At 66.4% G+C, this 57,671-nt stretch carries 30 protein-coding genes (2 of these 30 cut by a window edge); 14 read left to right on the top strand and 16 right to left on the bottom strand.

Translation table 11 applies throughout. From position 1 onward, the window contains the following. Together ACIBK2_RS43520 and ACIBK2_RS43515 are read right to left on the bottom strand one after the other, a co-directional pair. On the bottom strand, window positions 1–1,409 hold the 5' portion of the coding sequence (locus ACIBK2_RS43520; RefSeq protein WP_396976743.1) for a sugar ABC transporter ATP-binding protein. Its footprint begins 127 nt before the window's first position; 1,409 of the gene's 1,536 nt are visible here — the first part of the coding sequence; its start codon is at window positions 1,407–1,409; its stop codon lies beyond the left edge, outside the window. Window positions 1,410–1,431: 22 nt separating this feature from the next. Further along, window positions 1,432–2,508 (bottom strand): ABC transporter substrate-binding protein, encoded by a 1,077-nt coding sequence (locus ACIBK2_RS43515; protein WP_396976741.1) that lies wholly within the window; start codon window positions 2,506–2,508, stop codon window positions 1,432–1,434. A gap of 171 nt (window positions 2,509–2,679) precedes the next feature. On the opposite strand from ACIBK2_RS43515, the gene ACIBK2_RS43510 reads away from it, so the two are divergent. Next, window positions 2,680–3,693 carry a LacI family DNA-binding transcriptional regulator gene (locus ACIBK2_RS43510; protein WP_396976739.1) on the top strand — a complete coding sequence of 338 codons (1,014 nt, stop codon included), beginning with the start codon at window positions 2,680–2,682 and terminating at the stop codon, window positions 3,691–3,693. A gap of 216 nt (window positions 3,694–3,909) precedes the next feature. Here ACIBK2_RS43510 and ACIBK2_RS43505 read toward each other — a convergent pair whose 3' ends face one another. From ACIBK2_RS43505 to ACIBK2_RS43460, 10 genes are all read right to left on the bottom strand, one after another. Continuing rightward, window positions 3,910–4,818: a hypothetical protein gene (locus tag ACIBK2_RS43505; protein ID WP_396976737.1), complete on the bottom strand. Its 909-nt coding sequence runs from the start codon at window positions 4,816–4,818 to the stop codon at window positions 3,910–3,912. A gap of 266 nt (window positions 4,819–5,084) precedes the next feature. Next, entirely contained in the window at window positions 5,085–5,468 is a 384-nt protein-coding gene (locus ACIBK2_RS43500; protein ID WP_396976735.1) for a MerR family transcriptional regulator, read from the bottom strand. A gap of 11 nt (window positions 5,469–5,479) precedes the next feature. Continuing rightward, a complete protein-coding gene (locus ACIBK2_RS43495) occupies window positions 5,480–6,223 on the bottom strand; it encodes an SDR family NAD(P)-dependent oxidoreductase (RefSeq protein ID WP_396976733.1) in 744 nt (247 codons plus the stop codon). A gap of 59 nt (window positions 6,224–6,282) precedes the next feature. Next, complete coding sequence (locus ACIBK2_RS43490) at window positions 6,283–9,195, bottom strand: AfsR/SARP family transcriptional regulator (RefSeq protein ID WP_396976731.1); 2,913 nt, start codon at window positions 9,193–9,195, stop codon at window positions 6,283–6,285. Window positions 9,196–9,368: 173 nt separating this feature from the next. Next, the gene (locus tag ACIBK2_RS43485) at window positions 9,369–10,976 is read right to left on the bottom strand and encodes a hypothetical protein (protein WP_396976729.1); all 1,608 of its coding nucleotides are present in this window, start codon (window positions 10,974–10,976) and stop codon (window positions 9,369–9,371) included. A gap of 15 nt (window positions 10,977–10,991) precedes the next feature. Further along, window positions 10,992–11,300 (bottom strand): hypothetical protein, encoded by a 309-nt coding sequence (locus ACIBK2_RS43480; RefSeq protein WP_396976727.1) that lies wholly within the window; start codon window positions 11,298–11,300, stop codon window positions 10,992–10,994. A 30-nt stretch (window positions 11,301–11,330) separates the two neighbouring features. Further along, window positions 11,331–12,140 carry an ESX secretion-associated protein EspG gene (locus tag ACIBK2_RS43475; RefSeq protein ID WP_396976725.1) on the bottom strand — a complete coding sequence of 270 codons (810 nt, stop codon included), beginning with the start codon at window positions 12,138–12,140 and terminating at the stop codon, window positions 11,331–11,333. Then, the gene (locus ACIBK2_RS43470; RefSeq protein WP_396976723.1) at window positions 12,137–14,797 is read right to left on the bottom strand and encodes a hypothetical protein; all 2,661 of its coding nucleotides are present in this window, start codon (window positions 14,795–14,797) and stop codon (window positions 12,137–12,139) included. The genes ACIBK2_RS43475 and ACIBK2_RS43470 overlap by 4 nt, the downstream gene beginning before the upstream one ends. Beyond that, the gene (locus ACIBK2_RS43465; protein WP_396976721.1) at window positions 14,790–20,585 is read right to left on the bottom strand and encodes a hypothetical protein; all 5,796 of its coding nucleotides are present in this window, start codon (window positions 20,583–20,585) and stop codon (window positions 14,790–14,792) included. The genes ACIBK2_RS43470 and ACIBK2_RS43465 overlap by 8 nt, the downstream gene beginning before the upstream one ends. 12 nt (window positions 20,586–20,597) lie before the next feature. Beyond that, a complete protein-coding gene (locus ACIBK2_RS43460; protein WP_396976719.1) occupies window positions 20,598–21,095 on the bottom strand; it encodes a YbaB/EbfC family nucleoid-associated protein in 498 nt (165 codons plus the stop codon). Between the two features lie 212 nt (window positions 21,096–21,307). Here ACIBK2_RS43460 and ACIBK2_RS43455 point away from each other — a divergent pair, with 212 nt between their 5' ends. From ACIBK2_RS43455 to ACIBK2_RS43445, 3 genes are read left to right on the top strand one after another with little or no spacing between them, the layout of a single operon-like run. Continuing rightward, complete coding sequence (locus ACIBK2_RS43455; RefSeq protein ID WP_396976717.1) at window positions 21,308–21,754, top strand: YbaB/EbfC family nucleoid-associated protein; 447 nt, start codon at window positions 21,308–21,310, stop codon at window positions 21,752–21,754. Between the two features lie 19 nt (window positions 21,755–21,773). Next, complete coding sequence (locus ACIBK2_RS43450; RefSeq protein WP_396976715.1) at window positions 21,774–39,914, top strand: hypothetical protein; 18,141 nt, start codon at window positions 21,774–21,776, stop codon at window positions 39,912–39,914. A 44-nt stretch (window positions 39,915–39,958) separates the two neighbouring features. Continuing rightward, window positions 39,959–40,990 carry a hypothetical protein gene (locus tag ACIBK2_RS43445; protein ID WP_396976713.1) on the top strand — a complete coding sequence of 344 codons (1,032 nt, stop codon included), beginning with the start codon at window positions 39,959–39,961 and terminating at the stop codon, window positions 40,988–40,990. Between the two features lie 20 nt (window positions 40,991–41,010). Here the strand turns inward: ACIBK2_RS43445 and ACIBK2_RS43440 are convergent, their stop codons facing one another. After that, a complete protein-coding gene (locus tag ACIBK2_RS43440) occupies window positions 41,011–41,544 on the bottom strand; it encodes a hypothetical protein (protein WP_396976711.1) in 534 nt (177 codons plus the stop codon). Between the two features lie 35 nt (window positions 41,545–41,579). On the opposite strand from ACIBK2_RS43440, the gene ACIBK2_RS43435 reads away from it, so the two are divergent. From ACIBK2_RS43435 to ACIBK2_RS43410, 6 genes are all read left to right on the top strand, one after another. Continuing rightward, the gene (locus ACIBK2_RS43435) at window positions 41,580–42,134 is read left to right on the top strand and encodes a WXG100 family type VII secretion target (RefSeq protein ID WP_396976709.1); all 555 of its coding nucleotides are present in this window, start codon (window positions 41,580–41,582) and stop codon (window positions 42,132–42,134) included. Window positions 42,135–42,203: 69 nt separating this feature from the next. After that, on the top strand, window positions 42,204–43,601 hold the full coding sequence (locus ACIBK2_RS43430) for a class I adenylate-forming enzyme family protein (protein WP_396976707.1): 1,398 nt from the start codon (window positions 42,204–42,206) through the stop codon (window positions 43,599–43,601). A 21-nt stretch (window positions 43,602–43,622) separates the two neighbouring features. Then, a complete protein-coding gene (locus ACIBK2_RS43425; protein ID WP_396976705.1) occupies window positions 43,623–45,191 on the top strand; it encodes an NAD(P)-binding domain-containing protein in 1,569 nt (522 codons plus the stop codon). After that, window positions 45,188–46,303 carry an alpha-hydroxy acid oxidase gene (locus ACIBK2_RS43420; protein ID WP_396976703.1) on the top strand — a complete coding sequence of 372 codons (1,116 nt, stop codon included), beginning with the start codon at window positions 45,188–45,190 and terminating at the stop codon, window positions 46,301–46,303. The genes ACIBK2_RS43425 and ACIBK2_RS43420 overlap by 4 nt, the downstream gene beginning before the upstream one ends. Continuing rightward, the gene (locus ACIBK2_RS43415; protein ID WP_396976701.1) at window positions 46,297–47,709 is read left to right on the top strand and encodes a cytochrome P450; all 1,413 of its coding nucleotides are present in this window, start codon (window positions 46,297–46,299) and stop codon (window positions 47,707–47,709) included. Before ACIBK2_RS43420 ends, ACIBK2_RS43415 begins: the two co-directional genes overlap by 7 nt. A gap of 75 nt (window positions 47,710–47,784) precedes the next feature. Beyond that, entirely contained in the window at window positions 47,785–47,982 is a 198-nt protein-coding gene (locus tag ACIBK2_RS43410; RefSeq protein ID WP_396976699.1) for a hypothetical protein, read from the top strand. Window positions 47,983–48,158: 176 nt separating this feature from the next. Here ACIBK2_RS43410 and ACIBK2_RS43405 read toward each other — a convergent pair whose 3' ends face one another. Next, window positions 48,159–51,182: an alpha-mannosidase gene (locus tag ACIBK2_RS43405; RefSeq protein WP_396976697.1), complete on the bottom strand. Its 3,024-nt coding sequence runs from the start codon at window positions 51,180–51,182 to the stop codon at window positions 48,159–48,161. A 198-nt stretch (window positions 51,183–51,380) separates the two neighbouring features. Between ACIBK2_RS43405 and ACIBK2_RS43400 the strand changes: the two genes are divergently transcribed. The 4 genes from ACIBK2_RS43400 to ACIBK2_RS43385 are packed head-to-tail and all read left to right on the top strand — an operon-like array spanning window position 51,381 to window position 55,505. Continuing rightward, window positions 51,381–52,766, top strand: a complete 1,386-nt coding sequence (locus ACIBK2_RS43400; protein ID WP_396976695.1) for an extracellular solute-binding protein — start codon at window positions 51,381–51,383, stop codon at window positions 52,764–52,766. Then, window positions 52,759–53,670: a carbohydrate ABC transporter permease gene (locus ACIBK2_RS43395; protein WP_396976693.1), complete on the top strand. Its 912-nt coding sequence runs from the start codon at window positions 52,759–52,761 to the stop codon at window positions 53,668–53,670. The genes ACIBK2_RS43400 and ACIBK2_RS43395 overlap by 8 nt, the downstream gene beginning before the upstream one ends. Then, window positions 53,670–54,494, top strand: a complete 825-nt coding sequence (locus ACIBK2_RS43390; RefSeq protein ID WP_396976691.1) for a carbohydrate ABC transporter permease — start codon at window positions 53,670–53,672, stop codon at window positions 54,492–54,494. Before ACIBK2_RS43395 ends, ACIBK2_RS43390 begins: the two co-directional genes overlap by 1 nt. Continuing rightward, complete coding sequence (locus ACIBK2_RS43385; RefSeq protein ID WP_396976689.1) at window positions 54,495–55,505, top strand: ABC transporter ATP-binding protein; 1,011 nt, start codon at window positions 54,495–54,497, stop codon at window positions 55,503–55,505. 20 nt (window positions 55,506–55,525) lie between these two features. Here the strand turns inward: ACIBK2_RS43385 and ACIBK2_RS43380 are convergent, their stop codons facing one another. Both ACIBK2_RS43380 and ACIBK2_RS43375 read right to left on the bottom strand, forming a co-directional pair. After that, window positions 55,526–56,548: a hypothetical protein gene (locus ACIBK2_RS43380; RefSeq protein ID WP_396976687.1), complete on the bottom strand. Its 1,023-nt coding sequence runs from the start codon at window positions 56,546–56,548 to the stop codon at window positions 55,526–55,528. Between the two features lie 331 nt (window positions 56,549–56,879). After that, window positions 56,880–57,671 carry the 3' portion of an alpha/beta fold hydrolase gene (locus ACIBK2_RS43375; RefSeq protein ID WP_396976685.1) on the bottom strand. 12 nt of this gene lie beyond the right edge of the window, so only the last 792 of its 804 coding nucleotides appear in the window; its start codon lies beyond the right edge, outside the window; it ends in the stop codon at window positions 56,880–56,882.

The following is a 57,671-nucleotide window of genomic DNA, read 5'->3' as shown; positions in this document are numbered from 1 at the left end:
GCACCGTCGAGCAACTCCTCCAACTCCGAGGAGATGAGCACGACGGCCAGCCCCGCGTCCGCGAGCTCGTCGATCAGCGCCTGCACCTCGAGTTTCGCGCCGACGTCGATGCCGCGGGTCGGCTCGTCCAGCAGTAACAGCTTGGGCTGCAGGCACAACCAGCGAGCGAGCATCACCTTCTGCTGATTGCCACCCGAGAGCTCGGACACCTTCTGCTCCGGACCGGAAACCTTGATCCGCAGCCGGGTGATGAAGGTGTCGACGATCCGATCCTGTTGCGCGCGGCTCACCAACCCGAACCGCGACAGCCGCGGCAAGGCGGCGAGCACGATGTTCTCCCGCACCGACAGCTCCGGGATGATCCCGTCCGCCCGGCGGTCCTCGGCCAGCATGGCGATGCCTGCCGCGATCGACGCGGGCGTACTGCCGGATCGAACGGTCTTACCGCCGATGACGACCGATCCGCGGTCCAGCGGCAGCGCCCCGAAGATGGCCCGCGCGGTCTCGCTGCGCCCGGAACCCAAAAGCCCGGCCAGTCCGACGATTTCACCCGCACGCGCGGAGACCGAGACACCGGCGAGCCGGTGCCTGCTGACCAGATCCTCGGCGCGCAGCACCTGCTCGGCCGCAGCATGTTGATCGTCGCTGAAGTTGGTGGCACCGTGCGCCTTGAGCTCGCCGATATCGCGGCCCAGCATCATGGCAATCAGCGGCAACCGCCCGAGTTCGGCCAGCGGCCCGGTATGCACCTGCTTGCCGTCCCGTAACACGGTGACCCGGTTGCAGATTCGATAGAGCTCGTCGAGCCGGTGGCTGACATAGACGACGGCGATCTCGCGTTCGTGCAGGCGCTCGATCACCTCGAACAGCGTCTCCACCTCGCGCGGCTCCAGCGCGGAGGTCGGCTCGTCCATGATGACCACCCGCGCGTCGATCGACACCGCGCGAGCCAGCGCGACCATCTGCTGCGCGCCGACACCGAGGCTGCGCAGTGGCTTCCGGACATCGTCGGCGATGCCGAATCCGGCGAGCAGCTCGGCCGCCATCCGATACATCCGCCGTTGATCGATGAGCCCCAACCGATTTCGCGGTTCGCGACCAAGGAAGACGTTGTGCGCGATGCTCATCATCGGGATGAGATCGACCTCTTGGTAGATCGTGGAGATGCCCGCCCGCTGCGCGTGTAGCGGGGTCGGGAACACCGCGGGCTCGCCTCGGTAACGCAGCTGCCCACCGTCGAGCTGGTAGACGCCGGTCAGCGCCTTGATGAGGGTGGACTTGCCCGCGCCGTTCTCACCGACGAGCGCATGGACCTCACCGGGGCGCAGGGTGAACGACACGCCATCGAGCGCGCGGGTGCCGCCGAACTCCTTGCGCGCCTCGACGACCTCGAGTATCGGTTCGATCATCGGAATCTGCTTGCCGGAGCGCTCAATACGAGTTGGCCGCCTTCGTGGCGGCGTTCGTTTCGTCGTACTCGTCATCGGAGATGATCACGGTCGCCGGGATGGCCGCGCCGTCCTCGAACTGTTGCAGTGTCTGGAAAGCCAATGGCCCGAAGCGGGGATTCGACTCGACGACCGCGTTGTACGAACCGTCGACGATGAGCTGGACCGCATTGTGCGTGCCGTCGACCGAGACGATTTTGATGTCGGTTCCGGGCTTCTTGCCCGCGCCCTTGATGGCGTTGACCGCACCGATGCCCATCTCGTCGTTCTCGGCGTAGACGGCGGTGATGTCCGGGTGGCTCTGCAGCAGCTGCTCCATCACCGACAGTCCCTTGGAGCGGTCGAAGTCACCGGTCTGCTCGGCGACGATCGTCAGCCCCGGCGTGCCGGCCAGCTTGTCCTTGAAACCCTTTGTCCGGTCGGTGGTTACGTTGTTGCCGGACGAGCCGAGCAGGATCGCGATCTTGCCCTGGCCGCCGGTGACCCGGATCATCTGATCGGCCGCCCGCTTGCCCTGCTCGACGAAGTCGGAGCCGATGAAAGTCAGGTAGTCCGTGCAGGGTTGGGAGGTGACCTTGCGGTCGACGGTGATCACCGGCACCTGCTTGGCCTTGGCCGCGTCCAGCGCCGGTTGCAGCCCATCGGAATTCAGCGGTGCCACGATCAGCGCCTGCACGCCCTGATCGAGCAGCGACTTGATGTCGCTGATCTGCTTGTTGAGATCGCTCTGCGCGTTCGTGACGAGCAGGTTGCCCGACGGAATGCCCAGCGCGGCAGCCTGATCCTTGATCGACGCGGTTTCGGTGATCCGGAACGGGTTGGCTTCCTTCTCCGATTGGGAGAAGCCGACTTTCGCCGTTTTCAGGTCGATCTTCGGGTAGCCGGTCTGGGCTAACGTGCAGGTCGACTGCCCGCTCGGCTGGGTCGCCGCCGCGGACGCCGCGGGACCTGACCCGGTGGGTGCGGTCTTGTCCGTCTCGGATTTCGCACATCCGGACAGGGTGAGGCCGACCGCGGTGGCGACCGCGACGACAACGACAGTGGTCTTGGTGACTGGCATCGGTAACTCCTTCAGGGCACCCCGTCGAGGGCGGGAGCGCGACCCGATCCCCGCTGCCGTGCGAGGCGTCAGATGAGTTTTACAACGTTGGAACAACGTTGTAAGTAGTTTGGAGAAATCCGTCGGGAATTGGTTTCCACGGACTGGCCGATCGCGAGGAGGAGCAGCGCCGTGGCCGCCACCCTCAAAGACGTTGCGTCCCTTGCCGGCGTCTCCATCAAGACCGTGTCGAACGTGGTCAACGGGTACGACTTCGTCAAACCGGAGAACCGGCGCAAGGTGCTCGCCGCGCTGGAGGCCACCGGCTACCGCCCGCACCGAGGCGCCCGCAACCTACGCCGCGGCCGCACCGGATTCATCGCCCTGGTCCTGCCGGAACTCAACATCCCCTACTTCGCCGAGCTGACCGGCCTGATCATCACCGCCGCCCACCACCACGAGTGGGGCGTCCTCATCGAACAAACCCAGGGCACCAGAAGCCAGGAACGCACCGCCCTCGCGTCGATGGGCCCATACCTGATCGACGGCGCCATCGTCAGCCCGCAAGCACTCGAGGCCGCCGACTTCGCCGAACTATCCCCCGCCGTCCCCCTAGTCCTACTCGGCGAACACGCCGTAGACGTCCCCTTCGACCACGTAGCCATCGATAACGTCCGCGCCGCCCGAACCGCCGTAGGCCACCTGGCCCAGATCGGCCGCCGCCGCATCGCCGCCATCGGCCACAACCCGCACCGCGGCACCGCCGCCCTCCGCCTGACCGGCTACCGAGAAGCCTTGGCCGAAGCCAACATCCCCGAACGCAGCGAACTGATCGTCACGGCCCTCGAATACCACCGCCGCGACGGCGCCGAAGCCATGAACCACCTACTAGACCTCCCAGAACCCCCCGACGCCATCTTCTGCTTCAACGACCTACTAGCCCTGGGCGCAATGCGCAAGGCCGCCGAACGAGGCCTACGAATCCCCGAAGACCTAGCGATAGTCGGCTTCGACAACACCGAAGAAAGCACCTTCAGCATCCCCTCCCTAACCACCATCGCCCCCAACAAATCCGCCATAGCCCAAACAGCCGTAGACCTACTCCGCCGCCGAGCCACCGAATCCTTCCCCACCCAAGACATCCAAATCCCCTTCACCCTCGAAATCCGCGAAAGCACCAGCACCCTCCCCACCCGCCCGGTGTGAGGGCCAGCGCGAATCCCCCTGCCCCGCAACGCACCAGGCGCCGCCCCCTTCATCGCCAACGCGGCGCTCGGATCGACCGAGATCCGGTGTTGACAACGTGTTCGCCGGTGGCGGCCGACAAGCCGGACGAAGCCTCACACCCTCTCCATAAGCCACTCACCCGCTATCGAGGGTGTGCGGCTTACAGACGGGGTGAGCATCTGGGTCGCGGGGCGGTTAGATGCGGGCGGTGGGGAGGTAGGTGCCGAGTCTGGTTGTGTTGCGGGCGATTTCGGCGGCTGCGGCCAGGTGGGGCAGCCAGGTGGTAGGGGTGTCGAGGTCGCGCCAGGTCCAGCGGGCTACGGTCCAGCCGAGGCGGCGGAGGGCGTCTTCGCGGATTTTCTCGGCGATGACTACATCCTCGGGGTTCAGGGCGCCGCGGAGTTCGCTGCGGTACTTGATCTCGCCGTCGAATTCACCGATGACACCGAGATCGGGGAACAGGAAGTCGACTCGTGCCACCAGAGATTTCGTCGGCGTGAGAATGCGTGCCTGCAACTCCGGGGCGGGCAGCTTCAGCTCGCGCATCGCGACGCGGCTACGCGATTCACCGGGACTCTCGGCGCGCCCGTCCAGAAACTCGACAACGCGGCTCGCTTGCGGGCGACCGGTCCGCCCTTTTGCCCGTTCGAGCTGTTCGCACAGTTCGTCTCGAGTCGTTGTGCCGAGCCGCAAGGCCGCGTCTCCGACCACGACGGCCTGCTCGAACGGCACCGTACGGGCGAGATCGACCACTGTGCGCGCCACGGTCGTCACCGGAAGGTCATCGACCGAAACCCATTCGTCGGGTGCGATCGGCATCGAGTGCACGACCGTCTTTCGGCGGACGCGCCCGCCGGTCCGGCGGTTTCGGCCCAGGTGTACGCGGGCGAGCGGAATCTTCCACACCGGCAACCCGTGCACGATCGCCGCCGACACATGTGTGACTACGACGGAGGTCGCCGCCGCCGCGACGACCGCACGGGTCAGCACGCAATGACGTTGCTCGACAGTCAATCCCGCCGCGTCGGCGGATTCGACATACAGCCCACGGTGCACTCGCTGCCAGCCTCGCCCACGCAACTCGTGATCTGTGAACCCGGCCATAACGGCATCTCGCCGACGGATCGGCGCAGGAATCTCCACCCGCCCGATCCTTGCCGCCCGCACCCGCTCCCACACCCCTCTCCCAGCCAAATGTGCATAACTCCGGGGTGTGGAGAACCTCGAGTTTCGACCGCTCACCCTCTCTGTGAGGCGCACACCACCTATAGCGGGTGTGCGCCTCATACAAACAGTGCTCACTCTGCGGGACGGCCACAGATGGGCGGCGAGCACCCACACAACGAGAGACAGCGTTATTCACCGATGACTCAGCCTGCTTCACGCAGTGACCCGGCGGAGGACTCGCCGTAACTTCCTTCCACGAGGGCGGCGAGGTGGTCTCGGGTTTTGGTCAGTTCGTCGAGGGTGGACTGGACGGTGGACAGCTTGCGGGCGATTGCTTCGAGGCTGGCCGGGCAGATCGGATCGAGGTCTGTCATGGCGTCCAGGCAGGGGACGAAGTGGAGGATTTCTTCGGCGGTGAAACCTACTGAGAGCATGCGGCGGATGTTTTCGACCCGGTTCACTGCTAACTCGTCGTATTCCCGGTATCCGTTTGAGGTGCGGGTGTCGGGTAGCAGCCCGTGTTCCTCGTAGTAGCGCAGGGCACGGCGGGTTGCCCCGGTCCGCGCGGCCAAATCACCGATCCGCATGCCGCGTCACCTCATCCCGCGCTCAGACCACCGTCGACCCGAATCACCTGGCCGGTCAGGTAACTGGCTTCGGCACGGGCCACTGTCACGATCCACCAGGCTATCTCGTCGGGGTCGGCGATCCGGGCGAGCGGGATGCGGCTCATGAACTGCTTGGCCGACTCGAGTTGCTCCGGCGTCAGACCCGCATTGGTGAGGATGGATGTTCGGGTCATACCGGGTGCGATCGAAACGACCCGAATACCTCGATCGGCCAACTCCAGCGCCCAGGTCTTGGTCAGGAAGTCCATCGCCACCTTGGTCGCGCCATACACCGAAGCACCCGGCCACCCCCGATGCGGTGAGTTCGAGGTGACATTGACAACGATCCCGCCACGACCGATATGCGGCAACGCGGACTGCGTCAAGAAAAGGGGCCCAACAAGATTGGTCGCGAACTGCTGTTCGGCAGCCTCCGGTTCGATCGCCCCCAGCGGCGCAGGCCGAGTGATCCCCGCATTGTTCACCAACACATCGATCCGCCCAAACCTACGAACCGCCGACTCGACAATCGCAACCCGCCCGTCGGCAGTAGCAACGTCAGCCACCTCGATCTGCACCGCACTACCCGCAGCAGTCTCCTCGAGCGTCTCCACAGTCCGCCCGGTAACCAACACCTCCGCTCCCCGAGCAGCAAACTGACGCGCCACCGCCCGCCCGATCCCACTCCCCCCACCGGTAACAACCACCGCACGCCCGACCAACGACTCACTCATGCCGCGACGCTAAACCTTGCCCCCAGGGTGAAGGTCAAGCCTGGCAAGGCATTCGCGCGTCATTTGCATTGGCGGAGGGCGAGGGCGGTGGTGGCGGAGCCGACGGCGGTGCGGCGGGGTGGGGGGATGTCGGGGAGGGCTAGGCCGATTCGGCGGCTGGATTGGGCGACCTTGCGGAGGATGGGTTCGGCCTCTTCGGCGGAGCCTGCGGCGGTGAGGGCGTAGCTGTAGACCCACATGGCGCGTAGGCGGCGCACGATGGCGGAGACCTCGGTGAGGGCGCGGACGGCTTCGGCGGCGATCGGCACCGCTGCCTCGGCGTCGCCGCTGTAGAGGGTCACCTCGGCCAGGCGGGCCAGCGCCCAGCCTTCCTGATGCCTGCGGCCGTCACGGCGGGCCACCGTGAGTGCTCGCTCGCACAGTTCCTTGGCTTGCTCGGGATCGCCGCGCTGCAGCGTCGCGAATCCCAACTCGTGTAATGCCATCGACTCGAGCCGGAGGCTGCCGACCTGTCGCGCGATGTAGAGGGCGTGTTCGGCGGCTTCGACGGCCTCCGGCCAGCGCCGGGCGTTGCAGTAGGCGCGGGCGAGCGTCGCCCAGCTCATCCCCTCGCTCCACTGGTTGCTGTGCTGCCGCCCCATCTCGATGGCGCGCCGGTAGTGCTCGACGGCGACGTCCACGTTCTCCTGGTAGGCCATGGCCGTGCCGAGCATCTGCTCGGCGATGATGGCGCCCGCCCCGTCGCCCAGTTCCCACAGAATCGCACCGGCGTTGCGAAGGGTGCGCGCGGCACTCAGATCCGCCATGCCGACCAGCCGGGCGACGGCGGCGGCCACTTGCGCCCTGGCCATGGTCCGCCGATCACCGTCCGCTTCGGCGGCACGGCTCAGCAGCTCGAGCACTTGCGCCACCTGGGGCAGGTGCGCGCCCGCGTCACCGCCCACCGCGAGTGACAGCGCGAGATCGACTGCGAGCGTACGGGTTCGGGCATCGCCCTGGTCGGCAACCTGTCGGTACAGGGCAACCAGACCGAATCGCTCCGCCTGCGCCCACACCGCACACTGTCGCTCATCGGTGAACCGCTGCCCGGCCGAATCGGTGGTCGCGTAGTAGTGGGTGCCAACGCCCGGATCACGCAGTTCCACAATGTTCTTCGCGCTGGCGAGATAGAAATCCAGCACCCGGCACAGCGCCCGCGGCCATTCCTGCTGCTGCGAAAGGTCGGCCGTCCCGCGGGCAAACAGCCGCAACAAGTCGTGATAGCGGTAACGACCCCGCTCCGGTGTCTGCAACATGCCCAGGTCCACCAGGGTTTCGCAGAGCCGCTCGGCCTCGACCCGATCCCGGTCGAGCAGGGCGGCAATCGCGGCGACCGACAGATCGGGCGCCTCAGAGAACGCGACGAGAACGAACGCCCGCGCCAGCTCGGGCGCGAGCAGCCGGTAACTTTCCCGGAATACCAATTCCACACTGGTATTGCCGATCGCGAGTTCGGCCAGCCTGCCGCGCTCGTCGGCCAGCCGGTCGGCAACCGCGGACAGCCGCCAGGTCGGCCGGCTCGCCAGCCGCGCACCGGCGATACGCAGCGAGACCGGCAGGTGCCCGCAGGCACGCAGAATCTCTTGTGCCGCTTCGGGTTCGGCCGACATTCGACGCGCAGACACCGTGTGCTCCAACAACGTCCACGCCTCGTCCGGGGTGAGCACATCCAACGGAACCAGCCGCGCACCGAACAATTCCGCCAGACTCGAACGGCTGGTGACCAGCACGGCAGCCGTACCCGTGCCGGGCAGCAAGGGAGTCAAATGCTCGACGTCACGTGCGTTGTCGAGCACCAGCAACATGCGCTTACCCGCTACGGTGTTGCGCCACAGTGCTGTTCGCTCCGCCAGCTCCGACGGCAGCTCGCCCGGCTCGATACCGAACGCGCGCAAGGCGACCGCGAGCAGCATGTCGGCCGTCCGCGGATGCTCGTCCATCCCGCCGAGGTCGAGATGCAGCAACCCATCCGGATAATGCTTCCGTACCCGATGCGCGAGATGCACTGCGAACGTGGTCTTTCCGACACCACCGAGCCCGGTGATAGCAATCACCTGACGGCGGTCGGAGTCCGCCTCCAACACCTCGACCAACTCGTTGGCCAGGTGTTCCCGTCCGACGAAGTCGGCAATGTCGGAGGGCAGTTGCTCCGGGACCCGCGGCGCATCGAATTCCGAGGCGATATGGACCATTTCGTTGGTGGCGGCGGGCAGCTCCGCCGACAGGATCTGCTGATGCAGTCGAACCAGCTCGGGCCCTGGCTCGAGGCCGAGCTCGTCGGCGAGCAACCGGCGCGCGTTCCGATATACCTCGAGCGCCTCGGCCCGCCGCCCACTGCGGTGCAGCGCGACCATCAGCAGTTCGTGCCACCGCTCGGAGTGCGGTTCGGCCGCGACCAGCGCCTCCAACTCCGCGACGGCAGCCGAATGCCGACCGAGATCCAGCGCTACCGCCATCGCGACCTCGTACATGGACAAGCGCAGCCTGCCGAGCCGGGATCGCTCTCGCTCCGCCCACGGTCCAGGCAGGCCGATCATCGGGTCACCGCGCCACAGTTGCTGCGCCGCCGTAAGTTTGACGTCCGCCTCGTCGATAGCACCCGAACGACGATCGGCTTCCGCACCCGCGATCAGTCCCTCGACCGCGACGACGTCGAACTCCACCGCGATACCGAGCCGATACCCACCGCGGGTCGAATCGAGCCACTCGGTCCCGGCACCCGCATGGCCGTGCGCATCGAACTTTCGACGCAGCGCGAGTATGTGATTGCGCAGCACACTGGGTGCCGACTTCGGCGGCTGATCAGCCCACAGGCGCGCGGCCAACTGCGTCGTCGACAGGGTGCGCGCGGGTTCGGCCGCGAGCATGGCCAGCACGGCAAGCAACTGCGGCGCCGCGATATCGAGCTGCTGGTCCCCCAGCCACACCTCCACCGGCCCCAACATGCGTAGTCGTAGTTCTCCGGGCCCCGCCCCATCAATACCCGAACACCGCTGCGGTGCCAAAAGAATCCCTCACATTCGAATCCAGCCGAGCAACAAGGATTTCAGTCACTACCCAGCAGAGACTATGCCGGTACGGCACATTCAAGCGAATGTGCCGCAGGTCACATACCCGGCCTGGTTACCTCCCAGTCCCCCGCCGCGCTGGTCCGCCGCAGTGCGTATCGCTGTTCGAACCCCTCCAGATAGAGCGACGGCGCGACCGAGGACGACGACTGTTCGACCACGCCGTCGTCGGCGACATAGAAGATGGCGCGGCCGATGGCGATCTCGTCGGGGCGGGTCGGCACGAAGACCATCCAGCCGACGCTCAGTCGCTCGGCGACCAACTCGTCGACGGGGTATCGATCGGTGTCCGCGCCCTGGGCGCCGATATGCGCTCGGACCAGCGCGACCGCGCGATCCTGCGCGAGCGCCGCCGGAACCCTGGTCACCAAACCCGCCAGCGACAGCTGATACAGGGCACTGTCGATGTCGTCGTTCGGGTCGGTGAACAGGGCGGCCACGGTGTCGCGGGTGACCACGCCCGCCTCCGCGGCCGCCACCAGAGTCGCCGCGGCGGTGCGCAATTCGTCGCTCGGATGGTCACTGAGCACGCCGCACACCACGTCGACCACGGTCTCGTCGGTCCAGATGCCGGGCACGGCGGGACTGAGCACGTCCGCGGACGGCGAGTCCCCGCGATACCAGCTGTTGTCCTCCCACCAGTAACAGAACGACATCAGCCCGCGGGCCGCCCGCGGATTGAGCACCTGGTTGGCCACCCACTCCGGCGCACCCGCGTACAGCTCCGGATGCGGTGCTTCCTCGTTGTAGGCCGCGTCCAGTTCCGGAGCGTTCCACACGCCGCCGGACAGAATCGCCCGGCCGCCAGGCAGCACGTACAGCGTGGATCCGCTGCGCGCCGATCCCTCGAACACGCCGAGCGCGGGCTGGATCCGCGGACCCCACTCCGAACCGACGGCGACGAAGGCGGCGGCGATCGTCGCCCAGCGCGCCCACAGCACGGGCAGCACCGGAAAATCGTCCACCGACCGCACCGCGGCGACACCGGCCTCCTGGTCCGCCCGGGTCTGCGCGGCGGCTTGCTGGGGCGAACGCCACTGCCGATCGTCGTGACCGATGTAGGCGGCCAGCCACATCGGCAACCGCTCGCGCGGAAACGCCTCGAGATCGGCCAGATACGCCTCGGGCACCAGCAGATGCTCGTCCGGGAACGGCTCGTCGCCGTAGTCGTAGTCGAGCTCCAACCGGCCGCTGACATCGAATTGCATCGTCAGCCGCCACCAGGGTCCGTCGCCGAGCGGGGCCGAGACCTCACGCTGCCATCGGACCAGTTCCATGATCTCGTCCGACGGCTCGATCCGGGCCGCCCCGTCGGCCTCGTCGAAGTAGACGGCGGTCCGCACCCCGCCCGCGACGGTGAGGGCGAAGACCGCCGCCAGCCGCCGCCAGCCCTCCGGACCGGCGACCGCCAGCTCCTGCGCGATCCGGTGGGCCAGATCGGTGGCCTGGTCTTCGATCGTCGGTTCGGCTGCGGCCGCTTCGGGTTCCGGTTCCGGTTCCGGCGCAGGCGAATCGGGGGCGGCCGGCGTAGGCGCCGGACCGAGGCCGCCGAGCCGGAACGAAACATCCGGCAAGGCAGCAGAATCGGCACCGGCACCGGCACCGGCACCGGCACCGGCCGGAGTGTGCGGTTGTGGATCGGTCATCTAGTCAGCCACTCCTCACGAATTCCCGGAATCCATGTTGTCCATCTTGTCCGCGGCGCCGTTCATGCCCTTGCTGAACTTCTTCGCCGAATCGGTCATGTTGTCACCACCGGTCAGCAGGTTCTCCGCGGACTTGGTGTAACCCTTGTCGCCCTTGGTGAACTTGTCCCCGTAGTCGTCGGTGCCGAACGGAAACCCCTTGGCCTGCAAGTTGTTCCGCAGCGTAGCCATGATGTCCTCGGTCTTCTTGCCGACCTCCTCCATCTTGGCCGCGGCACCGCGCAATCGCGTGGTGTCCACCTCGATCCTGCGTTCTGCGGACATGGCGTCGCCTCCTGTTTCGTGCTCGTACGGTCAGTATCGGTCGTCGGGACGCCCGGCCTCCCAATGCGTTTCGAGGCGCTGCATCAGATTGTCGATATCGCGCTGGATCCGATCGGCGAGTTGGCGGCGACTGGTGGCGACCGCGACCGGCGCTTCGTCGAGCGACATCACGTACCGGCCGTCGTCGACCACGTCGCGCCACATCATCTTCGTCTCGTGGATGCCGCGCGGACCATACTTCGACCGCCCCTGCACCACGATGATCGATCCGGTGCAATCGGCACGGCGCTGGAAGAACTGCTGGGTCTGGTAGACCGGCGAATCCTCCCGCTCGTCCCGGACATAGCTGCTGCCCCAGGTCGGCACCTCGTGCTCGGCCGGGTCGGTGATCACCGGAATGTCCGGTAGCCGACCGGCTTCCACCGGCGGGAGCGAGGCGACCACCGCGCCGGCGAGCGCGCGCGGATCGCACTCGGTGACGGCGAACGCCGGGGTGTCGTAGGTGATCAGGCCGGGCGCCTGTTCGAAGAGGTAGCCGTGCGCGCCGGCCCGCGCCGCGTGCAGGTGGTACTGCTTGGCCAAATTGCTTTCCGCTTGCTCGTCCCAACTGCGCACGCGCACAAACAGTTCGGGCGCGGTCAGCACCTCGATCGCACCGTCGAACGAGCCGCCGAGCCGGCGCTGCAAGTCTGCCCGGACCACCCGCTTACGCCGTTCCAGCTCGTCGGCCATGACCACCTCGTCGGTGACGAACAGGAACGGCGTCGGCAGCGAACCGTCGCGGTACTGCTCGCACAGGACGATGAATTCGAGCGCGGTGAACTTCCACTGCTGCGTCACGGCTCGATCACCGGCTTCGACCGCTCGATGTCGGGCCCGAGGGCGCTATCCAGACTGGTCACCGAGTCGAGGTACTTGGGGCGCTTGTACTCTCCGCCCTGCTGGCCGGGACCGGGACCAGGGCCGGGACCCATGGCTCCCGGAGCGGCTCCGGCCTGCGCGGACTGCACCTGATGGCCGTCGGAGATGCTCTGAATTGCCGCCCGCGGGAACAACTTCGACGACTCGGCCGGGCCGCCGGACAGGGTGGTGAGCGGCGAGTGCGACCCGCCGGGTCCGCCCGGCCCGCCGGGTCCGCCCGGTCCGGAGGGGATGCCTGCACCGTGCTTGAGCGCGGTCGCGAGTTCGCTGGGCAGTCCGCTACCGCTGGCCGTCTCCATGTGCTGGAGATCGCCGAGGCCGGGGATGCCGAGCAATCCGTTGTTCGCCAGGCCGGCGAGCGTTTCGGTCCCGGTTTTGACCACGTCGCCGATGGTCGTGGTGAGCCCGTTCAATCCGTCGGTCAACAGCTTGAGCAGATCTCCGCCACCGGGGCTCTGCGCGATGCTCCGACCCAGATCCCGCATCGTCTCCGGACTGAGGTTCCGCAGGGTTTCCGGATCGAGGTTCTTCAGCGTTTCGGGGCTGATGTTCTTCAGCACGTCCGGGCTGAGGTTCTTCAGCGTTTCCGGGCTGAGGTGCTTCAACTGTTCTGGGCTGAGGCCGCCGAGAATGTCGGAGCCCATCTTCTTGAGTTCCTCCGGACTCAAGCCTTGCAGCAGATCGGAACCCAGCTTCTGCAAAGCTTCCGGGCTCATATTCTTCAGCAGATCCGGACTCAGACCACCGAGCAGATCCGACCCGATCTTCTTCAGCGCCTCCGGATTCAGGTCCTTCAGCGGGTTCTCGCCGTGCAGGAGCTTGCTGAGCAGATCCTCGGGCGAGCCAGGGGCGGGGCTGCCGCCCGGCTTGCCCGGCCCCGGGATGGGCGGCGGGCTGATCTTTTGGCCGGGTGAGGCGGAGCCTGGTCCGCCGATGGGCTTGCCGGTGGGGTTGCCGCTGGAACCGCCGCCCGGTCCGCCGCTGGAACCGAGGCCGGGCCCGCCGACGCTGCCGCTCGGCGCGGGCGATTTGCGCTCCTCGTCGCCCGCGCCGAGTTTGGACAAATCGGGGATCTGCGTATTCGGACCGGGCGAACCGCTGCCGCTCGAACCGGGGCCGCCTTTCGACCCGGAGCTACCGCCCGGACCGGAGCCACCGCTCTGCCCGCCGCTGCCGGCCTTGCTGTCGCCAAGGCCTTGCTTGTGACCGTCGTCGTAGCCGCCCTTGTAGTTGGGGCTGTTCTTGTCTACGCCGCCGGAGTCACCGCTGCCGCTGCTGCCGCCGCCGGGTCCGCCGTAGCTTTGCCCGTTGCCGTTGCCGTTGCCGTTGCCTTTACCGTCGCCCTTGCCGTCGCCGTTCCCGTCACCTTTGCCGTCGCCCTTACCGCCACCGTCTTCCAGACCCTGCTTGTAACCGTCCTTATAACCGGCTTTGTAATCGGGACTGTTCTTATCGACGTTTTTGTCGTCGCCCTTGCCGTCACCTTTGTTATCGCCCTTGCCGTCACCTTTATTGTCGCCCTTGCCATCGCCCTTGTTGTCACCCTTGCCGTCGTCCTTGGGCGGCGGTGCGGCGACGGTGCCGGTCACGGCGATCAGCGGCATCGCGGCGACCGCGCCCTCGATACCCGGCAGATAGGTGTCCTTGTACCGGCCCCGGTAATCGCCGAGCCGATCCCGCTTCACACAATCCGAAGCGTAGGTGTCGTCCCAGGTCTTCTCCGGAGTCTTGTTAAACGTGTAGTTCAGCCACTTCGAGCAGTACAGCAGATCGTTGCCGAGGTTGATCAGGCTGTTGGAGAAGGTGATCGAGCTTTCGGTGAACCGCTGAATCGCCTTGGTGGCCTGGTCCGCACCCTGGCCGGTCCACATCTCGGACGTCACGCGCTTCAGTGCGCCGTTCAGATCGGTGAGATCTCCGCTGAGCTGTCCGCTGATCCAGTTGTAGCGGGTACCGGCCTCATACGTCCGCCAATCGTGCCCGATCAACGAGCGGCCGAAGGTGTGAAACCGATCCCAGCCCCAGCCGCTGCCGTCCTCGACGCTGATCGGTTGGCCGGGATCGACGCCGGTGGGCGGTTTCAGCTTGTCCGGGTTGCTGTTGGTATTCGAAAGATGCGGCTCCTTCGGCGGATCGCTCTTCGGCTTCATGGGATCGACCTTGCCCATGTCGCCCACCTTGTCGATCCCCTCGGCCGACTTGCCGTCGGCGTCGCGATATTTCTTGCCCGCGATGATGAACGTGTCCCCCATGTCCTCCATGATTTTTTTCATGGTGTCCATCGCGGTCAGGACGTCTTGACCCTTTTGATTGAATCGGTGCGTGAGCTGGATGCCGCCCGTCTCGTCGGACCAATCGTCCATGCTGGCCATTTTGTTATTGTTGATGAAGTCCTGATACCACTTCAGTTTTCCGATCATGTCGTGGCACAGATTGGCGGCTGCGAGCACGACCTTGGGATCGAATTTAACGGTGTCGAACGACAACGTGCCGTTTTCGGCCTTGGAATGCAGGTCTTTCCAGTCGTTGGCCGAGGTCTTGGTCGTGTCGTCGATCTTCTTGGGCTCGTCAGCCATCTGCGCTTCTCCTCGTGGTCGATCGCGCTGTGCTATCCGGTTCGGGTTCCTGGTTCGAAGCGCCCAAAGCAAAAGGGACATCGACGGATTCGTCGGGTCCGGCTCGTTCGGGTGCCTCGGACGGCGAAGGCATCAGCATTGATTTCGGTGTCTTTCGTGGCTTGTCGTTCTTCTTGCGATCTCGGCGTGGTGGCTTCGGTTTCGCTCCGGCCGCGGATTGCGCCGCGGGGGGCGGGGTACCTGGCGGTGGTGCGGCGCCTGGGGGCGGCGTGCCACCGGGCGCGGAGGACCCACCCGGCTGGTGACCGTCCTGCGGCGGCATAGGCGGCCGTCCCGGGGTGGACGACTGCTGGGCCCCGGCCGCGCCCGGATGCGACGAGTTTCCGTGCTGCTCTGGGATTTTCGTCGTTCCCGGCCTGGACGAGTCGTCCTGGCCGCCCGGCCCGCCGTGCCGGTCACCGGCACCTTGGCCGCCCGGATGGTCTCCGGAGCCCGCGGTGCCCGGCCGTTCGCCGGAACGCGGATCGCCCGGTTGCTCGCCGGAACCCGGGGCATCCGAACGATTCTCGGGGCCGGGAGCGTGCGACTGATCCGTGGCGCCCGAGCCACCCGCGTGGCCTCCGGGTCCCTGACCGCCCGAACTGCTGGCAGGGCTCTGACCATCTGGGCGGCTCTCGGAACCCGAACCGCCTGGGCGATCCTCCGAACCCCGGCCATCTGCGCCCTGACCACCCAGGCGAGCCTCAGAGCCCTGACCACCTGGGCGGTCGCCCGAAGAATCCGGCCGATTGTGTGTCTCCGGCGTGCCCGGATTGCGCTCGGCGCCGGGCAATTGGGCGTCGCCCTGTGGGTTCGGCAACCCGGAACTGCCTCGCGGATCGTTCGATGAACCGGGGTTGCTCCCCGTACCGGACTGGGCACCTTGCTCGCCCGAAGCGCCGGCGGCCTGCTCGCCCAACTGATTCAGCATTCCCCGCAACCCGGACAGGTCCGGTGGCGGCGGCACATTCTGCGACGAACCCTCGCCAGATTCGGAAAGGCGGGTGAAGTCCGGCGACTGTCCGCCCTCGTTCCCCGGCACAGACGCACCGCCGTCATCGGGAGGCGGAATCATCCCGTCCGCGGCGTGCAGGTTCTGCAACATGTTCGCCAGCTCCGCCGGGTCCGGCTGCGGCGGCTGCTGCTCGGCCGACTGATCCGTTCGGTCGTCCTCGGCCGAGTCGTCTTGGCCCGCACCGGAATCGCCGCGGCCGCCACCGCCTTGGACGGAATCATCGCGCCGTTCATCGGCACCGCCCGCATCACTGGAATCGCGGTAGTCGTTGCCGCCGAAGCCATCCGGTCCACCATCGCGACCCGAGTCGTCACCGGCACCCGGACCACCGGAGTCGTTGCCCTGCCCGGAATCATGATCGTCGCCCGAATCACGATAGTCACGATCGGGACCATCGCCGGAATCGTCGTAGTAGTAGTGGTCCTCCCCGCCCGGACCCCAATACCCTTGATAATCGTCGAAGAGGTCGGGATCCGTTGGCTCCCAATTGTTCTCGTCGTCGTCTTTGCCGTACCCCGGTGGAATCCAATCGTCCAGCTCCGGCGCCTGCGGCGCGTGGTACGCGCCCGGCAGCGGACCGATGTCCGGCACGCGCCGCGGGCGCGTCTTGGTGGTTTCGTCGCTGCCGTCGACCCAGGAGTTCTTGCGCAGCGGAGGTGGCGGCGGCGCGTCGGTCCCGTCGGGGTGGGAGACGTAGATCTTTCCGCCCTCGTCGACCTTCCAGGTGGTGCCGTCCGGCTTACTGCCCCAGGAGGTTCCGTCCGGTGCGGTGACCCGCACGGCCCCGTCCGGGCGTACCTCGCGCACGGTACCGTCCGGCTCGGTGACGAAAGTCGTTCCGTCCGGCTGAGTCCCGCGCACGACGCCGTCGGCATCGGTGACCTTCGCACCGTGCGAACCGATTTCGGAGGTCGAACCGTCCGGATGGGTGACGCGGAAGCCGCCGGAGGTCCGCTCCACCTGCCCACCGTTGGACAGTTCGATCGGCTCGGTCACCTTCCGGACCTCGGTCTCGCCGTTCGGCGAGGTGATGCGCACGGATCCGCGCGAGCCCGTTTCGTAGGTGGTGCCGTCGGGGTCGAACACCTTGCTGCCCTTGGGCGTCGACTCGAACCCGGTCCCGTCGGGCCGGTCCATCTGGATGATGCCGTGCTTGCGCGGACCGTCCTGCGGGAAGCCGCCGAGGCGATCGCGCGGGCTGAAGTCCAGCGTGTCCTTCAGGTCACTGTGTACGACGGTCCCGTCGGGATGCTGCGATCGCCCGCCGCCCTGGTTGTTCGCGGAGTCGAACACGACATGCTTGGTGCCGTCCGGGTTCTCGACCGTGACCGCGCCGTTGTGCTCGGCGGTCTGCTTGGTCCCGTCGACGCCGGTGATGACGATCGGCTTGCCCGGCCCGGACTCGACCACGGTGCCATCCGGCTTCGAGATGGTCTTGTCGCCGGTGGGCGAGGTGAATTCGGTTGCGCCGTTGGACTTGACCGTTGTGGTCCAGTCGTCCGGCGACTTGGTCTGCACCGAGCCGTCGGGCAGCACGGTGTGCGAGATGCGCTCCGGCCGGTTGAAGGACGGCGAGCGCACGCCGGTGTCCTTGCCCGCCGCACCCTCGGGACGCGGTGTCGCGCCGGAGCCGTCGGGCGCGACGAATGCGATCGATTGATCAGGGGCGACCCGGATGGCCTGCGGATCGTTGGGGCGGCTCACCACAATGGTGCCGTCGGGGTCGATCACGTGCTTGGTGCCGTCTGGTGAGGTGACGACAAAGGAGCCGTCGGCCTTGCGCTCCCAGCCCGCGCGGTCGTTCGGTACGACGTGCGTGCTGCCGTCGGGCCTGGTGACCGTGGTGGGTCCATCCGGCGGCGTGTGGATAGTGGTGCCGTCGGGCTCGCGCTGCGTCCGATCGCCGGAGGCCGAGCGAAAGTCCGTCGCGCCGTTGCGCTGGATGGTCGTCGTCGACCCGTCCGGGGACCTGGTCTGCACCGAGCCGTCGGGCAGCACCGTGTGCCGGGTGCCGTCGGGCCTGCCGAAACCGAACTCGCGCTCCGGCCCGCTCGCGCCGCCGGCCCGCGGACCGGGTTGTGCCGCAGGATGGTTGGCGGAGTTCGGCACGAACTCGGTGGAGCCGTCGGGGCGGATGCGGACCGCCGTCGGGTCACCGGGACGCCCGATGGTGATGTTCCCGTCGCGGTCGACCATATGCCGGGTGCCGTCGGGTGAGGTGACCAGGACGTCGCCCCGCTCGTTGCGGATCCAGTTCGGATTACCCGGGCGGGTTTCCTCGTGGGTCCAGCCGCCGCGGCCGGTCTGCACCGCGCCCTGCGACCCGCTCGGGTCGTGCTGTCCCGGCGGCGTTGCCGCCCGTGGCGGTGGCTGTTGTCCCTCGGGCGGCGGCAGCAGCCGCTGCTGCTGCTGCTCGGGTCGCGGCGGCGGCGCACCCGTGTCGTGTTCGCCGCGCGCATTCGACGACGAGGGCACGTTGTTCGACTCCGGCGCCGACGAACGCGGCGCAGGCGGTGTCCCACCGGAATTCGACGCGGCGATCCGTTGCGGCGGCTGCTGCCCCGCATTGGTGGAATTCGGCTCCGGCACCGACGAACGCGGCCGACCCGACGGGTTCGAGTTCGACTCGTTCGCCGGCGGACGTTGCTGCGACGATGTTCCGTCGCCCGCACCGGAGTTCGGCACCGAGGGACGCTGCTGCGGCTGCGGCCCCGCCGGGGACTCCGAGCCCGGCCCGCGCTGTTGCGGCGGCGAACCAGCCGGATTCGACTCCGAACCCGCCCCACGCTGCGGCGGCGAACCAGCCGGGCTCGACTCCGAACCCGCCCCACGCTGCGGCGGCGAACCAGCCGGGCTCGACTCCGAACCCGCCCCACGCTGCGGCGGCGAACCAGCCGGATTCGACTCCGAACCGGGCACCCGCTGCTGCGGCGGCGCACCGGCCGGATTCGACTCCGGACCCGACGACCGTTGCGACGATCCCGCAGTGACATTCGATTCGGGCGTAGTCGAGCGCACCGACGGCTGCGCGTCACCGGCAGACGGTTGCGGCGACGGCGAGCGTTGATACTGCGCCGAGCCATCGTTTCCGGAGGTCGTACGTGTGTCCCTGCCCCCACCTTCGGCGCGTTCGGTCGAACTGCCAGCGTTCGACGAATTGCCGTTCCCAGCAGTGGAATTCGTGGCAGCCGGGGGCCGCTGCTGCGGGTTGCCCGGCTGGTTCGAGGCGGGCTGTTGCCCATTCTGCCCACCACCGGTGGACTGGTTGTTCGTCGTCGACCCGCCATGATTCGACGTCGAACCGTTCACATCGCGCGAATTCCCGTTCCCACCAGCGGTATTCAGCGGCGGCGAGTTTCCTTCACGGCCTCCCCCACCGACCGGCGTCGAACTGTTCTGCCCGTTCGTCGTGCTGTGCTCGGACCTGTTCCCGCCGGTGCTGTCCCCACCGCCCGACCCGTTACGCGAGTTTCCGCTGTTCGTCGATTCACCGTGATTGTTCGACTCGTTGGTCCGGGTCGGAAAGGTGGAGGGCGACGTATCACGGCCGCCACCGCGCGATCCTGTACCGGACTCGTCGAAGGTGATCGCCCGGTTGCTGCCCGGGGATCCGTTCGTGCCGAAGTTCCCCGGCCGGTTCGTGGCGTGCTCACCGTCGAAACCGTTGCGCGAACCGTTGGATCCGTTGTATCCGTTGTGCCCCGGATCGAAGGAGAACCCGCCCTTCCCGGTGAAGTTCGCCGACCCGTCCTTGTTCGACCCCCACGGAACCTCGAAGCTGTTCCGGTTGTTGTATCCGTGGATCCCGACGTACCCCTTGACGCCACCCGAGATCCCGCCGCGCGCCGCACCGCCGACCCAGCTGACCGGGTTGCCGAACGTGCCCTCCCAATCGCCGGTGATCATGACCGCGCCGAGACCGCCGACCGCGGCGCCGAACGGGCTGGAGCCGACGCCGACGACTACCCCGTTCCCGGCCCGGACCCACGGGTTGGTGATCTTGTCTCCGAGCAGCTTCCCGGTGAATTTGCCGATGTTGTCGGCCGCGATCCGGCCGAATGGCGAACCGAGCCCGGAGGACAGCACCGAGACCCCGAACTCCTTGCCGTCGAAATGCTTTCGGTGCCCGGCGGCCATCTGCCCGAGCTGCACGCTCGCGTCCATGGCACCGGAGATGAACATCGCCTCGAGAATCTTGAGCAGGTAGCTCTTGCTGAGGTTGGCGAACTTCTCGCCGAACACCGACAGCACCTTCGCCAGGATCCGTTCCTGGAGTTGCAGTTCCAGCCGGCGCAGGATGGATTGGGTGGCCGCGGTCTCGGCCGCCTCGACGGCCGGCGCGGTCGGCGGGAACATCCAGGCCCAGGCGATTTCGATGGCCAGCGCGATGAGCGAGACGATCGTCATCAGCTTCGCGGCTTCGATCTGCGTACCGAAGTCGAAGACGGCGTCGGAGATCTGCTCCATGAACTTCGCCAGCGATTCCATCGACTGGTCGCCGGTGATCAGCTGATCGAACAGCGCGCCCATCTTCTCGCCGCCCGCTCCTTCGGGATAGGCGGACATCGTCATGCGCTTGACGTCCTCGATCTCCGGGGTCAGCTTGTTCAGCGCCGAGCCGGCGTCCTTGAAGGCGTCCGAGACATGCCAGACCTCGGTTTCGTCGCCGTCCGGCCACGCACCGCCCGCGATCCACCCCAGCCAGCGCAGCTCAGGTGGCAGATACAGTCCCATCTCGGCGCGAACTCAGTCGTCGTGGCCGCTGACCATCGACCGTCGTCCGCCGAATCTGTGCACATCACCGAAGCCGGTGTCCTCGTCGTCGTAGCGCCGCTCCGGCGAGTTCGGCGGCGCGAACGACGCGGGCGGCGCGACCGGCATCGCGGATCCGAGGTCGGGCGCGTCCTCGATGAGATCGGACAGCTTCGGCAGCTGTGACTTGCGCTCGCGCAGCGGTTCCATGAGCAGGCCGACCTGCTGGGTCACCCGCCGGGCGGCTTCCTGCACGACCTCGGTCATCGCCTCGGCGATCTCGGTGTGGGTCAGGTCGCCGATGTCGTCGGCGAACTTGGTGTCGATGAGAATGCCGTCGGCGTTGACGGTCACGGTGATCCGCTTGTCGCACGCGGTGGCGGTGGCGGTGAGCCGGGAACGGTCGCGTTGGATTTTGGCAATACCGAGCATTTGCTCATGCAATGCTTCCAGCATCATCGCGGCGTCGGCCTTCAGTCGTTCGTTCGCCACCAGAAAGCCTCCACCTCGTAGTTCGAGCTCGCCTCGCAACGCCGCACTGAGCCCAGTTGCCGCACAATGAGATTCAACACGGCCCAAGTCACGCGGACATAATCGCGGCGTAATCCGGACATAAGTATTTGATAATTGAGGATTATTCCGCGCGATCGGGCGCGGTAACGTTCAGCGGGGAATCGATGCGGAGGCATCTCGGGTTCCGAATTATGTCGGCAGCAGGAGAATTCGACGTGGAAAACGGCCGAGCCAAGAGTGACCTCGCAGATCTGCTGGACACGGTCAATCTGCATATTCGCTCGATCGCCGAGGCACAGCGGCAGCGGGTCGAACTCACCGCCACCGCCACGGCGGCCAAGGGCCGGGTGCAGATCACCGTCAACGCCGACGGTGTCGTGATCGAGACCCGCTTCGCCGACGACATCGACGAACTGGACTACGACGAGATCGCCGACGCCGTCACCGACGCCACCCAGGAGGCCGCGATGGAGGTGGCCCGGCGCGCCAACGAGTTGATCGCGCCCATCCAGCGCACCCGATCGCAGCTGCCCAGCCTCTCCGAGATCGTCGCGGGCCTGCCGGATTTGAAAACTCGTGTCCCGGAACCGCAGCGGGCCTCCTTCGATCCCCCGTCGGCACGTGACGACGACCGCTGACCCAGCCCCGGCCTGATCGATGAGCATCGAGATGCCCGAGGGCCTGCAGTGGCTCAGCTATCTCGCAGGCGCGTCCTGGCCGAAGGGCGACGAGGACGCGTTGTTCGCGCTCGGTGACGATTGGAAATCGGCGTCCAAGGATTTGCACGACCTGATCGAGGCCCTGCACGTCGCGTGTAACACCGCGCAGGTGAGCTATTCCGGCGACGGCGCGGACAAGATGAAGAAACAGTTCGACCAGTTCTTCGCCGGCGATCAATCCGTCGAGAAGCTGGCCGAACAGCTCGAGCAGCTGGGCGAATCGGTGCGCCAATGCGGCACCCAGACCGAGTACGCCAAGCTCCAGATCATCATCACCCTGGCGATCCTGGCCGCGGAGATCGCCTACGCGCTGGCCACGCTCTGGGGTGCGTGGGCGGTGCCCGCCATGGAGGCCGAGGCGGCCGGCGTGTGCCAGCTCATCGGCCAGCGGCTGATCACCTTCCTGGCCAACCGGGCCACCCGCCTCGCGCAGATGCCGATGTGGAAACTGGCCGCGATCACCGGCGTCGAGCAGGCCGCCATCGGCCTCGGCGCGGACGCCCTGGCCCAGGGCATTCAGCTGGGCAAGGGGCATCGGGACAGCTTCGACGTCAAACAGATGGTCATCTCGGGCGCCGTCGGCGGGATCTCGGGCGCGGTGGCGGCGCCGGTCGGCAGCATGATCGGTAAGCGCCTCGGCAATTGGGTCGGCCACGACTCGATGACCTGGTGGAAGGCCGGCGGCATCGCGATCGGCGCGGGCATCCCGGCCGGTGTGGTCGGTGCCGGGGCAGGCATCGTCGCCAACGGCGTTTTCACAGGGCAGTGGGAGTTCGATCCGGCCGCGATCCTCGGCGGTGTCGGCGGTGGTCTGGTCGGTGGCGTGCATGGTGTCGCCGGACACGCGCAGTCGATCGGGATGGCCAGGGGCGGCTACACCGGGCTTTCCGTCCCGCCGCCGGTCGGTGCCGACGGCAGTCACGAACGGCCGGACCCGAGGGTCGTCGAGGTCAACGAGGGCGACAGCGGATCTTCGCGCCCCTCTTCGCTTTACGACGGTGACAGCGGGAACCACCGCTCGCCGTCGGTGCATTCGACGAGCGATCGATCCAGCACGGCGCCCGCGGATAACACCACCACGCACAGTGATTCGACGACCCGGAACGGCCGGCCGAACACTGCGGAGACGAACGGCAAGACCGAGACCAACAACTCGGCCGCGCAGCAGAACAACGGCTCGCAACAGAACAACAACTCGACGAGATCCACCGACCGGTCACAGTCGACCAACCAGTCGCAGTCGAACTCCGGCTCCGGGCGGTCCAACGGCACCGCGCCCGCGCCGCAGCCCGCCACGTCATCCCATGTCGAGGGACAGACGACCCAGCAACCCGCGACGCGTACCGGTATCGATCCCAATTCGAGTGCCTCGCAACCGCCGCCGCAGTCGGTGCATGCGCAGTCCACGGATTCTCCTGTGCCACCAGCGACATCGCAGACCCATTCCGCGGCGACGTCGAATCTCGAAGGCAACTCGAACAATTCGACGACATCGACCGCACAGTCGCAGACGTCCGTGGAGCAACCGCGCAACGATGCGTCCACGAGTTCGCCGATTCCGCAATCGGCGCACGTGGAGAACATCACGGAATCGCCTGTGCCACCGCCCTCTGCGCAGTCGAGCACCGGAATCCGTGCGGACGGACCGCCCGCACAGCCGGTTACCGCGAACACCAATGTGCCGCCGAGCAGCACCCCGCCGCCGGTGCCGTCGTCGCGGAGCGAGGCACCGCTTCCTCCCCCCTCGGTTACCGACAAGTCCTCGGTTCAGTCCTCGCCGCAGTCGCCCCGACCGAGCATCTCCTCGGTCGGCGACGGCTCCGCCCGCCCGCTGATCACCGCAGGCGTGCGAACCGACCCGATCCCGAACACTCAACGCGCGTCGACCTCGTCGGCGGTCACCGTGGAATCGCAATTCCGCCAGGTAGAACCGGCGCAGGGTCCCCAGGACCACCTGGCAACCCCGAAGCAGCCCGAGGCGTCGCTCGAAACCTCCAGGGAGCCTGCGACTTCCAACGAAACACCGCAGGGCTCGAACGCACCCAAAGGCCCCGAGACATCGCTCGGATCAGCCCGCGACTCGAGCGACTTCCCGACGCCGAAACGCGAAGACCCAGTACCGCAGCCATCGGACTCGATCTCCCCCGAGCAGCGCCCGCAGCCACAGCCGATCAGCGAAAAGCCGCCCGCCGCACTCGAATTCGTCCCCCACGACGACTTCGACCCTACCCCGCAGCAAGCGGCCGCGCTGCCCGGCCACCGCCTCGAACGCCTCCCTACGGGCGGCGACGGTCTGTTCCGGGCGATCGATCACGTGACCGGGGGCAAGCTCGGGCCCGAGGGCACCCGCGAGAAGTTCGTCCAGGCGCTGCAACAGCGCAAGGACAATCTGATCGGGAAGTTCGTCCCCGATGACCCGGACTTCCGGGAGGCAGCCCGGGAAATCGCCCGGATCGACGCCAACCTGCGCGACTACCCGGATCACCCGGATCGCCGAGCCTGGGAGACCGAACGCGAGTTCCACCGGCAGGACCTGGAATTGGAACGCTCGCTGGCGTTCGACCTACAGCACGAACAGCTGTCCCAGCCCGGCCCGCACCACAACCAACTCGGCGATTTCCTGCTCTCCGCGGGCGCCGACGCGAACGACCTGCACCTGGTGGTGGTGGACCGCGACGGCACGATGACGCATTTCGGCCCGCAGGACCGCCCCGAGCACATCCTGGTCCGCGCCGACGAGACCGGCGACAACTACCACGTCGCCGAACCGATCGCGCGTCACCCCGATGACCCGAGCACGCATCCGGGCGACGGTGCCCGCATCGATCCCCCGGCTCGGACGGAAACCGCGGTGCCGCCGCGTGATTCGTCACCGCTGCCACCCGAGATCGTGGTCGGCGACCCGACCCCGCAGCAGGCGCCGTGGCCGCAGCACTGGGCGCCGGTGCCCGACCGCACCGATCCACTGTTCACCACTGTCGCCCGGATCCTCGGCCTCCCGGATGCCACGCACGTACGGTCCGGCATCACCGACCACCTGAACCGTCTGGAGCAACAAGAAACTAGTTGGCGAGCCACCATCGAGGAGGAACGCCGGCAGAATCGGGTCGACGAGACCCAATGGCAGAGCGAACTGGAACGCCGTCAGCAGTTCGAGAACTGGCTCGACGAACAGCGCAACACCGCGGCCGCGCCGCCGACGCCGCCGACGCGCGACACCGTGGACCGGGATCTGCACCTGGCGGCGTCCGCGTTCGGGATGAACGTCGTCGTCCAGCATTCGGACGGGCTCGGCGCCGAGCACGCTTTCGTGCCGGGCCAGCGGAATGTGTTCCTGCGCTACGCATCCACCGGCGAGTTCGAGATCGGCGTCACGCCCGAGGGCAACCTGTTCGCGGCGCACCGGCATCCGAGCCCGCCCGCACCGCTCAGTTCCGTGATCGACCAGGTGGTGCCGCGCAGCGAGATCCCGCCGCCGCTGAATCGCGTCCTGGCCTCGCCGCAGACCCCGCTGCTCGACGGCGCCGCGCTGGCACCGCACTACACCGGGGAAGGCCGCCCGATCGCGGTCAAATCCCAGCTCGACCCGATCCCGGACGCGAAGCCACTCGCCGTTCAGGAACGACTGCCGTATCACACGCCGGTGCGGCACATGAGCCCCGCGGAGCTGGAGAACCATCGGCTGTTCGTGCATGAGGGGAGGTTGTTCCGGGCCGCCGACGGCCGGCTGTTCGACACCACCCAGATCGCCTCGGCGCGCGAAGGCGGAGACGCGCGGGCCATCTTCGTCATGGACGAGTTCGGCAACCTCTACGCCGGTGACCAGGAACTCGGGTCCCTCCATCATTCGTCGTTCCTCGGTGGACGAACCGTCACGGGCGCCGGTGAGATCGAGGTCCGCGACGGCCGCCTCGTCGTGCTGAGCGATCGCAGCGGGCACTACCTGCCGCGCGGCGAGCTCAACGACTACGCGGTGGATCTGCTACGGCGACAAGGTCTTTCCCTCGACGAGAACTTCACTCGCCTCGGTTTCGACAACCAGCCCCGGGAACGATTCGGCGAAGTCGACCGGGAGCAAGCCGAACTCACGCGGCGGCAGATCGCGCTCGATGCCGCCGCCGAAGCGCTGAGCCGCAAGGAGAACGCACTCGACCGGGCGGGCACCCCCGACGATCCCGATGCCCGCCGAATCGTGCAGGCTCGACGAGAGTTGCTGAACGACGAACAGAACCAGCTGAATCGGTGGAAGGCCGGACTCGACCAGGGCATCGTCCAGCCTGAGCTGCGGGACCAGGTCGTCGCGCATCCGAATCCCACCGGCCCGAACGACCGGATCACGCCGCCCCGGCCGCCACTCGGGCTCGACGGTACGAATCCAGCGGCCGACCGGACCGCCGCCTGGTGGCGAGACACCGGCGAATCCTGGTGGAACAACCTGCGATTCGACGATCTGTCACCCGCCTACCAGCACGGCCTGGTCACCGACTTCCCCGGCCTGCGCAATAGCGAAGGCATCCCGGCGGCGGTCCGGAACACCCTCAACACCACCTACATCCAGCACGAGATCCAGCGCCTGGACAAGATCGCGGACGGCTCCTCGCTGTCGTCGAACGAGCGACGGCAACTGAATAACCTGAAAGCCGTACTCACCGACTTGAACACCGCGGACATCGACTCCGCGATCGCCGCCCATCGTGCGGGCACCGCGCAACCGGCGACCCATCTGCTGTCCTTCGATCAGGACGCCCAGGGTCGGCGGGGCCGCGAGGTCATCGGATTCGGTCCCGTCGACGCCGCCACGACGGTGCACTGGCAGGCCCCGCCGAACGCCTCACTCGGTTCGGCCGGCCACGCGGTGGCGCACGCCGCACAGCAGCACGTCGAAACCGCGCGCACCCAACCGCACCACGCGACCGTGATGTGGGTCGACAACGACTCCACCCGCGGCGCCTCCGGGCCGTCGCGGCTGGTCTCGAAGCTCTTTTCCGGACCGCCCGACCCCACGCCGGGCCGGCTCGGGACGGCGATCGCCGAATTCACCGGGCAGCATCCCGCGGCGCGGGTGCACGTGTCCGCACCGGAGCCGCTCGCGAAGTCGCTCGCCCCGCACGTCGATTCGAATTCCGTCACGGTGCACAGCGGTAGGGCAGCCGGTGCCGGGCACCGGCTCTTCGGCAACGAATCCGTGCATTCGGCCGAATCACACGGCGGAGCACCGGATCTCGCGACGAACCGACCGGACCGAGGCACGGAAACAGCCGATGGCAGCAGCGTGCGCCGCACGCCCGATCAGCCCGACCCGATCACCACGACCGTCGACCCGGGTTCCGATTTCCGCGGTCAGGTGCGGCCGCTGACCGTCGGTGACACCGGTCCGGTGCGTGGCCTCGAAGCCGGACACCTCAACGATTGCGGGCCGTTGGCGCTCAACGAGCTCGTCCGGCTCAACAACAGTCCGGTCATCCATCCCCCGGAGGGTCCGGTCGGGCTCGCGGGCATGAGCGCGGAAGAGATCCAACGCGCCGCGGGCGCGCCGCTGCAACACTTCGGCGGCCACGACCGCGTCGCCGAACACCTGCGCGGCCTCGGTGACGGTGCCACCGCTCTCGTAGTCGACACCTACCACGGCCCAGCCGATCAGTATGGCGTCGGCGCGCACGCCTACGTGCTCATCAACGACCACGGCAGCATTACCGTCCGCGATCCGAGCACCGGGGCCGACCGGCCGTTCATCGCACAGACCCCGGCGCACGTCCAGGACACGCACGCCGTTCTCTACACCGATACCGGTCAACCCCACACCGTCGACACGGGTAGCACGCGCCCGCTCCCCGACGTACGCGTCGGCGCGATTGATTCCGGCCCGCGGCACGACACGTTCGGGGTTCGTGAATTCCTCGAAAGATTCGGTGGCACCGAGTATCCGCCCGGCACGGTGATGTATTTCCCGACACCGACGCCGGGAATGCTACGCATTCAGTTCGGTGACGACCACCACGTCCTGCTGACGACCGATGTCAACAGTCCGCCACCCGAGGTGAACCGGCGTACCGTCGATGACTTCTGGAACCATATCCGAGCCAACCACGACGAAATGGGGTTGACCGACGTCACGGTTGCCCAGCCGGCGCATTTCGGGGACCAGTCCCGTCGGATATGGGACGTCTCCGACCTGAAAGTCGAGCTGGTCGCGAACGGCTTCGACTCGAAAACGTCCATTAAATTTCACGACGGCGACCACAGGCAGACCGCGATCGTCCGCAAGGACGGAAATATCGAGATCCGCGAGTCCGGCGCGGAGCAGGGCCCGCCGTCACGCATCGTCAGCCGGACGGAATTCGAGACCATTCTCGACCGGCACGACGTGCAGTCCGCCGAAGTCACGCTGCCTGTCCCCGAATCCTGGCACCGCGTCGCGCCGGGCCAGGACAACCTTTTCCCGACACTGACCCGCATTCTGAACGAAGCCGACCCCACCCAGCTACGCCGGGAGGTCGCCGTGCACCTCCAGGAAAACCAGGATTTCTATGCCGGATATATTTCCAGCGACCATCTCGACAGCCTGTGGAGCAATCCGGAAAACCACCAGGATCCGAACTTTCCGGCCTGGGCGGCGAGCCAGCGTCCCGAAATACTGAAGTACGAGATATCGAAGCTGTATCACGAGTCCGGCGGCACGGGCTACCATTACGCCGGACCCGCGAAGATGGAATTCGCGCTGTACGGCGCCACCTGGGCCAAACAGATGAACATCACCACCCTCGACCCGCACCTGCCGAGAAATGAGGTGCCGAATTTCCCCGGCCGGCCGCAGATCTTCCTGCGGCGCGCGGAAGACGGGGCCTACGAGGTCGGGATGAACCGCGACGGCACCATGTTCTCGGTGGTGCGCCCCGATATGCACGTGACGCCGGACGAGCCGCCGACCATCTCGATGGAGATGATTCCGAAGCCCCTGACCAAGATGCTGGCCGGCGGACCGGAGCCGCTGCTCGAGGGCGCCGCACTACAGAAGAGATACCTCGGGGAGCAGCGTCCGATGGTGCCGAAGAGCATCCTCGAGCAGCGTGGCTCCGCGGCGGATTTCGCCGAGCATCCGATCCGGCACTACCACACGCCGATTCACTACATGGACAGCGCGGAACGCGAGATGCACCGGCTCTTCATCGGGCCGGACGGCAGGCTGTACAACGCCCGCGACGGATATCCGTTCGACACCACGGACCACCCGAACACGATTTTCGTCATGGACGAGTTCGCCAATCTGTACGCCGCCGAAAAGAAGACCGGCCTGATCCAGCATTCCTCGTTCTTCGGCGGCCGGACGATTACCGGTGCGGGCTTCATCGGCGCCAGGGACGGCTACCTGACCGAGATCATGGACAGCAGCGGGCATTACATGCCCGACTCGCAGATGAACGACTATGCGATCGCCGCGCTGAAAACTCAGGGCCTGCGGATAAGCGGCAGCTTCGAGCACAAGTACATGAACCGGGACGGTCATTGGGTAGCCCGTGACCCCGAGGTCGAAGCGCAGATCCAGCAGAACGCGCTGGCCCGCGCGGAACGTATTCTGGCGGACGGTCCGACACCGACTAGGCCGTTCAAGATATATCGAACCGAGCAAGCTCAGGACCAACTCACCTGGAATGATTTCCCGCCGGGAACCACGATCAGCTTCCGCGGCGACGACCTGGCCACCACAGCGACGGTGACGAATGATCAGAACTTCCAGGTCATCGATCGCCCCCTCGACGGTTCCCATCGGGAGCAGCAGTACCACGCCGACCCGGCCATGCTGCAAGATCTGATTTCCGCTCGCGACGTAGAGACCGTCAAAGTCGAACAGCCAGAATTCCCACCGCGGACAGCTCAGCACGATGAATCGACCATCACTACGAACTCGTTGCTCGAGGCCCTCCCGACGATCCACGAGGAGCCCCGGACCGCACTGCCGCCAGGATTCGATCAGCACCTCAACAATTGCGCGCCGCTCGCGCTGCACGAACTCATCACCGCCACCGGCAGCACGGTCGCCCGCCTGCCCGAGCACCCGGTCGGACTCGACGGCATGGCCGCGGCGGAATTCCAGCACCTGGCGGGCGCCCCGTTGCAGTCCTTCACCAATCACCAGGCGATCGGCCGGCACCTGACCGATCTCGGCCCCGGCGCCACCGCGCTGGTGGTCGACACCTATCGCGGTCCCGCCGACCAGCACGGCGTCGGCGCACACGCCTACCTGATCACCAACGAGCACGGCACCATCACGGTGAAGGATCCGAGCACCGGCGCCCAGCACCCGCTCCGGGAGCACACCTCGGCACCGGTCGACACCGTGCACGCCGTCATCTACGACGCCGGCGGCCAGCCGCACACCGTCGAGCAGGTCGTCGCGCACCCGTTGCCCACGGCGCGCATCGGCGCGGGCAACGAACGGACCGGCAGCTTCGGCATCGAGGAATTCCTCACGAAGTTCGAGGGCTCGGAATATCCGGTCAGCACGAAGCTGCATCTGCAAGGGCCGGACCTGGAGGCCACCGCCACCTTCACCAATGACGACCACGTCATGGTGGACGATCTGCACGACCCGGCCAACCCGCCCGCCCTGCACACCATCGATGACTTCTGGAGCATGCTCCGATCCGACCACGAGGCAATGGGTTTGGATCATGTCGAGGTATTCCAGCCTGCGCTGCAAGGTGATACGGGCGACCGCGTCCAGGAGATCTCCTACGTCACCGAGAAGCTGTCGCGCAACGAGTTCACCACCGGAACAATCCTGGAGTTGCACAGCGACACCACCGACTCCGTCGCGATCGTGCGCAGGGACGGCGCATTCGATCTCCACGATCTGCGTGCCGAGCCGGTCACGCCCCCACCGACCATCAGCAGGCCGGAGTTCGAGACCCTCATCAGCGATCACGAGGTGCACTCCGCCAAGGTCACCCTGCCTGTACCCGACTCCTGGCATCGCATCAGCTCGGCCGACGAGCAGCTGTTCCCGACCCTGGCCCGCATTCTCAACGCCGAGGATCCCGCCGCTGTGCGGCAAGACCTCGCGAACTACCTGCGCAGGCATCCGGGTCACTTCACCCCGTTGATCACCAACGATCGGCTGGACAGCCAGGCGAATGATCCGGCGAACCGGGCAAACCCCAGATTCGAAGGGCGGCTACAAGACCAGCGTGCCGCATTGCTGGGACGTGAGATATCGAAGCTGCTCACCAGCGCCGAAAGCACCGGTAGCCGGGCCATCGGTCCCGGCCGCGCGGAATTCCTGTTGATGGCGGCGGCGACCCAGCATCAAATGAATATCACGACCTTGGACCCGAACGGGCCGAGGGTCAATCTGAATTTCGGCCGGTCGAAGCCGACCATCTTCCTGCGGCGCCCGGAAGGCGGCGGCTACGAAGTAGGCGTCACCGAGACCGGCAATATTTTCTCGACGGTGCAACCCAGCCTGCCGCGCATCTTCGAGGAATCGGGCGACCTGATCCCACCGGATCAGATTCCGAAGCCGCTGACCGAGATGCTGGCCGGCGGGCCGGAGCCGCTGCTCGAGGGCGCGGCCATCGACAAGCGATATCTGGGCGAACGACGGCCGCTCGTGCCGCGGTCCGAGCTGCCGGAGCGCGGCGACGTCGCGGATTTCGCCGAAGACCCGCTGACCCATTTCCACACTCCGATCCACTACATGGACGCTGCCGAACGCGAGGCACACCGACGTTTCGTCGGACCGGACGGCCGGCTGTACAACGCGCATGACGGCCGCGTATTCGATACCGGCGGCAGCACGTCGTGGATTTTCGTCATGGACGAGTTCGGCAACCTCTACTCCGCCGGAAAAGAAACGGGACTCATCCAGCACTCGTCCTTCGTGGGCGGTCACCCCATTTTCGGCGGGGGATTCATGCAGGTCGTGGCCGGCCGCGTCACCGACATCACGGACAGCAGCGGCCATTACATGCCCAACTCGCAGATGAACGACTACGCGATCGCCCTGCTCAGAGCCCAAGGTCTGCAACTCGACGAGAATTTCGCGCGAACCTACCTGGATACCCAGGGCGAATTCCGAACACGCGATCGAGACCTCGAGGATCGAATACAAGAGGCCGCGCTCGCCCGCGCGGAGCGCATTCTGACCGACGGGCCGACCCCGACGCGTCCCTTCCTGATTCATCGAATCGAGGAGTCGTACTCCTATCTCGAGTGGGACGATTTCCGGCCGGGCACGAAAATCACCTTCCATGACGAGGATTTCGTCACCACGGCGATCGCTCGGGAAGATCACACCTTCCGCGTCACCGATCGCAGCCGAGACGGATCCAGTCACGCGCGTACCTACGACGCCGACGTCGACACGATGCTGGACCTGGTCGTCGACCGCGATATCGAAACCGTCAAAATCGAGAAGCCCGAGTATCCACCGAGGCCGGGCGCGAGTGAGTCGACCACCGACCTGACCGCACTCCGCGAGGCGCTCCCCGAGGTCACGGACCCGCCGCCCACCCGCCCCGCAGCCGACGACAACCTCGTCAATGAATGCGCCCAACTCACGCTGAGTGCCGTGGTCGACCTGACCGGCAGCCAGGTCGTCCGCGTTCCCGAGGGCCCGGTCGGGCTGAACGGCATGGATGTGACGGCATTCGAACGCGCCGCCGGTGCGTCGCTCGAGCACTTCCGCGATCACGGCGATATCGCCAGCCACCTGTTCCGGCTCGGCGACGGCGCCGTCGCGGTGGTCGTCGACTCCTACTGGGCGCCCGCCGACGAGCACGGCGTCGGTGCGCACGCCTACCTGATCGTCAACGACGACAGGGACATGGTCGTCGTCGATCCGACCAAGAACGAGGAGTATTCGCTCTCCCCGGACAACCACACCGCCGCGGAGGTTCGCTCCACCGACGCCATCATCTACACCGCCGACGGCCGGCCGCACCGCACCGGCGTGGGCACGGGCATCACCGGCGCCGAGGCGATCGGCGATGTCCGGATCGGCGCGGGCGAGACCGAGGCCAAGACCACCGATGTCCCCATCCGCGCCGGCCACACCGACGACCCGGCGCCCGGCGCCCCCAAGCGCGCTCTCAGTGGAACGCCACCGCGCGAGGGAGACGGGGCGGGCCCCGCGCCGAAGACCGCGAGGCTGACCGACGCATCGGATTACACCACGGCCGCCCGCCCGGAGACCGCCGCGGAATTCGCGGCCGCGAATCCGCATGCCAAGGTGGACGACACCACGGTGTCGAGGCTTTCCGATAATTTCGCGCGTAAGCGGTTGATGAGCGGAACGACCATATTTTTCGGCGGGCAGACCGATCCGGTCAAGGCCACGGTCATGCACGACGGTAACGTCCGTATCCACGGCACGAGCGCGGAGGGAACCCCGCGGCACGAGATCGTCACCTTCGAGGATTTCCAGCAACTGCTCGCCGACCGGGATGTCACATCCGTCGCTCATGTGTCACCGACGCCGGCCACCTGGTATCGGCCGCCCAGCGACGGCGAGACGACCTTCTCCACGCTCGCTCATGTGCTGAAACACCCGGATCCGCAGGAGTTGCGCAATCGCGTGGCCGATCTGCTGGAACGCGAGCACAGGAAGTATGTCGAGCGATTCATCCCGCCGGGTCTGCAAGCAAAGGTGAGCAGCGAAGAAGCGCACTGGAATTCCGTGCTCGAACGGAAATCGGAACTCTCCGACCAAGAATTCCAGAATGCAAAGAGCGACCATGAGCAAAACCTGCGGAACCTGGCCGGCGAACGAGATCAGGAATTCCGGGCACAGATAGCGGCATTGCGTTCCGGCAACGCCACGTACGGTCATTACCGCGGCAGTCGAATGGACTTCATGCTGGCCACCGCGGGTCACATGAACAACGTGAATATAATTCTCGAGCACCCGAACGGCAGCCGGGAGCGATTCACTGTCGATTCGGCGAAGCCCTACGTTCTCCTGAAGGCGTCCGACGACAATGGTTACGACATAGGCGTCGATCATCGCGGTGGCCTGTTCTCCACCATGGTGCCGATCCAGCACCTCTTGTCCGCATCCACCGGGGACGTCGTGCCGAAGGCCGACATTCCACCGAAGTTCACCGAAATGCTCGCGAGCACAGCGAAACCCGCGCTCTCCGGCACCGCCGTCCAGCACAACTACCTGGCGGAGAACAAGCCGATGATCGTGGACAACGGGATCCGCGAGCGACTCGCCCCGGACCGGCTCGCCGCGCTCGACGCGGTGATCAACTCCGGCGAGTTGCAGAACCGGCCGAAAACGAAGCCGGTCTCGCACCACCACACGCCGGTCCACTACATGGACGAGCTGGAGCGCGAAACGCATCGGCTCTTCGTCGGCCCTGGAGGCAGATTCTTCCGCGCCTTCGATGGACGACTGTTCGACACGTCCGCGGGCGACCGGCACGGCAACATGACCATCTTCGTCGAGGACGAATTCGGCAACTTCTACGCCGCCGTCAAGTTGCGCGGCACCCTGCAACACTCGTCGTTCTTCGGCGGCCGCATCGTTTCGGGCGCAGGTTTCGTCATGGCGCAGGCGGGACGGCCCACCCTCATCGCGCACAGCAGCGGGCACTACCAACCGAGTGCGGGACTGAACAACGCGGCGCTCGCGGTGCAGCAGGCAAGAGGCCTGGTGCTGCACCCGAAGTTCGAGAGCACCGATCGCAGACTGCACCCGCTGCCGTCCGCCAGCGAAGAGATCAAGCGGACAGAAGCGCTCGCGCGCGCCCAGCAAATCCTCGCCACGCAGAACACTCCAGCGCAGACCCGGTACTACCGGACCGACAACAACGAGCACGTGAACCAACTGGCCCGGCTCGGCGAGCAGAACTTCCCACCCGGCAGTTCCGCGCAGTTCTCGACCGCCACCCTGTCCACGAAGGTGACCTTCAGCGACGGAAAGTACGTGGTCCACGACGTCAACCGGAAGGGCGAGGAACGCACCCTCGAAGTGACTCGCGCCCAACTGGTCCGCCTCATCCTGGACCGGGAGATAACCAGTATCGCGGTGACCACACCGCAGGAACCGCGCAGCGGGCTCGCCCCCGCCCCCGCCCACGACGGGACCGCCGACGGAAGCAGTGCCCACGCCAGGCCCACGATCACCGCCGCGGCCGTGCCGGGCTCCGAATTCCACGGTCACGTCGAACCACCTACGACCAGCCACGTCGAACAGATCCGCGGTCAGATCGACAGCGCATTGCACAGCGCGGTCGACGGTCACGGCGGATTGCAGATCGACCCGATCGACCCGAAGCGGGGCGAGTATCGCGTCACCGACACCAGCGGTGTCTACAGCAACGACCAGCACAGCTTCACCGTGCGCGTGGAAACTCAACGTATCGGCGACGACACCGCCGCCCGGTCGATCCTGAATCACGACAAGGGCCAGCACGTCATCCAGATCTCCGACCGGATCTCGACGAAACATGTGCCCCGTGCGCTGGCTCACGAGATCGGCGAGATCGTCGCCGACCGCAAGCGCTACCTCGTCGACAAGCTCGATTCGTTCGGCCCGCGCGACGGCGTTCTGCATCCCGGCGGACCCACCGATCGACCCGGGCTCACGCCGCACGACGCCGGCCGTATTCAAGAACTGCGGGTGCTCGGCGACGAACTCGACGGGCTGCCGGCCACCCAGCAGTCGGAACGCAACGCGCTGCGCGGTGAAGCGATGGCGCTGGTCGACCACCTGGGTCTGCGCGAGGGCACGCCGGGTGCCCAGGAACGCAGAACCGTGGTGTTCGATCATCTCGATCGTTCCGCCTCCGGCAGTGCGCACGTACGCACTCTGCTCGACGACGCAGGCCGCGAGCCGAATCGGCTGCCACCCGAGGATCAGCAACTCCTGCAACGCATTCAGGATCAGGCCACAGACGACCGGGCCAGGTTCGAGGCCCATAGAGCCGCCTTGCGGCCGGCCTTCGAACGCCCGATCGCATTCGACGGAGAACGCGCCACTCCCGAACAGACGCGAATTCTCGCCGACCAGAGCACCCAGCAACGTGCGCAGCGCAGCGCCGAAACCCTCGCCGAACTGCGCACACAAGCCGCCGCCGCACCGCAGGGCGAATACCCGAAGTTGTCGGTCATCGAAGCAGGCGGCGGCGCCGCACTCGCGGCCCGTGATCCGCAGGCATTGCTGGTCGACGACCGTGGGCGCTGGCAGTCCGACAACGGCGACCGCATCGCCCAAACCGCAGACCAATTGCGCAATCTCCGCCAAACCGGACTCGGCGACCCCTACCAATTCGTGGGTGAGGGCCGGCCCGATGCCCGCGTACCCCTCGACGCGGTCCGCTACTGGGAAGACACCATCGCCGCCCAAGGACCGGTGGTCGACGGCAGAACAGCATTCCGGATGGAGAACGGAAAACTCCTCGCCGACATCACCCCGCTCGACGGCGGCCCGCCGATCACCGTTGATGTGCAAGGCATTCCGGTCATCGCCACCGGCTTTCCGCCCGAGATCATCCCCGGCATCGCCCGTGGCATCGGCGGGATGCACGGGACATTCGACACTGCCGCACGTGAATTGGGCAACCTCACCGCCTCTGGCGCCCCGGCGGCGAAAGCGCAGATCCAAGCCCTCTCCTGGCGGGACCCGGCCTCGGCGGGCAAGGCCTTGGAGATCCTGTCGGCCAACGGCATCGATCCGTCCGCGTTGTCCAAGCCCACCCGGGACTCGCTGGGTGCGATCGACAACTGGAAGTCGTTGCGCGACAACCACCCCGGCAAAATCCTGTCCGGCGACGAAGCCAACCTCGCCGGCGTAGACCCGAACCTCGCCAAACACTGGATCGTCGCAGGCACCGGCGGCACCGGCATCAGCGGCGTCGAAAACATGCTCAAACTCAGCAACGACGCCACCTTCACCATGATCGGCCGCAACGCACCACCCGGCCTCGCCGACAACACCCAATGGAAAGAAGTACGCGGACAACACGACCTCGGCTACGACCACAACAATCCGCGGGCCGCCAGCCAGAAGATCAATGGCGTCTGGCCCAATCCGACCGCCACCGGCCGCCTGACCATGGCATTCGACCGGAACATGAACATCGGCGGCATCGAGGAACGCCCGGGTTCCCGTTTCGTTGTCGCCGGCTTCGAAGGCGATGGGGTGATCGCCTCGCTCGGCACTCGCAACTCCGTGCCACCGGCCGTCGCCGACTTGGTCGACACCGCGATCAAACGCGACCCGAATTCGGTCTCCGCGCGAATGCTTTTCGACAACGACGGCCAATACCTCGGCTACCGCATCACCGCCGACGGCCGCGATATCGACGTCACGGGCGCGGCCTCTCGCTTCTTCCCGGGCGGGCAACTGTTCAAGCCAGGCACCGGTGACGTCCCACCGCTGCCCGCGGTAGATCCAGGGAAGGTATGGAGCACGCAGGATTCCCGGTACGCGTTGTCGCGGCCGGAACCCGGCTTCGCCGCACAAAACGCCTCGAATCGGGACGCTCCGCCCGAGGGCGGCAACTTCGACGGTGGATATGTCGCCTCCGCGACGCAGGCGACGCACTATGCGGGATGGCGGCGTAACGAGGTAGACGGATCGAATGTCATTACCGCCGCGGCCGTGCCGGGCTCCGAATTCCACGGTCATGTCGCACCGCCCACGACCAGCCACGTCGAACAGATCCGCGGTGGCATCGACAGCGCACTGAACACCGTGATCGATGGTCACGGCGGATTGCGGATCGACCCGATCGCTACCGACAAAGGGGCCTACCGCGTCACCGACACCAGCGGTGTCTACGGAACCGATCAACGCAGTTTCACGGTGCGGGTCGAGACCCAGCGCATCGGCGACGACACGGCGGCCCGCTCGATCCTCAACCACGACAAGGGCCAGCACGTCATCCAGATCTCCGACCGGATTTCCACCAAACACCTACCGCGCGCGCTGGCCCACGAGATCGGCGAGATCGTCGCCGACCGCAAGCGCTACCTCATCGACAAACTCGACGCTTTCGGTCCCGACGAAGGCGTCCTGCGTCCCGGCGGACCGACCAACCAACCGCCGCTCACGCCCCACGACACCGGCCGCATCCAAGAACTCCGCGTGCTCGGCGAACAACTCGACGCGCTCCCCGACCCGGCCGGCCGAACGCCCGAGGATCGAACCCGCTACGCCGAACTGCACCGCGAAGCAATGGCATTGGTCGAGCACCTGGGCCTGCGCGACGGCATACCGGGGTCCGAGCAACGCAGAGCTCTGGTGCTCGATCACCTCGAGTCCGCCCCGACCGGTCGTGATCATGTGCGTCAGCTACTCGATGACGCCGGGGGCAACCGGGATCAACTCTCGGCCAATGACCAGCGGCTACTGCGTTCCATCCAGCGGCAGGCCGGAATCGATCAAGCGGCGTTCGACGCGCACCGGGCCGCCTTGCGGCCGGCCTTCGAACGCCCGATCGCGTTCGACGGAGAACGCGCCACCCCCGAACAGACGCGGACCCTCGCCGACCAGAGCACTCAGCAACGTGCGGAACGCAGCGTGACCACGCTCGCCGATTTGCGCGAGCAGGCCAAGGGCGGCGACTACCCGAAGTTGTCGGTCATCGAAGCAGGCGGCGGCGCCGCACTCGCAGCCCGTGATCCGCAGGCATTGCTGATCGACGACCGAGGACGCTGGCAATCCGACAACGGCGACCGCATCGCCCAAACCGCAGACCAATTACGCAATCTCCGCCAAACCGGGCTCGGCGACCCCTACCAATTCGTCGGCGAAGGACGACCGGACGCCCGCGTACCCCTCGACGCGGTCCGCTACTGGGAAGACACCATCGCCGCCCAAGGACCGGTGATCGACGGCAAGGCTAGCTTCCGCATGGAAGACGGAAAACTGCTCGCCGATATCACCCCACTGGACAACTCGGCACCACTGACCGTGGAGGTCCAAGGCATCCCGGTTATCGCGACCGGTTTTCCGCCCGAGATCATTCCCGGCACCCGCGAGGTCGGCGGCATGCACGGCACATTCGACACGGCTGCAAAGGAATTGGACAAGCTCAATACACCCGCCGCGACAACCGCGAAAGGCCAGATCGAAGCCCTGTCCTGGCGTGATCCGGCCTCTGCGGCCAAAACTGTGGACATTTTGACGACAAACGGTATCGCTCGCTCCGCGTTGAGCGACAACCTCAATCACGCGCTGGATTCGCTGAGCAACTGGAAGTCGTTGCGCGACAACCACCCCGGCAAAATCCTGTCCGGCGACGAAGCCAACCTCGCCGGCGTAGACCCGAACCTCGCCAAACACTGGATCGTCGCAGGCACCGGCGGCACCGGCATCAGCGGCGTCGAAAACATGCTCAAACTCAGCAACGACGCCACCTTCACCATGATCGGCCGCAACGCACCACCCGGCCTCGCCGACAACACCCAATGGAAAGAAGTACGCGGACAACACGACCTCGGCTACGACGTGGCCAACCCCACCGCCGCGAGCAAGCAGAACCCGGACGGCAGCTGGCCCAACCCCACCGCCACCGGCCGCCTGACCATGGCATTCGACCGGAACATGAACATCGCCGGCATCGAAGAACGCCCCGGCCCCCAGGGCACCCAATTCGCTGTCGGCATACACACGGGCGACGGCGTCATCGCCTCGCTCGGCACCCGCAACTCGGTGCCACCGGCCGTCGCCGACCTGGTGGACGCGGCGATCAAACGCGACCCGAACTCGGTATCCGGACAGATGCTCTTCGACAGCGACGGTCAGTACCTCGGTTACCGCATCACCGTCGACGGCCGCGATATCGACGTCACGGGCGCCGCCTCCCGCTTCTTCCCAGGTGGACAACTCTTCAGGCCCGGCAACGGAGCAGTTCCGCCGCTACCTGCGACGAATCCAGGGACGGTTTGGCGTACCAACGACTCCCGATACGCACTGTCGCGACCGGAACCCGGCTTCGCCGCACAGAACGCGTCGAACCGGGATGCTCCGCCCGAGGGCGGAAACTTCGACGGCGGCTACGTCGCCTCCGCCATTCAGGCGACACACTATGCAGCATGGCGACGCGGCGGTAATCGGCCCTTCGCATGAACGACGGAACCGAAGGCGGGAGAGGACAGGATGGGTAACGAACCATGACCGCGCCCTTCGCGCAGGTATGGCGGACGGCGGCGATCGACGAGCCGAACGAGTGGGTGCGGGCCGTCGCCTGGGCCGAGATAGCCGGACGACCGGCGGCGATCGCCGTCGCGGGGACCACGCTCGCCGCGTGGGACCTGACCTCCGGTACGCAGCTCATCCGGTCGAGTGTGCCGGTCGCGCAAGCGAATTCGACCTTGGTCCAACTGACGGTCGGCCGCTTGGCCGGGAAGCCGGTCGCGGTGACCGGCGACGTCGCGGGCCGCATCCAAGCGTGGGATCTGACCACCGGCGAACCATTCGGGAAGCCGGTCGCCGAACTGTACGGTCGTGCGGCGGCGCTCGTCGCGGCGGATGACCTGGTGCTGATCGGCCGGGGCGCGGGCGCGACCTCGTCGGTATACGAGGTGCCGGTCAGCTCCGGATCGGTCGAGGTGTGGGACATCGCGAACGGGCAATCCGTCCACTCGCTGTGGCACGGCGGCTTCACCGACTCGATCGCCGTCGTCGACCATGGTGATCGCCCGGTGGCGGTCGTGGGATCGACCTATGCCGCACGGCCGTTGCTGGATCCGGACGACTCCGAATCACAGCTCACGACCTGGGATATCCAGACCGGGGCAAGCCTCGGCGAACCCATCCTGCTCACCGGCAACTCGGTGGCCGAACCGTTGGCGGCGGGCGTACTGGACGGACGCGCGGTCGCGGTCGCGGTCGGCGGTGCGGGCCTGGACCTGTGGGATCTCGCCGAGCGGCAGGTGCGGACAACGGCCGCCTGCCCCGGCCGGATCGAGGCGATCGTCTGGCGGCAGACCGCGGCCGGGCCGATCGTGCTGGCCGGCGGCGGCGACGTGCAGGCGGCAGGCCGGAATTGGCTGCGGATGTGGGATCCGCGCGACTGGCGGCTGATCGGCGAGACCAGCACCGGGACCGGCAGCATTTCGAGCTGCGCGCCGGCCCCGGACGGCAGCGTTATCGTTGCGTGGGGTGACCGAGTCCAACTGCTGCGCAGACCGGAAACACCTTGACCCGCGGCACGTTCCAGGGTCTAGAGGCGGGCAGCGAGGGCCTCGCGGTAGGCACTCGCGGTCGCCTCGAGCCGCGCGCGAGTGAAACGCCCCGGTTCGCGGGTGTAAGCGGCGCGACCGACCGCAGAGGTGAACGCGTCCGCGGGGACGGCATCCATCGAGTCGGGGATGAACTTCAAGACTTCCGTCACCGCCTCGACCGCGGTAGCGACCGAGAGCCGGTCGCGGTCGTCCTGGTCCGCCCCGGCCACCGGCACCAGTGCCACCGACGCGGCGGCCTGCTCGGCGACCAGGAGGAATTCGCCGGGACAGATGATCCGCGACGCGGTGGGGCCACCGAACGCGGGCGGCGACGGCGGAATGGCCTCATCCAATTCGAACGTGAACTGTCGCGGCAGCCCGCACCGCGCACAACTACCCGCGTAGACGGCGAGCAGCCGCCCCTCTTGGTCCTCACGCAGCACATGTTCGGCTTCGAATTTCGTCTCGCCACAGGAACAGGCGTGCAGATCCATATAGAGCTGGCATTCAACGGATGACCGAGCAATAAGCACCTGGAAATGCTACCCCGATCGGCCGAAGGAGCACGATGGACAAACCCGTGGAGATCAAGCCCGAAGGACTGCGGCGCGCCGCAACCGAATTCGACGATGTCGCCGATCGCGCCCAGAAGGTGCTGGACAGATTGAAGGGCGCGTCCGAGAGTAAGGGCGAGCCGTGGGGGCACGACCACGCCGGGGAGAAATTCGCCGACGGGGAGAAGGGATACAAGAAGAACCGCGACGGGACATTCTCCTCGCTGTCCAGCCTGGTCGGCGTCTTCAAGGACAATGCGAAGAACCTCCGGGATTCGGCGAAAACGTTCGAGGAGAACGAGCAGGCAGCGTTGCAGGCCCGGCAACCCGTGCAACGCGCCAGGCGGGACTACGTCCAGCGGTCCGTGGAGGGCTACCGCCCCGCCCTGCACGATTCCATCGCCGCAGTGCCGCGGAGCAGGCTGTTGCGCGCCGACTCCATGCCACGGAACGACACAGCCCCACTCGAACCCTTCCAAGCAGCGCTGCGCCCGACCGAGATCACACCGCGCCGTGCGGACCGCGCCGACATGTACACGCCGGAGGGCGAGGTCACCGAGCCTGAATAGGTTTGGCGTAGCGGCCAAACTTGTTGAATCTCAAAGTATCTCGAGACCGGAATCACTATCATCGGTCCGGTGAGCTTTCCCGAGTCGATCGTGCAGGCATTGCGTGCCGCTCCGGAAAATGTGGTGGTCGAGCACGGTGCTCGGACGGTCACCCGGGGGCAGTTGCTCGCGATGATGAGCACGATCGCCGGTGGATTGCGTGGGTCGGGACTCGGCCCGGGGTCCGGCGTGGCCATGGTCGTGGATGTGAGCGCGGAGTCGTTGGCCGCGTACCTCGCGGCGTTCACGCTCGGTTGCCGGGTGATCGGGGTGCGGCCCGGGCTCAGCGAGCGTCAGCAGCGGCATGTCCTGAGTAATGGCGTGGACGCCGTCCTGGAGGACCAGCGGGTGGCGGCGTTGCTGCGCGGGCCGGCGCAGTCGTTGACAATCGGGGCGCGGGCGAGTGACATCGCCCGGGTGTCCTACACCAGCGGCACCACCGGACTCCCGAAGGGCTGCGCGCAGACCTATGGGGCAATGTCCATGCATTGGTCGTGGGGTAAGCCGACGTGGAGCCAGGACACCGCAGAGTTGGCTGCCTGCTTCGACCGTTATCTGCTGTTCGGCACGCTGGCCAGCGCGGTCGTGCAGGACTATCTCGCGCTGTGCCTGCTCGGCGGTGGCACCGCGGTGATCCCGGAACCCGGTGGTGCGCAACTGTTTCCCGAGGTCATCGAGCGGTTGCGGATCACCGCCACGATCATGAACGTGCCGCGGCTCTATCAAATGCTGGATGACCTGCGCGCCACGCCGACGGACACCGGCAGTCTGCGGGCCATGGTGGTCGCCGGGTCGCCGCTGGCCGCGCACCGGCTCGCGGAGGCGGTCGAGGTACTGGGTCCGGTGGTGCATCAGGCTTACGGACAGACCGAGACCGGCGGCCTGGCCGCGCTGACCCCGCAGGACATCGGCAGCGGCGTGCTCACCTCGGTCGGCCGTCCGTTGCCCGGCGTGCGCGTGGACGTCCGGGACGGCGAGATCTATGTCCGCAACGACTACATGATGGCGGAGTACTTCGGCGACCCGGCCGAGACCGCCGACGTGCTCGTCGACGGCTGGCTGCGCACCCGTGACCTGGGCTATCTCGACGACGGATACCTCTACCTGACCGGCCGGGCGCGGGACGTGATCATCGTCGACGCGCTGCCGGTGTACGCCGGCCCGATCGAACGAGTACTGGCCGGACACCCTGATGTGGACCAGGCCTACGTCGTCGGCGCACCCGATGACCGCCGCGGCGAAGCGGTGCACGCCTTCGTCGTCCCGCGCGCAGGCCACTCCCCCGACTCCGCCGCGCTGTCCGACCTGGTGCGCGCGGAACTCGGCGAATCGAGCGTCCCGCAGACCTACACGGTGGTGCCGGATGCCCCGATCGCGGCGAGCGGCAAGCCGGACAAAAAGGCCTTGCTGGAGCTATATCCACGGTAAGCACGACGTTTGGAGGAGACCTTGTCAGAGCTCGACTACCTGATCATCGGCGCGGGTCCGGCCGGTCTCCAGATGGGCCACCATTTGCAGGCGGCCGGTCGCGACTATCTGATCGTCGAGGCCGGAGCGGCCGCAGGCACGTTCTTCAGCAGGTACCCCCGGCATCGTCAGCTGATCTCCATCAACAAGGTGCACACCGGCTGGGACGATCCGGAGCTGAACATGCGGATGGACTGGAACTCGCTGCTGCCCGGGCCGCTGTTCAAGGAATACACGCCACGCTTCTTCCCCGCCGCCGACGATATGGTCCGCTACCTCGGCGATTTTGCTGCGCGGCACGAGCTTTCGGTCCGGTACGACACCCGGATCGAGCGGATCAGCCGACCCGACTCGTTCGAGGCCGTAGATCAACACGGCAACGTGCTGCGTGCGCGACGGCTGATCATGGCGACGGGGGTCTCGAAACCCTATGTCCCGGAAATCCCCGGCATCGAGACCGCCGAGCTGTACACCGAAGTATCCGTGGACCCAGCGGATTTCACCGACCAGCGGGTGCTGATCATCGGAAAGGGCAACTCCGCCTTCGAGACTGCCGACAACCTGATCGAGACTACCGCCGTCATCCACATCGCCGGTCCGCATTCCATCCGGCTGGCCTGGCAGTCGCACTTCCTCGGTCACCTGCGCGCGGTCAACAACAACTTCCTGGATACCTATCAGCTGAAGTCGCAGAACGCGATCCTGGACGGCAACGTCATCGACATTGCCCGGCAGTCGGACTCGTCGTATCTGGTGACGGTGAGCTTCTCCCGGGCCGACGAGGTCACCAAGGACATCCGCTACGACCGGGTGATCGTGGCGACCGGGTTCCGGTTCGACGCTTCGATTTTCGCGCCGGAGTGCCGGCCGGAACTGGCGATCAACGATCGATTCCCGGCGCAGACGGCGGCCTGGGAGTCGGTCGATGTGCCCGGGCTGTACTTCGCGGGCACGATCACGCAGGTACGGGATTTCAAGAAGTCGACCAGTGCGTTCATCCACGGGTTCCGTTATGGGACACGGGCATTGCATCGGATCCTGGAACAACGTGAGCATGCGCAGGTCTGGCCTAACCGCGAGTTGCTTGGGATCGCCGACGACGTCGGTGAGGCGATCTTGGCGCGGGTCAACCGGACGTCGGCGTTGTGGCAACTGTTCGGGTTCCTCGGCGATGTCGTCACGCTGAACGCGGACGGTACGGCGCGGTATTGGGAAGAGCTGCCGGTCGATTATGTGGCGGATGCGATCGCGGCCGGGTCGCTCGGCGAGGTGGACACCTGCTTCGTGATCACCTTGGAGTACGGCAAAGACCACGATCGGGTCGACCCGTTCGACATCAATGCCAAGCGGATCGCGCAGTCCGACGCCGAGAACGCCTTGGATGGTCGATACCTGCATCCGGTATTGCGGCAGTACCGGGACGGTGAGCAAATCGCCGAACATCACATCACAGAGAACCTCGAGAACGAGTGGACGCACGAAACAGTGCACCGCAAGCCACTTTTCGACTTCCTCGAGACCACGCTGCCCGCACCGGAGCCCTCGCTATGACCAGGGAGCGCTGGCGAGTCGCGAATGTGCGAGGCCGCGGCCCGCTGTCCGCGCTCGAGCAGCGGGCGCGGGAACTGCTCGATCCGGTCTACTACGACTACATCGCAGGCGGCGCGGGCGAAGAGATCACCCTGGCCGACAACGAGCGGGCGTTCCGGCGGTTTGCGTTGCTGCCCAGGGTTTTACGCGACACCACCGGCCGGTCCATCGCGACCGACCTGCTCGGCGATCCGAGCGGCATGCCGGTCTTCGTGTCCCCTACCGCGTTTCACCGCCTGGCCCATCCGGACGGCGAGCGGGCCTCCGCCAGGGGTGTGGCGGCGGCCGGGCTCGTTATGATCGCCAGCATGGCCGGGACGGTGGCCATCGGCGAGGTGACCGCCGCCGCCCGGGAGGTCGACCGCGACGCGCGGGTATGGTTCCAGCTGTACCTGCACCCCGAGCCGGAAGTGACCGAGGAGCTGGTCCGGCGGGGCGAGCGAGCCGGCTGCACGGCGCTGGTCGTGACCGTCGACTCCCCGGTGCGCGGCCGTAGGTTTCGGGAGGACCGCCACGGCTTCCACGACCTGCCCGCGGGTATGTACGCGGAGAACATGCGCGGTCTGCCGGGGACGACCGGAAACGGGGTCCGGTCGATTGCGATGTCCGCCGACTTCACCTGGGATCACCTGCATCGCCTTCGGGAGCTGACCCGGCTTCCGCTTGTGCTCAAAGGAATCCTGCACCCGGAGGACGCGCGCCTGGCGGTGGAGCATGGAGCCGACGCGATCGTCGTGTCCAATCACGGTGGCCGCCAACTCGATACCGTGTCCGCGACCTTGAACGCGCTGCCCGCGATCGCCGCGGCGGTGGGCGGGCGCATCCCGGTATACCTCGACGGCGGCGTCCGGCGCGGCTCGGATGTGGTGCTGGCGTTGGCCCTCGGGGCCACGGCGGTCGGTGTTGGACGACCAGTGTTGTGGGGCTTGGCCGTTGGCGGCGACAAAGGGGTTACGGACGTACTCGACATCCTGCGCTCGGAGTTCGAGCACACGCTGACTCTGTGCGGAGTGGCCGAGCTGTCCGACCTGAACGCGGACCTGGTCACCGCGCGAGGGGCGGCACGGTGCTGAAGCGATTGACACCGCTGCTGGCGACCGCAGCGGCACTGTGGGCGGTGTCGCGCTGGCTGCCGCAGGCGGTAGTGGCCCTGCGGGTGCGGATCTTCGCGAAAGTCAACGGCAGCAACGAGATAACGCTCCCCGGTGAGCGCGGCGGCCCCGACCTGTTCCTGCGTCTCTACTCGGACGCCGCAGCCAACGGGCGCAGCCGAGGAGCGGCGCTGTCGGACCTGTTCTGGTACTGGCTCGCCCCCGGCCCCGAGGTCCACCAGGAACATCTGGAGGACGGTCCCCGCTACGACGAGGCGGCCCGTACCACCCGAGCCGTACTGTCCCTGCCCACCCCCGAGATCGAGCGCCTCGCAGACCGCTGCGCCCGCCGCGTACTCGACGAACTTCCCCGCCGGCCGATGACTCTGGTCCGACTACGCGACCTGATGATGCCCATCTGGGCAGAGTTCTTCTACGAGTTGGTCTTTCGCGAACCCTGCCCGCCGGACGCCCGAGCCCTCATCGTCGGCAACGCCGACGACGTGGTCACCTCACTGAAATGCACCGGCCTACGGCACATGCGCCGCCGCGACCGCCTGACCCGCTACCTGCTCGCCCGAATCGACGCCGGCGACGTACCACACCAATTACCCAGCTCGCTCGACCGACGCGAACGCGCTCACTACCTGCAAGGCGCATTCTTCAACACTGCCGTAGTCCAGATGTCCGAAGGCATGGCCCACCTACTGCTGGCGATCGCCCAGCACCAAGACGTTCAGGACCGTCTCCTCGCCGAGCCGGACACCCAGTACCTGGACCACGTGCTCGACGAAACCCTGCGCCAATTCCCCCTTTTCGGCATCGCTCACCGAATCACCACCGCCGACATCGATATCGACGGGGCCACCATCCCCACCGGAACGGTCCTCTGCTTCAACTACCAGGAATTCGAACGCACCGGCCACATCGACCCCGACCGCTTCAACCCCGACCGCTGGACCACCCACCGCCCCAAAGACACCCACCACATCCCCTTCGGCGTGGCCGCCAACCGCCCATGCCCAGCCTGGCGCCTATCCCCCATAGCAATGCGAGCCGTAACCCGAACAGTCCTGTCCCACTACCACCTACGCTCCTCCGTCACCCACACCCGCTCCATCCCCCACCGAGCCCCCTGCCTCCTCCTGTCCGCCAACAACCCCCCACCCCCATCCCTGTTGCGCAACACCCTCATCGCCCAGCGCGCACGAGACCGATTCGAAGACGTCTGGCGAGGCACCACCCAACTAGTACTCGGCACCTGGATGGTCCTGGACGCCCGCCGCCTCCACCTCTGCCAAACCCACTTCGCCACCCAAGACCGTCAGGAAGCACCGACCTGCCCGGTAGCTCACTCGCGTCAGCCTTCCCCCGCACCACCGCACTGATCGGGCGAGTCGTATGCCCGGCATGTCCTTGCCGATCTGTCCAGCGCGACCTCTACCCGCCCGCGCCGGATCGCGATGGCAAGCCTAGATCTGAGCCTGGCACTGGTCGCTGCCGACAAACCCGACGAGGCCGCGGGCGTGGCACTGACCGTGGTGACGTCCGGCAACCTGGTGCCGTCGCACTACTGGCGTGTGGCCGAAGTGGTGTCTGGCATCGAGGATCGTGACGCATCCGTAGTGCACGAAGCATTCTGGGACACCTACCAGCACTAGCCGACGTCAGACGCGGGCGAGCGCTCGGCACGGCGGGGAGCTAGGCGTCTTCCTGCGGGGACCGCGTCGGCGCTCGAGGCACCGAAGATGTTCGCCCGACCGAAGCGCGAACAGACGAAACTCATTGGAAACCAACGACTTTTGGCCCGACGATAGGCTTACCCTGACCTACCGACTCAGTCGGCGGCGGGTTTAGGGGAACGGGCGAATCGGAGGGTGACGAGTTGGAAGGGGCGCAGGCGGAGGTGCACTCCGGTGCCTTCCGTGGTTGCGGGGATGCCCTCCTGAAGTGGTCGCTCGAGTAGGTCACAGACCTGGAATTCGGCGAATTCGAAGCCGGGGGTTACCAAGGCCGAGGCTCGGCCGCCGTGGGACTCGTAGACGCGGAGGATGATGTCGCCGGTGGCGTCGTCGGCGAGTTTGACGGCGCTGGTGACTACGGCGACGTTGTCGATGGTGAAGAGGGGGGCGACGGGTTCGGCTACGCCCGCGCGCAGTGGGGTGAGGTTGATGCGGTAGCCGGCTCGGACTGCCTCGCCGATGGTGGCGCCGGGGATCAGGGAGTGGCGGAAGTGGTGGGCGCCGTGGTCGGTTTGGGGGTCGGGGAAGCGTGGGGCGCGGAGCAGTGAGGCGCGCACGGTTGTTGTTGTTCCGCCGTCGGGGCGGATGGTGCGGGTGACGTCGTGGCCGTAAGTCGAGTCGTTGACGAGTGCTACGCCCCAGCCTGGTTCGGCGAAGTGGACGAAGCGGTGGTTGCAGGCTTCGAACTTCGCGTATTCCCAGCTGGTGTTGGTGTGGGTGGGGCGGTAGAGGTGGCCGAATTGGGTTTCGGCGGCGTAGCGGTCGGCGTGGATGTCCAGGGGGAAGGCGAGTTTGAGGAATTTCTCGGTTTCGTGCCAGTCGACGGTGGTGTCGATGTCCAGGCTGTGCGCGCCTGATCGTAGGGTCAGGGTCTGTTCGACCGTGGAGGAGCCGAATGAGCGGTGGATCCGGATACTGTTCGAATCCGGTTCTGCGGCAATGGATTCCACCTCGACGAGGTCGGTGCCGCGGTTGCGGTAGAAGATGTCGACGTCCCAGGCATCCCACGAGTTGGGGAGATCGGGGTGCAGCTGAAGCAGATTCGCGGTCGAACCCGGCGGCAGGGTCTCGCGCTTATGCTCGACATCGATCATTGACACGATGAGGCCGCGCGCATCGATCTCGACCCGCAGCAGACCGTTGTCGAGAACGAATCCACCCTCCGCGCGCTCGGTCACCGAGCAGGGATCGCCCGAATCCTCCGGACCAGCAGCACCGGCCGGAATAGAGCACCACGTGTGCGGTGCCGGGTTGAAGACGTTCGGCCCCTCTTTCTTACCGCCGAGCGCCCACTGGGATTGCTCGATGATCGCCGTAAGTTCCTCGGCCACTTCAGCGTACGTCTGCTCCGCCTCTCGATACACCCAGGCGATCGACGATCCCGGCAGAATGTCGTGAAACTGGTTCAGCAGCACTGTCTTCCAGAGCCGATCCAGCGCTGCATACGGATACTCGACCCCCCTGCGCACCGCAGCCGTCGCGGCCCACAGCTCGGCTTCCCGCAGCAGATGCTCACTGCGCCGATTACCTTGCTTCGTCTTCGCCTGACTGGTCAACGTGCCGCGATGCAACTCCAGATACAGCTCCCCGACCCACACCGCCGGATTCGCATACTCCGCCTCGGCCTTGGCAAAGAACTCCGCAGGCTTGTCCCACACCACCTTCGGCGAACCCTCGAGGTTCTTCATCCTGGCGGCCTTCGCGACCATCTCCCGCGTCGTGCCACCACCGCCGTCGCCGTAACCGGTCGGCGCCAGCGACATCGACGCCCGCCCCTTCTCCTTGAAATTCCTTGCCGCGTGCGCGATCTCGCGACCCTGCATCGAGCAGTTGTAGGTGTCGACCGGCGGGAAATGGGTGAAGATCCGGGTTCCGTCGATGCCCTCCCACAGAAAGGTGTGGTGCGGAAACTGATTGATCTGGCTCCAGGAGATCTTCTGTGTCAGCAGCCATTTCGAACCGGCGGCCTTGATGATCTGCGGCAGCCCGGCGGCGAAGCCGAATGTGTCCGGCAGCCAGGCCTCTTCGTTGTCGACACCGAACTCGTCGAGGAAGAACCGCTTACCGTGCACGAACTGCCGCGCCATCGCCTCGGAGCCCGGCATATTCGTGTCGGCCTCGACCCACATGCCACCGGCAGGCACGAACCGTCCCTCCGATACCGCTTTCTTGACTTTTTCGTAGACCTCGGGCCGATGCCGCTTGATGAAGTCGTATTGCGCGGCTTGGGACATCGTGAAGACGAACTCGGATTCTTCGGCCAGCAACGCGGTCATGTTCGCGGTGGTGCGCGCGACCTTGCGCACCGTCTCGCGCAGCGGCCACAGCCACGCCGAGTCGATGTGCGCGTGCCCGACCGCGAAGACCGTGTGCGCGGACGGAATCGCCGGCTTGGCCAGCACCTCGACCAGACAGGCCCGCGCCGCCGCCGCGGTGTCGTTGACATTCTGCAGGTCGATGGCGTCGAGCGCCCGCTCGATCGCGCGGACGAGGTCGTAGCGCCGGGCCGGATCCTCCGGCATCTCGTGCATCAGCTCGCCGAGCACCTCCAGATCCAGCACCAGCTGCCAGACCTCCTCGTCGAAAACCACGAGATCCATTCGGCCGAGCCGATATTGCGGCTCGGTACCGGCAGTCAGCTTGTCACCGAGCACGGTTGGCCCGAAGAACGGAATGACCGGGTTCGACGCCGCCTCGACGTGCAACAGCACCTGCTCGCCGCCGACCGCCGGAGCCGCCACCCGCACCCACTGGCTGCGCGGATGCAGACCCTTGACCGGCGATCCGTCCGGCCGATAGACCAGACCCTCGCACTGGAAACCCGTCATGTTCGGATCGAAACCGATATCGATGATCGCCTCGACGGTCTTACCCGCCCACTCAGCGGGCACCGTCCCCTCGACCGTGAGCCAGCTGGTCCCCCACGGCGCACCCCACTGGGCTCCGGATGAGATCGGCGTCCGCGGCGCGGCCAAACCCTCGGCAACCGGCACCGGCTCATCGGGCGCGACCCAGATCGACGCCGTCATCGGCACCGACTCCGGGTAGATCGCCGGCGCGATCCGCTCATTGAGAACGCGCCCGAGGCGGTCCTCGATCAACCGACGGTCATCGTGCATGACGGTGGCTCCGATCCGGATCGACGACATGATCAACGAACTTCACCCATTCTGCGGCAGCCGGGTGAATTCTCTGGCAGACCGGACGATTTGGGCCCGGCGCGGCGTCTTCGGCCGTATTCCGGGGAATGGGCTTCGGCGGGCATCGTCTTGTGACAACGTCAAGGTGAGTATGGATTTGCCTTTCAGGAGGAACCCATGGCGTCGAACTGGCGGATGTTCGCGGCGGTGGTGAGCGTCAGCTCGCTCTTGGTCGGGGTGGCGGCGTGCGGGTCGGGTGGCGACGGGGATTCGCTGACGATCACCGCGAACGCGATCAACTCGGCGGGCGGGAAGAACGCCGCCGAAGCGAAGTGGATCGAAGACTGGGTGATCCCGAAATTCGTGGCGGATCAGCAGGCCAAGGGTGTCACCGTCAAGGTGAAGTTCCAGGCGACCGGGGTTGCGGACGAGGATTACAAGAGCCGGATCGCCAAGGATCTGAAGACCGGCACCGGTGCCGACGTGGTGTCGCTGGACGGGATCTGGGTCGGCGAATTCGCCGAGGGCGAGCAGATCAAGCCGCTGAACGACCTGGTCGGGGCGGACAAGGTCAAGGCGTGGGACGGCTGGCAGCACATGCCGGACACCGTGCAGCAGTTGACGTCCTACAACGGCGCGCAGTACGGCATACCGCAGGAGACCGACGGGCGCGTGCTGTTCTTCAACCGCAAGCTGTTCGCGCAGGCGGGCCTGCCCGCGGACTGGCAGCCGACCAGTTGGGACCAGGTCCTGGAGGCGGGACGGAAGCTGAAGGCGGTGCCCGGAGTGACTCCGGTGCAGCTCAACGCGGGCACCAGCTTCGGCGAAGCGACGACCACGCAGGGCATTCTGCCGTTGCTGGCCGGCACGGGCAGCACCTTGTTCGAGAACGGCAAGTGGGTCGGCAACACCGCGAAATTCCGTGCGGTGCTGGACTTCTACCGCACGCTGTACAGCGAGAAGTTGGGCGACGCGGAGTTGCAGCAGGACGCCAAAGGTCGGGAGAAGAGCTTCGAAAAGTTCGCCAAGGGACAGGTGGGCATCCTGTTGGAGAGCGACTACTTCTGGCGAGGCGTGCTCGATCCATCTGCGGGCAGCTTCCCGATGACCGAGCGGGACACCCAGGTGGGCTGGGCGAAGATTCCCGCGGCCACACCCGGGACCGGGGTGAATCATCAAGACTTCGTGAGCATTTCCGGCGGCGGCGGACGGGTGATCAGCCCGAAGAGCAAGCACGTCGAATTGGCTTGGGAACTGCTGCAATTCATGAATTCACCGGAGGCGCTCAAAGAGCTGATCGTCGGCGGCGGGCCGCGGATCACTGCCCGGCAGGATGTGAATGCCGATGCGCTGGGCGGAGATCCGCTGCTGACCTTCATCTCCCAGCAGATCCTGCCGATCACGTCGCTGCGGCCCGCGCTGCCCGAGTACACCCAGGTGTCCAAGGCCCTGCAGCAGGCGACGCTGGACGTGGTCACCGGCAAGAGCACAGCGGATGCCGCTGCGGCATATGGCAAAGCCGTGACGGAGGCGGTCGGCAAGGACAAGGTCGCCAGTGACTGACCCCGCGATATCCGTCCCGGGCGCGATCGACGAGAGTGCCGACGTAGCCGGATTGGGGCGCTGGAAGGCGAGCGCGTTCGTCGCACCGGCCCTGCTGCTGATCGCGGCGTTCCTGGTGTTTCCGGCGCTGTGGCTGCTGTGGATCGGACTGACCGATCTCACCGTGTCCGGGCGTACCTCGGTGGATGTTTCCTTTGTGGGACTGGACAATTACGCGAAGGCGTTGACGGACCCACTGTTCGGGAACAGCGTCTGGATCACGCTGCTGTTCGTGTTCGGCTCGGCCATCATCGGACAGAACGTCCTGGGTTTCAGCCTGGCCTGGTCGATGCGCACCGCCGCGCGCTGGGTGCGTGGCGTGGTCGAAAGCCTGGTGCTGCTCGCATGGATACTGCCCGCCAGTGTTGTTGCGGTGCTGTGGATTACGATGCTGGACCGCGACGAAGGCACCGTCAACCGGCTGCTCGATCACCCCGGCTATGCCTGGATGATCCAGCAGCCCTTGGCCGTCATCATCGTGTTCAACATCTGGCGCGGCACCGCGTTCTCCATGCTGCTGTACTCGGCGGCGCTGTCCACGGTGCCGCCTTCGCAGCTCGAGACGGCGCGGCTGGCCGGGGCGTCCGGGCCGCAAATGCTGCGGGACGTGGTGTTTCCGCACGTGCGCGGGCACACGCTGACGAATACGTTACTGATCAGCCTGTGGACGTTCAACGACTTCACGCCGTACCTGCTGACCCGAGGTGAGCCGAACCATCGCAGCGAAACCTTGCCGATCTTCCTTTACCGACAAGGCATCGATGACGGCGCATTGGGTTACGGCGCAGCTGCTTCGGTGCTGATGCTGCTGATCAACCTGGTGCTCGCGTTGTTCTACCTGCGACTGCTGCGGCGGAGGACGTGATGGATCCCAGACAGATCGTTTCGCGGATCGGCTTCTACACCTTCGTCGCGGTGGTGACCGGGTTCTTCGTGCTGCCAATGCTGTGGCTCGCCTCGGCGCCGTTCGACACCAACCCGGGATATGCGCCGCGGATACCGGAAAAGCCGACCCTGAAACATTTTTCGGCGCTGTTCGAGAACGATCTGACCATGGGCTCGCTCTGGAACTCAGTGCTCCTGTCCTTCTTCTGCATGGTGCTGGTGGTTTCCAGTGCGGCGCTGGCGGCGTATGCATTGTCCCGAGTCCGGATACCTGGCCGAGATGCCTTGCTGTACTTGCTTTTACTGCTGTCCAGCGTGGTCACCGGCACCGCAGCGATGGTGCCGATATTCCTGATGATCTGGAAAATCGGGTTGCTGGACAAGCAATTCGGCGTGGTGCTGGTGCTGTCCGGCGGGTTATTGCCCGCGGCGATCTTCATCCTGAAGGACTTCATGGACTCGGTCCCGAGGTCCTATGAGGAATCAGCGCGGGTGTTCGGGGCCGGACCGTTGCGTATCCTGCGCGACATCGTGGTGCCGCTGGCCCGACCCGGACTGGCCACGATCGCGGTGTGGACCGTCGTGAACGTGTGGGGCAGCTACCTGGTGCCGTTCCTACTGCTGCGCGACCAGGACAAGCAACCGGCCGCCGTGGTGGTGCGCACCTTCTACGACGAGGGCGGCGGCGCACAGCTGGGTCCGATCTCGGCGTTCTCGCTGCTGTACTCGATACCGGTGGTGCTGATGTATCTATTCGTCAACCGGCGCTACGGCTTCCGGCTCCACGGAGGGATCAAGTCCTAGATGGCGCAGATCGATCTGGCCGACCTGACCAAGGTCTTCCCCGGGGACGTGAAAGCCCTTGACGCCCTGTCCTTCACGATTCAGGACGGCGAGTTCTTCGCGCTGCTCGGGCCGTCCGGGTGCGGCAAGACCACGCTGCTGCGCACCATCGCCGGGCTGGAAACCCCGACCAGCGGGCAGATTCGGATCGGCGACAAGGACGTCACCCGATTGTCGCCCGGACGACGCGACGTGGCGATGGTGTTCCAGGATTACGCGCTGTTCCCGCACATGACGGTGCTCGACAACATCGCCTATCCGCTGAAGGTCCGCGGCACCGATCGGCGGACGCGGGCGGCGAAGGCGACCGAAACCGGGGATCAGTTGTCGCTGCAGGGATTGATGGCGCGCCGACCGGCCGAGCTGTCCGGCGGCCAGCAACAGCGAGTCGCGCTGGCACGGGCAATGGCCTGCCACCCCAAGGTTTTCCTGTTCGACGAACCACTGTCCAACCTCGACGCCCGCCTGCGCCTCGAAGCCCGCACCTTCTTGAAGAAGCTGCAACACGATCTCGGCGTCACCACCGTCTTCGTCACCCACGACCAAGCCGAGGCGCTGGCCCTGGCCGACCGAATCGCGGTGATGTCGAACGGCCGGATCCGCCAACTCGGCACCGCCCGTGCGGTATTCCGTCGCCCCGCCGATACCTTCGTCGCCAACTTCATCGGCTCCACGCCGATGAACCTGATCCCAGGAGAACTGGTCGGCCAGGACCCCTCCGTCATCTGGGGTGCCCGCCCGGAGTACCTGACCTTCTCCGCCACCTCCGTGCCGGATGCCCTGCGCGGCACCGTATCCACGGTCGAACACCTCGGTGCCACCTCATTGGTCACCGTGGCGGCAGACGGGTTCAGCGTAGGTGTCACCGTGCCAGAGGCGGACGAGCCCGCCTTGGGCACCGATGCTTGGGTAATCCCCCAAGCCGACCGAGTCCTGCTGTACGACGCCGAATCAGGTCTCCTGCGCGCGTAACCATCGCTGTCGATTTTCTCTTACCTACCGCCTCGGGTCCATGGGAAGAAGTCACGTTCGGCAGCGGTCATGAGGTCGCGATAGCCCATGCCGTAGGTCCACGCCGCATACCGGAAGGCGTCGAGCGCCGCCTCGAGCGGGTCTTCGTTGTCGACGGAAAAATAGGCGCCCAGCGGTGGATATTGCTGAATGTGCGCACTCGAGCCCGGCACCCCGGAGACGACCGTCTTCGATATGCGGGTGTCACTGTCGAGGCGACGGCGCAGCCGTCCACTGCTCTGGAAATGGGGCGGCGGCGGCTGATTGTCGTCCATGGCCCGCAGACCTTCGCGGATCCAATCGACGTCGGCGAGGCCCGCGCGTTCGAAGGCACGGTGCACACTCCACCGCGCGAAGGCCCGCTGCCACTCCGGGGTGAGTGCTTCGACATCCTCCAGCAGGCCGGGGCCGAGCGCCGACAGGTAGTACGCGGAGACGATCCCGGCGAGCGCGGGACTCGGCGGGCGGATACCCCATTGCCGAGTGCGCTCGTAGACCGCCTGTGCCAGTGGATGATCGGGCGTGACTCGCCGCACGTCACCGTTTTCGTCTACGACGTAGACGAGGCCGTAGTCGATTCGGACCTGATCGGTCGGCGATGGAGACGGCGCGTTGTCGGTTCTGCGCGACTGCCGGACTCGGGACACCCCACAGGCGGGCGCCGCGTGTCGCGGCTGGTCGTATTCGGTGACCTCCCCGGCGTGGTACTCGGTGAATTCTCCGGTGTGGTACTCGGTGAATTCCCCGGTGTGGAATCCGGGAAGTTCCCCCGTATCAGGGGCATCGAGGCCGCCGGCATAGGCGGGCAGCAAGAAGCGGCCCGACGGGATCGGATCGTGGGGCGGCTCCTCCGGCGACATCGGGTACAGGATCCCGTCGTCGGCGCCGGACTCCTCGACTACCTCCCAATCAGCACGATCGGCATCGGTGGTCGCGTAGTCGGCAGTGAAGTCGGTTCCCCGGAACTGGCTGTGGGCTCGCATTCGGTGGCGTGGCGTTCGCATGGTCTATTCCTCCGGCGTAGAAGCGATCGTCTTCCAGCAGCTGGTGGCGTGCTGCCACCTTCCTCGGCCAACAACGCCGCTCAGGAAGCCGCTACTGGTCGGCCGCCCAACAGGAATAATCCGGTAATTTCTGGCTTCTGTTATCGGATATGTCGCACCTCACCCGACCCCCGTTAGCGCATAAAGCCACGCTGAAAGACACTGTTAATTCTGCTGATAAATCGAGCCATACGGCCTCAAATCGCCTGTGAAACCAGCACCCGCCGCAACGCCCCTCGGATGATCGGACGATTGACACCAGCAGGTGAATTGCTCCGGTCGGTGGGGTCGCTCAGTACGGCGCGACCTCGCGGACGGCATCGGCGACGGCGCGGAAATCCTTGCGCAGGATCGCATCGTGGTTACTAGCGACCTTGGCGCTGATTGTGATGTTGGGGTTGCGGGCGACCACCGAATGGAGGCTGGCGCGAATCAGTTCTTGCTCATCGCCTTTGCTGCCGAAGGACGAACCCGAAGCAACCACGTATCGCGTCGGGACGGTGATTTTGTCCAGCACGGGGCCGAGTTCGCTCTCGCGGGCGAGCCAGCCGAGCTCGATATTGCTGGCGGCCTGCTGTTCGGCACTGAGCCGCGGGACCAGGCCCGTCGGGCGCAGCAGCGGTGTGACCCAGCCCAACCGCTTGAACAGTTTCCGGATGCGCTGCTCCATGGCCTCGTTCATCCAATCGTACGGTTGGGCGCCCTCGACCAACACCGCTCCCAAGGCGCGGTCCGGATTCCGGCTGGTCCAGTGGGCCCCGACGAACGCACCGTAGGACCAGCCCACCACCAGCGGTCGTGCCACACCCCTGGCCGCGAGAACGGCATCGACGTCGCGCACGCACGCCTCGAAGGAATAGTCGGCCGACTTCTGCGACTTCTTGCCGCGGGCCCGCTCGTCATACGTGATGTGCCGGAAGGCTGGACCGAGGTCGGCGATGACCTTGCTCCAGTACCCCTGCGTGGCGAACTGGCCGTTGAGGTAGATCACCGGGATGCCGGGGCCGCCGGTGTCGGTGACGGCCAGGGCCGTGTCGTCGACCGGCACCATGCCGGTCCAGGTCGAATCGGTCGAGGGAGTGCT

The organism is Nocardia sp. NPDC050175 (assembly GCF_044459885.1).
Lineage (GTDB): Bacteria > Actinomycetota > Actinomycetes > Mycobacteriales > Mycobacteriaceae > Nocardia.
The sequence above is the reverse complement of the archived record's forward strand: the minus strand, read 5'-3'. Positions and strand labels throughout refer to the sequence as shown.

What these genes read in the sequence shown, in the direction of transcription:
- ACIBK2_RS43435 (WP_396976709.1), top strand. Translation starts at nt 41,580, where the DNA reads ATGGACAAACCCGTGGAGATCAAGCCCGAAGGACTGCGGCGCGCCGCA.
- ACIBK2_RS43495 (WP_396976733.1), bottom strand. Translation starts at nt 6,223, where the DNA reads ATGAGTGAGTCGTTGGTCGGGCGTGCGGTGGTTGTTACCGGTGGGGGG.
- ACIBK2_RS43515 (WP_396976741.1), bottom strand. Translation starts at nt 2,508, where the DNA reads ATGCCAGTCACCAAGACCACTGTCGTTGTCGTCGCGGTCGCCACCGCG.
- ACIBK2_RS43420 (WP_396976703.1), top strand. Translation starts at nt 45,188, where the DNA reads ATGACCAGGGAGCGCTGGCGAGTCGCGAATGTGCGAGGCCGCGGCCCG.
- ACIBK2_RS43485 (WP_396976729.1), bottom strand. Translation starts at nt 10,976, where the DNA reads ATGACCGATCCACAACCGCACACTCCGGCCGGTGCCGGTGCCGGTGCC.
- ACIBK2_RS43400 (WP_396976695.1), top strand. Translation starts at nt 51,381, where the DNA reads ATGGCGTCGAACTGGCGGATGTTCGCGGCGGTGGTGAGCGTCAGCTCG.
- ACIBK2_RS43500 (WP_396976735.1), bottom strand. Translation starts at nt 5,468, where the DNA reads ATGCGGATCGGTGATTTGGCCGCGCGGACCGGGGCAACCCGCCGTGCC.
- ACIBK2_RS43480 (WP_396976727.1), bottom strand. Translation starts at nt 11,300, where the DNA reads ATGTCCGCAGAACGCAGGATCGAGGTGGACACCACGCGATTGCGCGGT.
- ACIBK2_RS43380 (WP_396976687.1), bottom strand. Translation starts at nt 56,548, where the DNA reads ATGCGAACGCCACGCCACCGAATGCGAGCCCACAGCCAGTTCCGGGGA.
- ACIBK2_RS43390 (WP_396976691.1), top strand. Translation starts at nt 53,670, where the DNA reads ATGGATCCCAGACAGATCGTTTCGCGGATCGGCTTCTACACCTTCGTC.
- ACIBK2_RS43410 (WP_396976699.1), top strand. Translation starts at nt 47,785, where the DNA reads ATGGCAAGCCTAGATCTGAGCCTGGCACTGGTCGCTGCCGACAAACCC.
- ACIBK2_RS43405 (WP_396976697.1), bottom strand. Translation starts at nt 51,182, where the DNA reads ATGCACGATGACCGTCGGTTGATCGAGGACCGCCTCGGGCGCGTTCTC.
- ACIBK2_RS43445 (WP_396976713.1), top strand. Translation starts at nt 39,959, where the DNA reads ATGACCGCGCCCTTCGCGCAGGTATGGCGGACGGCGGCGATCGACGAG.
- ACIBK2_RS43450 (WP_396976715.1), top strand. Translation starts at nt 21,774, where the DNA reads ATGAGCATCGAGATGCCCGAGGGCCTGCAGTGGCTCAGCTATCTCGCA.
- ACIBK2_RS43385 (WP_396976689.1), top strand. Translation starts at nt 54,495, where the DNA reads ATGGCGCAGATCGATCTGGCCGACCTGACCAAGGTCTTCCCCGGGGAC.
- ACIBK2_RS43505 (WP_396976737.1), bottom strand. Translation starts at nt 4,818, where the DNA reads ATGGCCGGGTTCACAGATCACGAGTTGCGTGGGCGAGGCTGGCAGCGA.
- ACIBK2_RS43470 (WP_396976723.1), bottom strand. Translation starts at nt 14,797, where the DNA reads ATGGCTGACGAGCCCAAGAAGATCGACGACACGACCAAGACCTCGGCC.
- ACIBK2_RS43465 (WP_396976721.1), bottom strand. Translation starts at nt 20,585, where the DNA reads ATGGGACTGTATCTGCCACCTGAGCTGCGCTGGCTGGGGTGGATCGCG.
- ACIBK2_RS43455 (WP_396976717.1), top strand. Translation starts at nt 21,308, where the DNA reads ATGTCGGCAGCAGGAGAATTCGACGTGGAAAACGGCCGAGCCAAGAGT.